Below are 57,671 nucleotides of genomic sequence, written 5' to 3' on the forward strand. Positions count from 1 at the left end.
CGGTAGTCGCAACGCGGTGGCCAGCGACTCCAGCACGGCGTGCGAAGCGGTGGTGTGTTTGCCCTGCTCGAGACGGGTGTAGTAGGGGACGCTGATCTTCGCGAGCCGGGCCAGTTCCTCACGCCGGAGGCCGGCAACCCGGCGGCGCCGGGTACTGGTGATGCCCACTTCCTGCGGGTCGACCATGGCCCGGCGGGAACGCAAGAAGTCCCCGAGAGCACTGTTTTTTCTGTTCAGGGCCCCGCGCCCTTCGAATTGGCTGAGCTGACCGCCGAAGTATTGCCGCGGAATGAAGCAGTGGAAATACCCGCGACTCCTGATGAATCGTCAAATCGTCCAAACTGAGGGCAGGGTGAGAATGGATCCGCTGACGGACATGCTGCGGCTCCTCGACATACAGGTCGCACCGCCGTGCCGGCTGGAGGCGGCCGGTGAGTGGGCGCTGCGGTTCGCCGAGACCCGGCTGATCCGGGTCGGCGCGGTCCTGCGCGGAAGCCTGTGGCTGACCCCGGGCACCGCCGATCCGGTGCTGCTGCGGGCCGGCGACTGCTATCTGCTGGCCGGCGGCGAGTCGTACGCGGTGGGCTCCGGCCCGGATGTGCCGGCCGAGGAGGGCACGGAAGTGCCCCACCAGCCGGTGTATCGCCACGTCCGGCCCGGCGCGCCCGGGCCTTCCTCGACGATCAGCGGCAGCCTGCAGCTCGACGAGACGGCGGCCACGCTGCTCCTGGAGAACCTGCCGCAATTGTCGGTGATCCGGGGACTTTCGGCCGAGGCGGCGGCCCTGCATCCGGTGATGACGTTGCTCGCCCGCGAGACGTCGTTCGACGCGCCCGGTACCGGCGCGATGCGCGACCATCTCACGCACGTCTTGTTCGTGCAGACGCTGCGGGTGGTGCTGTCGCGCCCGGACGTCTCGATCGGGTGGTTGCGCGCGCTCGGCGACGAGCGGCTGCGCCCCGCCCTGGCCCTCATCCACGGCCGGCCGGGCGAGCCATGGACGGTGGCCAAGCTCGCGGCGGCGGCCGGGATGTCGCGCAGCGCGTTCGCACAGCGCTTCAAGAACACGGTCGGGCTGGCCCCGCTGGACTATCTGTCCCGCTGGCGGGTGCAGTCGGCGGCCCGGCTGCTGCGCGTGACCGACCGCACGGTCAGCTCGCTGGCCACCGAGTTCGGCTTCAGCACCCCGAGCTCGTTCATCCGCACGTTCAAGCGGGTGACCGGCCGGTCGCCCGCGCGGTACCGGGGTGACCGCAGCGGCGACCGCCCGAGGATCCCGTCCGGATGACCCTAGTCGGTGCTCGGGAACGCGTGCCTGCGGCCGCCCGCCACCAGGACCGCGGCGAACACCAGCAGGATCAGGGCCGCCCAGGTCATCGACGCCGTGCCCAGACCCGCGATCAGCAGGCCGCCGACCAGGCCGCCGGCGGCGATGGACCCGGAGAAGACCGTGACGGTGATCGACTGGGCGACGTCCGGGGCCTCCTTCGCGGCGTCGATCGAGGCCGCGAAGAACAGGCTCGGCGAGCTGCCGAAGGCCAGGCCCCACGCCGCCGCGGCGACATAGATCAGCGCCGGTACGCCGGTGAACACCGCCATCACCAGCACGCAGACCGCGAACAGCACCGTGCTCGCCAGGACGAGCTTCCGCAGGTGGTGGTCGATGTGCTGACCGACCACGAGGACGCTCAGCACGGACGTGACCCCGAACGCGAGCAGCACCCACCCGGCGTTGCCCCCCATGCCGGCGAACGCGAGGAAGTCCGTGATGTAGGTGTAGAGGATGTTGTGCGCGACCACGTACGCGGCCACCACCACCATGATCGTGCGAACCCCGGGAAAGACCAGCACATCTCGAATCCGGTGCCGCTGGTCCTGCGGCAGCCCGGACAGGTTCGGCAGCGTCGCCAGCACCCACAGCATGACCAGGCCGGTCAGCGCGGCCGATCCCCAGAAGGCGGTCTGCCAGCCGCCGAACTTCGCCATGTACGTGCCGAGCGGGATGCCCAGCGCCAGCGACACCGGCGTCCCGGCCAGCGCGATGGCGATGGCCCTGTTCTGCCGGCCGGCCGGGGCGAGCCGGGCCGCGTAACCGGCCAGCAACGGCCAGACCAGAGCGGTGCCCAGACCGGCTGTGAACCGGATCACGAGGGTCAGCGCGTAGCTGCCGGACACCGCGGTGAGCGCGTTGGTGACCAGGACGATACCCAGTGCGAGCTGCAGCACATTCTTGCGCGGCCAGTTCGTGGTGAGCCGGGTGAGCGGGATCGCGCCGAGCGCCGTCGCGGCGGCGTACAGGGTGACGAGCTGCCCGGTGGCGGCGACGCTGGTGTGCAGGGTGCGGGCCATGTCCGGGAGCAGGCCGGCCGGCAGGCACTCGGTGAGAATGCCGACGAACCCGGCGAAGAACAGGCCCAGCAAAGCCTTGCCGGGCAGGCGTTCCGGCGTGGACGTCGCCGCACGCGAACCTGCGGAGGTGGTGATTGCGGAGGTAGTCATCAACCGTTCCATGAGCTAGTCGTGGCCGGGCGCGGGGCGCCGGGCATGGCGGAGGGAGGGGCTCTTGGGACGGGCCGCGTGCCGCCTCCCGGGATGCTCGGGGGACGCCCCGGGAGGCGGGCACGCCGACCAGGTTGCGTCGGTGCCGCCGCGTTACCCAGGCCTCCGGTTTTCGTACGCCCGCGGTGACTACCACCGACAGGGACAGGCTCGGGGGTTCTACCAGGGAAAACGGGTAATACTCGGGGCATGGCAACGCACACCGAGCCGGGACAGCTCGACCCGCGCGTCGAGCTGAGCGAGTTTCTCCGCTCCCGGCGGGCCCGCTTGCAACCCGGCGATCTGGGGCTGGTGCAGTACGGCCGGCGCCGCCGGGTACCCGGGTTGCGGCGCGAGGAACTGGCCCAGCTCGCCGGGGTCTCGCCCGCCTACTACACGCGCCTCGAGCAGGGCAACGGCCGCAACGTCTCGATCGAGGTGCTGGACGCGATCTCGGCCGCGCTCAAGCTGTCCGACGCCGAGCACGCCTACCTGCTCAGCCTGGCCAAGCCGAACCCGAAGCGGCGGCGCCCGATGCCGCGGCGCCAGGAGGTGCGACCCGCGCTGCTGGAGATGCTCGCGGCGATCGACTGCTGCCCCGCGTACGTCTGGGGTCGCCGCAGCGACGTGCTGGCCTGGAACCGCACCGCCTCGGCCTTGTTCGGCGACTGGGCCGCGCGCGCCCCGGAGGACCGGAACTGGGCCCGGATCGCCTTCCTGGACCCGGCGGCCCGGGAGCTCTTCATCGACTGGGAGGACAAGGCCGCCGACGTGGTCGGACATTTGCGGTGGTATGTCGGGCAGCGCGCCGAGGACCCGCAGGCCGCCGAGCTGATCAGCGAGCTGCTGGTGGAGAGCGACGACTTCCGGCGGCTGTGGGCCACCCACAACGTCAAACGCAAGACACACGGTCGCATGCGGATCAACAACCCGATCGCCGGTGAGCTGACCGTCCGGTACGAGACCTTCACGCTGCCCGGCGACGAGGAACAATCGATGGCCATCTACCACGCCGATCCCGGTTCGCCGTCGGAGAAGGCGTTGCGGCTGCTCGCGGAATGGGGCGCGAAAACCTTTTAGCGCGGACACCCGACACTAGCGGCCTGCCGACACCTCCCTTGACCAGTGGTTTCGCGCCTGCTGAAGCTGGTTCATGGCCCTCCGGATCCAAGTGACCGGCACGTCTCTCGACGACGCCGAGGTCGCCGTTGCCAGCCGCCGTCTGCGCTCCGAACTGCTCGACGTCGCGGACGTCTCGACGCCGCCCGGGGCCCGGCCCGAACCCGGCGCCAAGTCGGGGGCGGTGGCCACCATCGGCCTGTTGCTGGTGTCGGTCGCGCCGGCCACGATCGCGTCGGTCGTGGACGCCGCCCTCGGCTGGCTGCGCCGGCAACCGCTCGACGTCGAGCTGGACATCGACGGCCAGAAGTTCTCCGGCAACGTCACCCGGGCCCAGCGCGACCAGCTCGTCGCGACCTATCTGGAACGGGTCGCCCGCGAGGATCCACCGTGACCGCCGCCGGCCACGAGAGGGGTCGACGAGCCGGACCGGACGGCAAACGGCTGACCGCGGGTCAAGGTGGGCTCGACCCCGTTGCCGTGTCGACGCGGGCGATCGGGGTGCCCTGCGGAACCTCCGCCTCCTCCCGCACCAGCAGCCGGACCACGCCCGCGGCCGGGGCCGGAACCTCCACCGAGACCTTGTCGACCTGGACCTCGGCCAGCAGCTGGCCGGCCGTCACGCGCTCGCCGTCGTGGACGAACCAGGTGGCGAGGACGCCCAGCGCTGCCGGGTTCTCCTTCGACAGCGCCGGGAACATCACCTCGGTCATGCCGCGGCCACCGCGCGGATGGCCGCCTCGATGCGGTCGTGCCTCGGCAGGACCGCGTACTCCAGGGCGTGCGCGTACGGGATCGGCACATCCGGCACCGCGACCCGGGCCACCGGGGCGCGCAGCAGCGACGGGTCGACGTCGGTCACCGACGCCACCACCTCGCCGGACAGCCCGTACGAGAGATAGTCCTCGTCCACCACGACCAGCCGGCCGGTCTTGCGGACCGAGGCCACGATCGCGGCGCGGTCCAGTGGCACCAGGCTGCGCAGGTCGAGCACCTCGACATCGATGCCGTCGCCGGCCAGTTTCTCGGCGACGTCGAGCGCGTGATGCACCGACAACGACACTGTCACCACGGTCACCGAGGAACCCGTCCGCGCCACCCGCGCCTGTCCGATGGGGACGGTGTACGGCTCGTCCGGCACCTCGTCGATCGCCCGCTGGTTCTTGGCCATCCAGACCAGGCCCATGACTCCTTTGTGGAACATGTACACGACCGGCCCGTCGTCGCGGATCGCCGACGCCATCAACCCCTTGGCGTCGTATGGATTGCTCGGCGCGACCACCTTCATGCCGGGCAGGTGCGCAAACGTCCCCCACAGGCACTGGCTGTGCTGAGCCCCGTCGCTGTACCCGCCGCCGACGGCCGTCGTCAGCACCATCGGCACCTTCACGTTCCCGCCGGACTCGTACGAGATCTTCGCCATGTGGTTGTAGATCTGGTCCATGCACACGCCGAAGAAATCCACGAACATGAGCTCGACGATCGGCCGCATGCCCTCCACGGCCGCCCCGATGCCCAGCCCGATGAACGCGGTCTCGGAGATCGGCGTGTCGATGACCCGGGTGGCGCCGAATCGGTCCAGCAAGCCCGTCGACGAGCCGAAGATTCCCCCGTACGCCCCGACGTCCTCGCCGAGGTAGATGACCGACTCGTCGCGGTCCATCTCGGCGGTTATTCCGTCGACCATCGCTTTCGCCGTGGTGAGCCGGTGGGTGTCCGCGGTCGCGGTCATGCCGCACCTCCGTCGGGCTCGGCGAACGCGTAACGCAGCGCCTGCGCGGGATCCGGTTCCGGGCTCTCCTTCGCGAACGTCACCGCGTCCTCCACCTTCTCGGCGGCCGACGCCCGGATCTGCTGCACCGCCGCGTCGTCCAGCAGCCCCGCCTCGCGCAGCGTGTACTCGTACGTGGGAATCGGATCCCGCCCCGGCACATCCTCCAAATCCTTGCGGTACGCCTGTGCGTCGCCCTCGAAATGCCCCCAGAGCCGCAGCGTGTGCACCTCGATGAGGCTCGGCCCGTCACCGGCTCGCGCCCGCGCGACCGCACGCCCCGCCGCCGCGTACACGGCTTCGACCGCGTTGTCCTCGATCCGTTCCCCCGGCATGTCGTACGCCGCCGCGCGCGCCGCGTTCGACGGCACGCTCGTGGACTCGGCCCGCGGCACCGAGATACCCCAGTCGTTGTCCTCGACGATGAACACGACCGGCAGCTTCCACAGCGCGGCCAGGTTCAGCGACTCGTGGAACGCGCCCTGATTGGCCGCGCCCTCGCCGGTGACCGCGACCGCGATCCGGTCGGTGCCCTTGCGCTGGAACGCGAACGCCTGCCCGAGCGCCGGCGGGTAGCCCTCCGCGATGATGCCGGAGCAGGAGAAGTGGGTCGCCGGGTCGAACAGGTGCATGTGCCCGCCGCGGCCCCGGCCCAGCCCGGTCTCGCGGCCGAAGATCTCCGCAGCCATCTTGCGCAGGTCGACGCCGTGCGCGATCGCGAAGTGGTGCGGCCGGTGCGTCGCGGTGACGGCGTCGCCGGTGCTGAGGTGGGCGCAGACCCCGGCGGCGACCGGTTCCTGCCCGGCGGCCAGGTGCATCTCGCCCGGCACCAGCCCCTTGCCGATGTCGAAGCCCGGTCGCTTGTCGGAGTGGTACTCGCGCAGCATCGCTTCCTCGAACGTGCGAGCGAGCACCATCGTGCGGTAGAGGTCGATACGCGTCTCGCCCTCGATCTTCTCTGGGCCACCGTCCGGTGCTTCGGCCGGCGGCGGCGCCGTGGGTACGGTCATGCGATCCTCCTTCCGTCTCCCCGCAGCCTCGATCACCGCCCCGGCCTGCGGCAACAGCCGTTTCAGATGACGCCACTCGCGCCACCGGTGACCGCTGGTACCGCCCCGCCCCGGGCATCGGGAACGCCGGAACCGGCGCTACCGCTCCCGGCGGGCCAGGGTGAGCGCCGGGAGCAGCACGGCCGCGGTCAGCAGGAAGGCCAGCGGATAACCGATCGCGCCGACGACCAACCCCGCGCCCAGTGCGCCGGCCGCCATGCCGAGGTCGTAGGCGGCGTTCCAGATCGCGCTCACCGCGCCCTCGCCGCCGCGCGGGGCACGGGCGTACATCAGAGCAAGCGTGGCGTTCTGCAGAATGCCGAACCCCATGCCGAACAGCAGCGCGCCGCCGAGCACCGCGGCCGGAATGCCGGTGAGGGCCAGGGCGGCCATGCCCGCGCCGGACAGGATCAGGCCCGGCGTGAGCAGGCGGACGGATCCGTACCGGTCGCCGAGGCGGCCGGCGATCCACCGCGTCGCCGTGGCTGCGGCGGGCTGGACGAGCAGCGCGGCGGCCACCACCCAGGTCCGCGAACCGGTCACCGCGAGCGGCAGGAAGGTGACCAGGACGCCCACCGCCGCGGTCGACGCCGCGAAAATGAGCGCGGGCCGGACCAGTCCGGGGTTGGTGAGAGCGGCCGCGACGCCTTCCTCCCTCGCCGCCGCGGCATGCCGCCGGGGCGGTCCGGGGATCGCGAGCAAGGCGAGCAGCGGGGCGATCGTGGCCGCGACGAAGACCGGCGTGAATCCCGAGTGCGTCGCCACCCACACGCCGGCCGGCAACGCGATCAGGCCGGGCAGCCCGCTCATGACGCCGGCCAGCGCGAGGCCCTCGGCCCGACGCTCGGCCGGGATGAGCATGGCCCCGATGGCGTTGGTGGCCACCGCGCTGATCGCGAAGCCGGCGCCGCGCAGCACGCTGACCGCGAGGATCGCCGTGGTGCTGTGGCCGGCCGTCAGAACGAGCGTCGGCAGGCCGAGCAGCGTCAGCCCGATCGCGAGTGCCCACCGGTAGCCGAGCCGCGCCATCAGCCGCGGGGTGACCATCTCGCACGCCACGCACGCCAGCAGCAGCGCCACGGTGGCGAGGCCGGCGTCGCCGTGCGAACCGGACTGCTCGGCGAACAGCGGCACCACCGACAGCGGCAGGTAGAAGGCGACCGACGAACCGATGACGGCGATGAAGCACCGGATCAGGGCGCCGGAGAGGAGGGCGGGGCGGCGGGTGAGCGCTGCGGTGGTGGTCATGAATTCGACGCTAGGATCCGACCGGGTCACTGGTAAGGTCCGGTTTCATGCCGGTGGAGTGGGCCGGTTCGGGGCCGGAGCTGCTCGTCGTGATCGACCGGGACGGCGGTGGCGGGCTTCGTTCGCAGCTCGAGGACCAGTTACGTGACGCGATCCGGTCGGGCCGGCTGGCGGTCGGTGAGCGGCTTCCGTCGTCGCGGGAGCTCGCTCGTGCGTTGACTTTGTCGCGTGGCCTGGTCCAGGACGCGTACGCGCAGCTGCAGGCCGAGGGTTACCTGAGCAGCCGGCCCGGTTCGGCGACACGGGTGGCCGCGGTGGCACGCTCAGCCATGCCGACGCCCCCGGCCGCCGGCGGGGAAAAATCCGGACAAATCCAATTTATCGCTGATTTTCGGCACGGGGTGCCGGACCTGCGGCTCGCCCCTCGCGAAGACTGGGCATGGGCGGTCCGCGAGGTCTGCCGAACCGCCCCGAACAGCGCCTTCGACTACGGCGACCCGATCGGCTGGCCGTCGGCACGCGAGGTGATCGCCGCGTACCTGCGACGCGTCCGCGCGATCGACGCCACCGCCGACCAGGTGGTCATCTGCGCCGGCATGGCCCAGGCGCTCGGGCTCGTACTGCGGGTGCTGGCGGCTTCCGGTGCCGGCACCCTCGCCTTCGAGGATCCGGGCGCCGGCGTCTCGATGACCGAGCAGGCCACCGCCGCCGGCATGACCGCGATCCCGATTCCGGTCGACGCGGACGGGCTCGACGTCCCCGCGCTCGACCGCACCCCGGCCCGGGTCGTCATCGTGACCCCGGCTCACCAATGGCCGACCGGCGTCGTGCTCACCGGACCGCGACGCCAGGAGCTGATCGCCTGGGCCCGGCGCCGCGGCGGCGTGATCCTCGAGGACGACTACGACGCCGAGTTCCGCTACGACCGCGACCCGGTCGGCTCGCTGCAGGGCCTCGCGCCCGACTGTGTCGTGTCGATGGGCACGGTCAGCAAGTCGCTCTCCCCCGCGCTGCGCCTCGGCTGGCTGGTCGCCCCGCGACGGCTGGCCGGCGCCCTGGCCGAGAGCAAGCGCATCGCCGACCGGGGCAGCCCCGCGATCGACCAGCTGGCGCTCGCCACCCTCATCGAATCCGGCCGCTACGACCGGCATCTGCGGCGCGCCCGCACCGAATACGCCGCCCGCCGCGAAACGCTGCTCGCCGCCCTAGGCCCCGGCCTCCGCGTCACCGGCCTGGCCGCCGGCTTCCACGCCGTACTGCACCTGAGCGCCGGCACCGACGAGGCCGACCTGATCGCCGCGGCCCGGCAGCGCGGCGTCGGCCTCTACGGCATGGCCGGGATGCACCACGCCGTACGCCCGTCCGGACCGCAGCTCGTACTCGGCTTCGGCGACACTCCCCGGCACGCCATCGAAACCGGCATCGCCGCCATCGCCGACCTGTTAGGCATCTCGGCCGTTGGATCGCGCCCAAGTTAATTTTCGAAGACGACTTCGACGTTCTTCAGGGCGAGGATCTCGAGGAGCAGGCCCGGCGGGAGGATCGGGCCAACATACACCCGGCGGCCGGGCATATCGACGCACGGCTATTGACATCGCTCTCCCCTGGGCAAAAGCTGAACGCGCGTGTGCCGCGATCGAGGGAGCGTCATGTCGAGAAGATTCCTTTCGTTCCTTGCGCTCCTGCTGGTGCTGGTCGCCACGCCGAGCGCCGCGCTGGCCGGCCCGCCACGGCCGGACGTCAAAGGACAGACCGTCCGCGCCGGCCATCTGCGCGTCCAGGTGCTCAGCCCGACCCTGCTGCGCCTGGAGTACGCCGCGGACGACCGTTTCGAGGACCGGCAGACCTTCAACGCCGTCGACCGTTCACCCGGCAAGACCTGGTTCCAGGCCACCACCAGCGGCGGCGGGCTGCAGGTGCGCACCAGCGCGGTCACGCTGCGATACCAAGGCACCGGACCCGTCACCGCGGCGAACACCACCCTGGAGATGACCATCGCCGGGCGCCGCACCACCGTGCATCCCGCCTTCGGGGCGCAGCCCGCGAACGTGCTCGGCGGCTGGTACCGCGGCCTCGACTACTACGCCGGCCAGGCCGGGCCGGTCGACCAGCTCACGCTGCACCCGGGCATGCTGTCCAAGGACGGCTGGTACCTGCTCGACGACACCGCCACCGCGGTCCGCACCGGTGACCAACTCGCCGCCCGGCCCGCGCGCACCGGCGCCTATCAGGACGGATACCTGTTCGGCTACGGGCACGACTACCCGCGCGGCCTGGCCGACCTGCGGACGCTGACCGGGCCGTCGGTGCTGCCGCCGGCGTGGGCGTTCGGCACCTGGTTCTCGAAGTATCAGGCGTACTCCACGAGCGACTACGAGACGCAGCTGCTGCCCGCCTTCAAGGAGCACGGGGTGCCGCTCGACTCGCTGGTCGTCGACACCGACTGGAAGGCGCCGAACCAGTGGGCCGGCTGGAACTGGAACACCGCCCTGTTCCCCGATCCGGCCGCGTTCCTGGCCGATCTCAAGTCGAAGGGCATCAACGCCACCCTCAACGTGCACGCGGCGATCAGCGGCGACGACCCGCGTTTCGCGCAGGCCCAGGCCACCGCCAAGGGCAAGCTCACACCGGCCGCCAGCAGCTTCGCGCCGAACCCGTACCGCTTCGACTGGGGTGACCCGGACCAGGCCGCGGCCTTCACCCAACTGCACAAACCCTTTGAAGACCAGGGTGTACGCCAGTGGTGGCTGGACTACTGCTGCGACGACAGCACGGTGAGCACCCCGGGCGTCACCCCGGACAGCTGGGTCAACGAGCTGTACCGCCGCGACGGGGAGGCGCGCGGGCTGCGCGGCTTCTCGCTGTCGCGCATCGGGGCCTCGTTCCCGGCGTACACGACGGTCGGGGCTTCCGGCCCGTGGGCCGAGCACCGCAGCACCGTGCACTTCACCGGGGACACCGAGGCGAACTTCGCGACGCTCGCGTTCGCCGCGAAGATGACGCCGGCCGAGGCGAGCATCGGGCAGTCCTATGTCAGCCACGACATCGGCAGCTTCGCCGGCAAGCACCTCAGCGACGACCTGTACCTGCGCTGGGTTCAGCTCGGCGCGTTCCAGCCGATCCTGCGGCTGCACTCCGACCACGGCGACCGGCTGCCCTGGGAGTACTCGGACGCGGTGAGCGGGCCGGCCGCGGACTTCCTGCGGTTGCGCGAGTCGCTGGTCCCGTACCTCTACAGCGCCGCCCGCGAGAACTACGACACCGGCATGCCGATGTCCCGGGCGCTCTACCTCACCTGGCCCGAGGTGGCCGAGGCGTACCAGCACGACACCGAGTACATGCTGGGCGACTCGCTGCTGATCGCGCCGGTCACCACGCCGGGGCTCAGCACCACCAGCCAGGTCTGGTTCCCGCCGGGCACCTGGACCGACTTCTTCACCGGCGAGACCTTCCGCGGACCGGTCACGCGCACCGTCGGCGCCACCCCCGATCACATGCCCGTGTACGTGCGAGCGGGCGGCATCGTGGCGCAGAGCCAGGGCGACGTGAACGTGGCCAATCAGGACCCGGCCCGGCTGCGGCTCACCGCGTACCCGCACGCTTCCGGCAGCACCTCCGTGTACGAGGACGCGGGCGACGGTCTCGGCTACCGGAAGGGCCAGTTCGCCCGCATCCCGGTGCGCTACGACGAGAGCCGGAAGCTGACCGTCGGCCCGGTCCAGGGCGGTTATCCGGGCGCGCCCAAGACCCGGCACTACACCGTCGCGTTCGCGAGCGTCGGAAAGCCGCACACGGTCACCGCCGGCGGCAAGAAGGCACAGTGGACATACGACGCCGCCAAGCACGTGCTGACCGTGGCCGTCCCGGCCACCGCGTCCGACCGGGCTGTCACCGTGCAGCACGACGGCGCGATCCTGACCGTGGCACAGAAGCCGGCGGTGGACGTCAGCTTCACCGCGCCGGATGGCCTGCAGTCCGGCGCCAGCAGCACGCTGGTCACCACGGCGCACAACGGCGGCCCGGGCACCATCACCGGCGTGGCGGCCTCCGTCACCGCGCCGGACGGATGGGCCATCACCCCGCGCGGGGCCACCACGGCGGCGTCGCTCGGGCCGGGCGCCACCTTCACCGCGACGTACGACGTGACGCCCACCGGCACGTCACCGCGGACCGCCAACGTGACGGCGCACGTCGCGTACCGGAACCCGGACGGCACCGCGGCGAGCTTGCCCGCCTCGCTCAGCGTGCCCCTCCGGCAGGTCGCGGTGACCTTCCGGGTGATCGCCCCGCCGGGCACGCCGCCGGACGCGACCCTCTACGTGCCGGGCAGCATCGCCCAGCTCGGGCCCTGGGATCCGGCGAAGCAGCCGATGTCCTATCAGGGCGACGGCCGCTGGGAGGCCACGGTCTCCATCCTCGACGGCACCGACCTGCAGTACAAATACACCCGTGGCACATGGGAGACGGTCGAGGAATGGGGCTCGATCACCGGGACGAACAACCGCAGCGTGACGGTCGACGGCGGCATCACGCAGACAATGGTGGTCGACGACACCGATACCAACTGGGGTCAGGGCTCGGATCTGCACAAGGCGATCCAGTTCTGGCGTGACCCGCTGGTCGTCAGCACCGAGACGTCGGCCGCCGCGGTCACCGTGCGGTTCCAGCGTGACGTGCAGCCGTCCGGCGCCGACTATTCCGGCTCGGTCACCGTGACCGGCCCGTCCGGCGCGGTTGCCGGCACGGTCGCCGAAACCACCCCGGGCACGTTGGTGTGGACGCCGTCCGCGGCGCTGCCGGCCGGGTCCTACTCCGGGACGGTGACGCAGGTGAACAGCACGGGCGACGCCGGTGTCCCGATGGCGAAGCCGTACACGTTCACGTTCACCGTGTCGTAACCGTGACGTGGGCACGGCCCGGACGGCCGTGCCCACGATGGGTGTCAGCGCACGGCGCGGTGACGGGGGATGCCGCCGTCCGGGTTGTCGCGCAGCAGCCAGACCGGGTTGGACAGCGCGATCGGCGTGCCGTCGGCCGCGCGGACCTCGACGCGCACGAACCGCGGCGCGCTGGTGTCCACCTTCAGGTCCAGGTATCCCCGCCGGAACTCGCCGGCGGCCTTGGTCTGGAAGGTGGTTCCGGGCTCGGGCACGGTCGGTCCGGCCAGGTCGACGGTGCCTTGCACGACGCGTACGGTGCTGCCGGCCGGCAACCGGTCGGCCAGGATGCGCACGTTGCGCGACCGGGCGTGCGACACGGTGACCGACCCCATCGGCGCTTTGCCGTCGACGAGCAGGCCAAGCGTTCCGGTGAACACGGCCGGGTTACCGAAGAACACGTTGCCCGACGACAGCGACGGCAGCAGGTGGTCCAGTTCCCGGCTCTTCGAGTAGGACCACGTGACGAAGTTGGCCTGCTGACCGAACCAGTCCTGGCCGGAGTGGTCGTCGCTGACCCCGGTCCCGGTGAGGAAGAGCCCGTTGCGCGAGGCCACGTCCCAGGCCTGCGCGTGGTGGTCGAGGTCCATGCCGCCGCGGCTGGGGTAGCCGACCTCGAGGATGTCGGAGCCCATCGCCCGGTCGGTGACGATCGACGCGGCGACCGAGGCCCGGTTCGCGTCCTGCACGTCGGGCGGCAGCAGCGCCGGGTTCGAGGTGCCGTACATATGGTTGTACGACACCAGGCCACCGGCCGCGTGAATCATGTCGACGACAGCGATGGCGGCGTTCGGGTCCGAGTCGGCGGTCGGCGTCGCGTTGGCGAACTCGGGCATCGACAGGTGCGGCCCGAACCAGTTGTAGTGGGTCGGCTTGAGCAGCGACACCTCCATGCCCTGGTACTGGCGTACGGCCGGGAACCGGTGGGCGTAGCCGCGCATTAACTCGGCCTGCTTCTGCAGCGGGGCGTTTGCGGACCGCGGCGGCCGGGTGATGCGCAGCAGGTCGAACCAGCCCTCGGCGGGGCGCTCCTGCTGGCTCACCGCGCCGAGCGTCAGGCCGAACATGGCGGCGTCGGCGGCCACGATGTCCGGCCAGAGCCGCTCCATGTCCTCCTCGGGCCGGATCGCGACGGTGTTCCACCGGCCCGCGTCGGCGGGGACGTGCACGGTGCCGGCGATGCCGTCCCGCGTACGGGATCGGTTCTGTGTTCCGTCGATGATGTAGGTGAGCGTGTACTGCCCGGCGGGACGGCCGTGGGTGGCGGGGCGGAAGCTCGTCGTCACCTTGAGCGTCAGGTAGTTCTGCGGGGAGACCACCGCGGGGAACACGTCGACGGTGATGGTCTGGTCGTAGACGGACCGCTGGTCCACGGTGTTCGCCGCGGAGCCCTTGACCGCCACCGACGCGGCCGCGGCGCCTGCGGACTTGGCCATCAGGTGCAGCGATCCCGGCACCGCGGTGTCCGCCGGGGAGGCCTTGGTGGCGTCCCAGGCCACCTGGGACGCGGCCAGCGTGCCGGTGGACTGCTGCGCCCAGGTCCAGACCACCTTGTTGACGGTCTCGGTGGGCCCGCTCATGTGGATGACGTCGGGGTAGCCGTGCTCGGCCAGGCGGAAGTCGTGGTCGGTCCAGAAGAGAACGTCGATGCCGGTCTTCGTGGCCTGGTCCAGATGCGTCTGCATGCTGGCCGTGCCCTCGCTCCAGGACGCGTGGATGTGCATGGCCATCGACACGGTTCCCGGCCGGTCGTCCGAATGCCCGTGCTCGTGCCCGTGCTCCGAGGAGGCCTCGGCGGGCTGCGGGCCGAGGGCCAGCCGCCCGGCACTGAGCGCGGTGATGGCCGCGGCGGACTTCAACACGCGGCGCCTTGACTGGGTCACTTTCTGCTCCAATTATCGCGGATCAAGCATGTGACCCCATGGCTAGACCCGAAATGCGAATGGGAGACATCCGGCAAAGGGCGGGTGCGCGAAATCGGCTCAGTCGTAGGGGGCGGCGGTGCGCACGAAGGCGAGAAGTCGCTCGGCGGCCGGCGCCAGGCTCCGATCGGTACGCCACGTGAGGCCGACGACCCGTTCCGCCCCGGCGGCGGCCAGCGGGATGCCCACCGTGTTGGACACCCCGGCCACCCGCGAGGGCACCAGCGCCACACCGAGCCCCGCACCCACCAGGCCCTCGACGGTGGCGAGGTCCTCACTCTCGAAGGCGATCCGCAGCCCCGCCCCGGCGAACAGCTCGTCGACCAGCGTGCGGAAGCCGAACCCGGCCGGCACGGTCACGAAATCCTCGCCGGCGACGTCGGCGGGCTTGATCCGGCGGCGGGACGCGAGGCGGTGACCGGCCGGGACCGCGAGCACGAGCCGTTGCCGTTGCAGTGCCAGCCACCCGTGCGGCCCGTCCGGCCGCGGTGAGATGAGCGCCAGCTCGGCGGCGCCCAGGGCCAGGTCGCGAAGGATCTCGTGGCCCGGCTCCTGGCGCAGCTCGACGCGGATGTGCGGCGCGGCACCGCGGAAGTCGCGCAGCAGCCGGGGCACCAGCGAGGTGGCCATCGAGTCGAGGAAGGCCAGCCGCACGGTGCCCGAGTCCGGGTCCAGCAGGGTGGCCAGGTCGCGGCGCAGCCGGTCGTAGCGCGCCACGATGTCGCCGGCGGCGGCCAGGGCGAGCTCGCCGAGCGGGTTGGGGTGTGCGCCCCGCGCGTCCCGTTCGAAGAGCCGGGCGCCGAGTTCGGCCTCCAGCCGCGACAGGGTCCGGGACAGCGTGGGCTGGCTGGTGCCGAGGCTAGCGGCGGCCTCGGTGACGTGTTCATGCTCACCCAGGGCCAGCAGGCTGCGGAGATCCTCGATCTGCACAGCGGCCATCATACGCCAGACGCATGGCTTCCAGGCATTTCATGCATTGGACGCATCGCTTCGGCCCGACGCAGAGTGGCCACCGTGAGTGAGGGTTACAGCATCGGATCGGCCGGTTACCGTCGGGTGAGTCTCGCCCTGTTCGCGGCGGGGGTGTCGACGTTCGCGCTGCTCTACAGCACGCAGGCGCTGCTGCCCGACCTCGCGGCACACTTCCGGGTCACGCCGGCCGAGAGCTCGTGGTCGTTGTCGCTGGCCACGGCCGGGCTCGGGGTGGCGCTGCTGATCACCGGGCCGTTATCCGAGCGGATCGGGCGGACCCGGCTCATCCACTGGTCGCTGGCGTTGTCGGCGGTGGTCGGCTTCGCGGTCGCGGCGGCGCCCGGCTGGCACCTGCTGCTCGCGCTGCGGTTGCTGCAGGGGATCGCGCTCGCCGGGCTGCCCGCGGTGGCCACCGCCTATCTGCGCGAGGAACTGCACGCGTCCACGCACGCACGGGCGGCCGGGTTGTACGTCGGCGGGAACGCGCTGGGCGGCATGGCGGGGCGGTTGCTGTCCGGTGGGGTCGGGGAGGCGTACGGCTGGCGCTGGGGTCTGGCGTCGGTGGCCGCGCTGGGTTTGGCCTGCGCCGTGTTCGCGATCGCGCTGCTGCCGGCCTCGCGCAATTTCGTGCCCCGGACCACCGCCCTGTTCCGCCGCGGAGCCTTCACCGATCCGGCACTGCTCGGCCTGTACGTGGTCGGGGCGTGCATCATGGGCGCGTTCGTCGCGGTCTACAACGCGATGGGTTTCCGGCTCACCGCGGCGCCGTTCTCACTGGGCGCGGGCGCGGCCGGAGCAGTGTTCCTCGTCTACCCGATCGGCACCATCAGCTCGGCCTTGTCGGGCCGGCTCGCCGACCGGTTCGGCCGCCGCGCGGTGATGCCGTTCGGCTGCGTGCTGACCGCGGCCGGACTGCTGCTGACATTGCCGGGCGTGCTGTGGGTGGCGGTGCTGGGACTGGCGGTGATGACGGCCGGCTTCTTCTGCGTGCACGGAATCGCCAGCGGCTGGGTCCCGGTCCGCGCTTTCGCGGCCGGCGTCGGCCCGGGCCAGGCGGCGTCGCTGTATTTGTTCGCGTATTACGCCGGCTCGTCAATTTTCGGCAGCCTTTCCGGCGTCGCCTGGTCGATGGCGGGGCGGTTGCTGTCCGGTGGGGTCGGGGAGGCGTACGGCTGGCGCTGGGGTCTGGCGTCGGTGGCCGCGCTGGGTTTGGCCTGCGCCGTGTTCGCGATCGCGCTGCTGCCGGCCTCGCGCAATTTCGTGCCCCGGACCACCGCCCTGTTCCGCCGCGGAGCCTTCACCGATCCGGCACTGCTCGGCCTGTACGTGGTCGGGGCGTGCATCATGGGCGCGTTCGTCGCGGTCTACAACGCGATGGGTTTCCGGCTCACCGCGGCGCCGTTCTCACTGGGCGCGGGCGCGGCCGGAGCAGTGTTCCTCGTCTACCCGATCGGCACCATCAGCTCGGCCTTGTCGGGCCGGCTCGCCGACCGGTTCGGCCGCCGCGCGGTGATGCCGTTCGGCTGCGTGCTGACCGCGGCCGGACTGCTGCTGACATTGCCGGGCGTGCTGTGGGTGGCGGTGCTGGGACTGGCGGTGATGACGGCCGGCTTCTTCTGCGTGCACGGAATCGCCAGCGGCTGGGTCCCGGTCCGCGCTTTCGCGGCCGGCGTCGGCCCGGGCCAGGCGGCGTCGCTGTATTTGTTCGCGTATTACGCCGGCTCGTCAATTTTCGGCAGCCTTTCCGGCGTCGCCTGGTCGGCAGACGGCTGGCCCTTGGTCATCGCCTTGGCGATGGCGGTCGTCGCGGTCAGCGGCATCGTTTCCGTGCGGTTGCGGCACGTGCCCGCGCTGGCCTGAACCCGAGAATTCCTCTTGGCGGTAAAGGGCGGAGGGTGGCGGAGGCTACAGATGTATCCCATCACGTACTCCGTTGGGGTGGAAAGGACCAGCCGGCAGCGCCCGACCGATGAGGACGGTCACCATCGGCGGGCCAGCTCGAGACCCCTGCATGACACGCGAAGGCCCTGCTCGGCAGCAACTAACTATCGGCGTTCACCACAATTACCCCGGATTCGCGACATCCCTCGGCACGTGGACGAGTTATGCGATCCTGCTACGTTCGTGCCGCGAGCAGCACGCGCCGTACACATGCGACCCCAAACCGAGGTGACGTCAATGTCTTCACGATCTGCGCTTATCGACCATTGTGTTCATGGTCATTGCATCGTAGTCTGTTGATTTCGGCCGCCACCGAATTGCGCTCGCCTCACGATGAAGTCATCCAGTCCACAGCGGGGAGAACAAGTGTCGGATCCGACTATGCGGGATCCGGTTGGCAGCCTTCGAGCTGCCCTTATCGCCGCTTTGATGGATCTTCCCTTTATCAACGCGCTCTCCGACCGGCGGATGTTGCTGAATCTCGTGCGCCAGGGCGTCGTTCGCTTCCCGGACGTCGAGGAGAAACCCGAAGCCCGGTTGCATGTCGTATCCATCGTGATGACCTGCATGTCCCACCCGGGCGGTCTACGCGCCTTACGGTCCGCGCTGGACACGATGGCGCCGGACTCGGACGGGACTCGGCAGGCGCATCGGCTCATCCAATCGGCGACGTTGGCGGCATTGATCCCGGACGGCGAGCGGGATCGCGTGAAACCCCTGCTACAGCGTCACTGGACGACGTTCGTCGCGGCCGCCGGCGGGATGCAGGCGCCCACGAACGGCGACCTTGTCGGACGCTTCGAAGCTCTGACTCAAGAGCCACTGCCTGAGTTCGGCCTGCCGGCCGCCCTGGCGTTCGTCGAAGAGATCGCCGCACTGGCACCGTCAGCACGCTCCACGCCGCTGTCCGATTGGGTTGACCAGCAAGCCGAGCGTCTCGAGCTGACCCTTGAGCTGCAGAAGCACCGCAGTCACGAGTCGCCTGGCGGCCTCCGACCACCCGGTTCGGACACTCCCGAAACAGAACAAATAACGAAAAATAAGGACATCGTATCCGAGAACGGGCTAGGGTGGGGCCGGGAAATTTCCGCCACCTGGGTGGATGCCGAAGTCATTGATGATCATGATAATCTGCCGCCCGGTCCGGAACATCAGCGAGAGCAGGACGAGGAAGAGCGCGGCCACCAAGGAGACGAGATGCCATCCCTGACCTCGGCAGCGCCCCGTGAAGTCGAAAGCTTGCCGCAGGTCTGGGGAAATGTACCGCCGCGAAATCCTAACTTCACGGGGCGAGTCGATTTACTTGAGGCGCTCCACGAGCAATTCAGCACGGAACGGGAAACTGCGGTACTGCCCGAATCATTGCATGGTATGGGCGGTGTCGGCAAGTCGCAGGTCGCCATTGAGTATATTCATAAGCATCGCAGCGAATATGATCTGATATGGTGGATTCCCGCGGAGCACAAGAGTCAGATCCTCAGCGCTTTGACCGAATTGGCGCAGCGTTTGGGGCTCGATCTCAGCCGGGAGGCGATCAGCGCCGTGCCCGCGGTTCGCGAGGCGCTGAGCACTGCCGAGACGCCCTACGCGAACTGGTTTCTCGTCTTCGACAACGCTGAGTCGCTTTCGGACGTCCGGCCATTCTTTCCCACCGGTGGGCACGGCAAAATTCTGGTCACCTCTCGCAACGCCGAGTGGGCGGCGGTCACCCGCACGCTGGAGGTCGACGTTTTCAGCCGGCCGGAGAGCACCGCCTTCTTGCGCAAGCGCACGCCGGAACTCGCCTTGGCGGATGCCGACCGCCTGGCCGAGGCCCTGGGCGACCTGCCGCTGGCGGTGGAGCAGGCCGCCGCCTGGCGAGTGGCGACCGGCATGCCCGTCGACCAGTACCTGGAACTACTCAACGAGAAACGTATCGAGCTGCTGGAATTGGGAACGTCCCCGGACTACGAGGTCTCCGTCGCGGCGGCGTGGAACGTCTCACTCGACAAACTCGAGGAGGTCAACGGCGCGGCGCTCCAGCTTCTGCAGGTTTGTTCGTTCTTCGCGCCCGAGCCGATCTCTCGTGACCTCTTCGCCGGGTCGCCGAGCGCCCAGATCACCGAGACTCTGGACGAGACGCTGCGCGACCCGATCAAACTCGCCCGGGCGATCCGCGACATTCAGCGCTACGCGCTGGCGAAGTTCGATCACCGAGCCGGCACTCTTCAGATGCATCGCCTCGTGCAGGCCGTTCTGGTCAGCCGGATGACGTCCGACCATGAGCAGATCATGCGCCACGGTTCGCACGCGTTGCTGGCTAACGGCGACGTCAACAAGCCGAGCGTGCCCGATTCGTGGCCTCGCTACCAAGCGCTGCTGCCGCATCTGACGGTCTCCGGTGCGGTCGGGTCGGCCGACCCCAGAGTCCAGCAGTTCGTCTTCAACATGGTGAAGTTTCTCTATTACTGGGGTGACCACGACGGCTGCCTGTCCTTGGCGACCAAGGTTCACGAGGAACGCAAGAAAGATCGTGGCGAGGACAACGAGCACACCCTGAGCGTGGCCAAATGGCGCGCGTGGATCCTGTGGGTTCTAGGACACTTCCGGGAGGCTGCCGACATCAACCGACGCTGCCTGGAACTCTCCGAGTCCACGGTCGGCGCGGCTGACGAGGGAACACTGGACTCGATGACCCGGGTAGCGCTCGACCTCCGCACCGCCGGAGACGCCACGGCCGCCCTCGAACTCGACCGCCGCGCCTTCGAGAGGTGCGCCCGGGAATTCGGCGAGGACGACCCGGCGACGTTGAACGCCGCCATGCACCTGGGTATGTGCCTCAAATTCAACGGTGCCTTCAACGAGGCACTCAGACTGGACAGCGACACGTATCGACGGAGCGTCGCCGTTCTCGGCGAGAACACCGACGACACCCTGCGGGTGCTCAACTATCTGACGATCGGCCAACGCGAGGCCGGCGACTACCTCGGCGCGCACAAACGCCAGGAAGCGGTTTACCAGACGTTTATCAACGTCTACGGGATGGAGAATCCCGCCGTCACACGCGCGGCACGCAACCTCGCTGTCGCCCGGCGCCGGGCCGGGGATCATGACGGCGCGCTGGCTCTCTCCTCGGACACGCTGCGGAGGTTCAGCAACCGCTACGGCGACAACTATCCGGAGACCATGGCGGCCGCGCTGGATCTGGCCATCGACCTGCGCCATTCCGCGGACCTCCCGGGGGCGCTCAAACTGGGCGCGGAAACCCTTGACCGCTATGTCAAGGTGTTCGGCGAACGCCACCCGCATACGTTGGCGGCACGGGCGAACCTGGCCATCGTCATGCGGCTGATGGGCGAGCCGGACGCGGCGCACGCGTCGAACGCCGGGACCCTGAAGGTGCTGGATGAGACGCTCGGCCTGGAACACCCCATCGCCATCGTCTGTGCCATCAACCTGGGAAGTGATCTAGCCGCTCAGGGCAAAGCCCGGGAAGCGTACGAGCGTGACATCGACTCACTGGATCGATGCCGCCGGGTCTTCGCCGAGAACCATCCATCGACACTGGCGTGCAGTCTGAACCTGGCCATCGATCTGGGCCGACTCGACCGGATCGCCGAAGCCGACAAGATCCACGCAGACACCCTGGATCGTTACCGCCGGGTGCTCGGGGGTAAGCACCCGGCCACGTTGAACGCGCTGCAGAGTGTCCGAGCGGATTGCGACATCGACCCGTCACCTCTGTAGGCACCGGTGCGATCACCCGGCTAACCATCGCGCGGCGGTCAACGGCGACGGCCGCGCGGCGAAGTCCTTGACGGCGTCGTGCACCGCCTTGACCAGCTCGGACCTACCGAGCAAGGCTCGCCATTCGCGCCGGCCGGGTTGTGCCGCGACCGCCAGTCCTAGGCCCGACCACGCGTCGAAGTCCGCAGAAGATCGCGCAATGGCGCGCACGTACTCCACTTCGGCTCGGTCACTGTCACCCTGCAGCAGAAGAACGTCGCCGCGAGGAGCCGGGGGCCCATCTGGAACCGGCATGCCCCGGTAGAGTTGCAGGCGTCGATGCGACCACACCGAGTCACCGGCGCGGACCCGAACTCGCGCCGCGGCAGCCGGTGGCGCATCGAGTCCGCCGGTCCACGCGACGACCGCGTCTCGGACCCAGCCGGGATCAACCTCGAGGTTGCGCAGCCGCCACCCGGCCCGGTGATCCAGGAAGAGCGCCCGCGCCGCTCGATCGGCATGGGCCGGCACGCTCTCGCGCAGCCAAGAGCGCAGTGGCGTGCCCATGCCTTCGACGAAACGGCGCCCCCATTCGGTCAGTTCGCTGCAGCGGTGCAGCGCCTGCCATCCGGCCCACGCTTGCCGTCGCGCAAGGGCGAACTCGAAATCGGCCGTCTCGACATCTGTCGCTCGCCGTGAGCTCCGCTGCTCGCACCAGAAACCCGTTATACCGAGAAACGCGTATACACCTTGTAGCAGCCCGGCTGCGGGGCGTGGATCGGGACGCCAGGGTGCGTACAAGTCTGATTCCTGATCCATTCCCGTCGTCAAATCGACAAGGTGGAGGATCGCACCCAGTTTATTATGTTGAAATTCGTGCACCATCGTCACGGCCGCCGCTTGAGGATCGGCCGGTAAAGACATCAGGGCCGCCCCGAAAGCGTCACCGGTAGAAGCGCTACGGATCTCCCAGCCAGGGTTCTCCGACAACGGCGTGATGGACCATAATCCGGTTCGGATTGGATCAGCGCGACCCGGATGGAAACGGTCGATAATGTGCCATGCTTCGCCGAGACGATCGCGCCACGATGCCACGGAAGGCTCGTCGAGCCGGCCCGGATCGATCGGATCGGCGAGGTCACGATACGGGTCTACGTCGTCGAGAAATACGTCCAGCGCGCCCTTCTCCGACAATAAATTGAGTCGCCGCAGGTTCCACCAGCGCACAGCCGGCTCACCAACCCGCTCAATCACGAGCGAATCCCCATCCAGGCGCAGGACCACGCTGCCGTCGCGTGACTCGGCATCAGCGATTCGATACTCGTCAGCAGGTCCGATGTGGGCTATGCCCAGCGTCGGGAGCACGATAACACCCCGGCGCACCGGGACCCGGAGCTTGGTGGCGACACTGCCCCGCACGGCGGCGGCAAGGATGACGGAGTACAGGTGACCCACCGCGACCCATATGGGAGCGTCGCCGGTCGCGTCGTACCTGATCCGCCGGAGCGTGTGCGCGAACCAGACACCGACCTGGGGATGCATCAGAACAGCTTCCAGATCGGATGGTGACCGATCCTCGATCTGCCGCAACAATCGCCACGCCTCACTCGCGGGCGGCAACGGGCCGAGCAGCTCGACGTCGTCCTTTATGAGACCGTAGAGCTCGTACAGAAGAAGGAGGCGCCGACTGTACTCGGATGCGATCAGCCGGCGAATTACAGCGCTATCTCCGCCGCCAGTAGCAATAGAATCGAAGTCGGCGATCGGAAGGTTATGCGTAACCTCTCTGCGGAACATGTCGGAGCCAGACTCGGACACATCACTCCTCCGCGCCTGTCAGTCTGCCCTGGTCGGTGGGCCGGATTCACTCATGTTTGTTCGTAGCCGCTGGAGTTGACCACGCACTCGCTCCAGCGATAAGGTCAGCAGCTGGTTGTCCAATGACTCTAGCTGCCGCAAGGAGACTCCGGTCAGATTGACCAAGTCCGTGGGAATCGCTTCGACCGGTTGATCCACAGTGTGAGTCCCCTTTTACCCCGTGCCGGCGGCGGGACCAGCAAGCAACCGCGTCCGTCGTCGCGAGCCGAGCGGTGCGGCCATCAGCATTTGGCCGTCAGTCTTGCAGAATACGTGCCGCATAGCCAACATCCCAAATATTTGATCTCCGACGCATGGGCGTTGACGAATTCCCTCTCATCCCGGCGGAGCATGTTCAATGCGAGTACCAGGTCGAACAGCGACGGTTCGCGTCTAGGACGCACTCCGGTGCAATGGCGGCGCGGGGAGAATCGCCGTGCCAAGGAGCACAAATCGCCGTGTCGCACGGCACCGCACCACCGTACGGTTTGGACCCGGAGAGTGGCGGCGGCGCGACGGTGCTCCAACCCGGCCCGCCGCCACTCTCCCCTTCCCGCTCCTCGACGACGGCTCCTTGACGACGGCTCCTTGACGCCCGGGCGACGCCCCGGTTAACGTGCGGCAGTCATGCCGATGCATGAATGAATATCTATTCGTTCCGTCCCGTTCCCCCGGTATGGAAGGAAGTGCGATGCACCGTCGCTCCATTGTTCGTGGGTTTGTCGCCGCCGCTCTGGCCCTCGTTCTCCCGGTCGGGCTGGCCGCACCCGCGCAAGCGTCCGGACACCACCCGGCCAAGCCCCGCATCATCGTTTCGCAGGACGGCGAGGTGGACGACATGGACTCGTTCATCCGCTTCCTCTACTACGCCAACGAGTTCGACATCGAGGGCATCGTCTACTCGAGCTCGCAGTTCCACTACGCCGGCGACGGCGCGAGTGTGCCGCCGTTCCGCTGGACCGGCACCGAGTGGCTCAACCACTACATCGACCTGTACGCGAAGGTCTACCCGAACCTGCGCAAGCACGCCGACGGCTACCCGTCCCCCGCCAAGCTGCGCGCGCTCTACAAAATCGGGAACATCGACAACGTCGGCGAGATGGACAAGGACACCCAGGGCTCCGCGTGGATCGAGAAGACGATCCTGGAGGACAAGCCGGGCCCGCTCTACATCCAGTCGTGGGGCGGCTTGAACACCACCGCCCGGGCACTCAAGTCCATTCAGGAGCGTTACCAGGGCAGCCGGAAATGGCCGCGGATCCAGCGCGAGATCAGCCAGAAGGTCGTCATCTACAACATCCTCAACCAGGACGACACGCTGAACGGCTATATCAAGCCGAACTGGCCGGACCTCAAGATCGTCGACAACCAGAGCCAGTTCTGGAGCTTCGCCTACCTGTGGAACCGGACCGTGCCCACCGACTACCAGTACGCCTTGAAAGCCCCGTACATGGAACAGAATTTCCTGACCGGCCGCGGTGCGCTGCTCGAGCAGTACCGCACCTACCGCGACGGCAAGCCGACGCCCGGCGACGACCAGAACAACCGCTGGCGCCCGGAGCAGAACCTCTCGTACAACGTGCACGACTTCATCTCGGAGGGCGACTCCCCTTCGTTCCTGTACCTGCTCGACTTCAACGGCCTCCGTTCGTCGGAGGATCCCACGTACGGCGGCTGGGGCGGCCGTTTCGCCCCCAACGCGTCCGGCTGGATCGACACCAGTGACGTCAACACCTTCACCGGCGCGGCCGACCGCAACTTCCCGCAGACCCGCTGGGTGCCCGACCTGCAGAACGACTTCGCCGCCCGGGCGGCCTGGGGCGTGACGCCGCACTATCGCGACGCCAACCACAACCCCATCGCCTCCGTACGCGAAGGAGTGAACCGAACAGCACGGGCGGGCCAGAAAGTCACCCTGCACGGGCGCGGCTCCGACCCCGACGGCGACCGCCTGTCCTACCGGTGGTGGGAGTACACGGACGCGGACACCTACGGCGGCACGGTCACGCTTTCCGCAACCGCCGCGGCGACCACCTCGTTCACCGTCCCGGCCGACGCCCAACCCGGTGACACCATCCACCTCATCTTCGAGGTCACCGACGACGGCACGCCCGCCCTCAAGCACTACCAGCGGGTGATCGTCACGGTGAAGTAGGCGCGGATTGATTGATTCGCTGGTCAGGACGTCGAGATCAATCAATCCGCCCGGTACGAAGAATCTCGATCGAGCGTCGCAGCACGCGGCGCCACGACGAGAGGACACAGCTTGAAGACCATCATCGGACGGGTGGCGGCCGCGGGGGCGGCCCTCGTCGCCGCGGCCACCGCGCTCACCGCCGGGCCGGGTGCCGCCTACGCCAGTGACGTCAACCCGTACTCGGCGTCGGCGCTCTGCGGTTCCGGTTACAAGGTCGTCGCCTCGCACGGCATCGAGGGGGCGCTCTACACCTACCTGCTCTACAACAGCAGCAACGGCAACAACTGCGCGGTGACGCTCAAGCAGAAGAACTTCACCACGAAGGACACCACCGACGTGTACATCCTCTCGCAGGACACACACCAGTCGAAGGAGGACTTCAAGCCGTACACGTCCTACGCCGGTCCGATCTACATGCACGCGCCGGGCGAGTGCGTCAAGTTCGGCGGGCAGGTCATGTACGGCAACCTGATCTACAAGTGGGACAGCGACTGGGTCGCCTGCGACTGACTCGTCAACTGACCGGATAGAGGCATGCGACCCGGCCGGCGGCCGTCCGCTGGTTCACGGCCAGGCGACTCGTGTCGCCGGCCAGGTCCAGCACCCCGGTCGGGGCCTCACCGCCCAGGCAGGCCGCGGCGGCCAGCACCGGCGTCACCCCGGCGGGCCGGTCCCACCGCACGGCGAGACCGGTGCGGGTGAGCGCGATCTGGTGCCACGACGCCGCCTCGCCGTCGTCGGCGTAGTAGGCCGCGTAGCCGACCACCTGCACGCCCCGGCCGGTCGCGGTCAGCGTCACCGCGTCCGTCCCGGCGGCGGCCGCGGTCCGCAGCGTGATGGCGGCCGGGCCGGGGCGATCGCCCGGACAGCGGCTCACCGCCGTCCCGTCCGGCGGGTTGCCGTGCACGATCGCCGAGGCCACGACGCCGCCCCCGTCGACCCGGAACCACCGTACGTCCGGGGTGCCCGCCGTGTCGTCGGTGATCATCTCGCCGATACAGAACCCGACGAGCCCGATCGTGCACCCGGCCGGGACACGGTCCCGCGCGTGGTAGACCCGGCCCGCCCCGTCCCGGATCGTCGCGCCGCTGCCGTAGGTGCGCGCGGTGAACAGCGCGTGCTTGCTGACGGCCGGGCAGCCCGACGGGACGGCGGCCGCCGACGGCGCCGGTCCGGGGCGCCAGTTCAGCGTCAGCGCACCGGCCGCCACCACGGCGACGGCCAGCCCGGCGCGGAACGCGACGCGAGGTGAGCGCCAGGACCGCTCGGCCCGCGCCGGTGGGTCCACGGTGGCCGGAGCGGGTGGGCCGTCCAAGGCCGTCCATCGCTCACGCCACGCTTCCTGGTCACCGTTCAGGGCGCCCACGTACGCCAGCAGCACGTCGAGCGTCGGTCTCCGGTTGCCGCCGGCCGCCTCGGACAGCGTGGAAGCGCTGTACCCGGTCTTGCGCGCCAGCGCCCGATAGGTGGGGCTGCCGGCCTCGACCCGCAGCTTGCGAAGGTCGTACGCCAGCGCCTGCAACGGACCAGCGGTCGGATCGACCGGACGCTCCTGCCGAGCCACAACCTTCCCCCTTCGTGCACCGCGCCACAAATCGTACGATCGACCGGGAGAGGCGCAAAACGCACGTGCACTCAAGTCGTCCGCGCGGCGACCGATCTGACGGTGGTGATTCGTCAGCAGCGGCAGGTGATCCTGCTGGTCGCGGTGTGCCTAGCGCCCGGTGTGCCGATCGTCGTGCTCTCCGGCGGCCCGGCCGCCCCGTACACCCAGCTGGTCAGCAGCACGCTCGCCTGCGTGGCGGCGCTGTTCTGCGGCACCGCGGCCCGGCGAGCCGGCGGCGCGGTCCGGGCCGGCTGGGCGCTGCTGGCGCTCGGCTGCCTGGGCTGGGGGCTGGGGAACTACTACTGGTCGTGGAACGAGCTGGTCCTGCACGAACACGTGCTGTTCCCGTCGTTCGCCGACGCCGGCTACCTGATGTTCCCGGTGCTCGGCGCGGCCGGCCTGTGGCTGATCTCCGGCTGGACGTCGGCCGGCTCGCGTCTCACCGTGCTGCTCGACGGCGTGATCGCCGGTGGTGCGCTGTTCGTGGTCGGCTGGGTGGTCACCATCCGCTCGGTCTGGGAGGCGGGCGCCGACACCGCGTTCGCGTTCGTCGTGTCGATGGCCTACCCGGTCGGCGACATCGTGCTGGCCACCATGGCGGTGCTGCTGGCCGCCCGGACCCGGCGTGGCGGCCGCGACATCGGTGTCCTGCTGATCCTGGGCCTGACCGCGATGACCACCTCCGACACGCTGTTCGCGGTGGCCACCTCGGACGGCACGTACACGTCCGGCCAGGCCTCCGACGCCGGCTGGTTCATCGCGTTCGCGGCCTGCGCCGCGGCGGGCTGGCTGGCGTCCCGGCGGCGGATGGTGCGGCACGGCAGCGCGGTGATGACACGCCTGCAGATCATGCTGCCGTACGTGCCGTTCGGGCTGGCGGCCTTCGTCGCGGCCGGGCAGACCGTGGCCGGTGGGCGGGTGGACGGTCCGGAGGCGGTGCCGCTGCTGCTCGGGGTGCTGCTGATCATGCTGCGGCAGCTGTCCACGTTGCTGCACAACGCCACGCTCACCCGGCGTCTCGAGCATCAGGCGTACCACGATCCGCTCACCGGGCTGGGCAACCGCGCGCTGTTCACCGAGCGGCTGGACGCCGCGCTGGCCGCCGCGATGCCGACCGCGATCGTGTATCTCGACCTCGACGACTTCAAGGTGATCAACGACTCGCTCGGGCACGACGCCGGCGACATCGTGCTGTGCACCGTCGCGGACCGGCTGCGGGAGTGCTTCCGGGAGCGGGCCACCATCGCCCGGCTGGGCGGCGACGAGTTCGCGGTGCTCACCGGCCGGGTCACCGGGCTGCCGGCGCAGGCCGAGCGGCTGCTGGCGTCGCTGCACGAGCCGATCCCGGTGGGCCCGCGCACGGTCCGGGTCGGCGGCAGCCTGGGCATCGCGGTCTCGGACGACGGCCCATTGACCGCCGAGGATCTGCACAAGAACGTCGATCTCGCCATGTACGCCGCGAAAGCCAAGGGCAAGAACACGTACGCCATGTTCGAGCCGTGCATGCGGCACGACTTCGACAACATCGTCCTCGATGATTTCGACGTCGAGCACCGGAGTCGGGCGGGACGTTGATGCAAAGCAAGGCGTTGCCGGCGGGCACTACGCTGTGCTCGCTTACCTCACGGGGATGGAGTTCGATGCGAACCAAGACGTTGCTGGCAGGTGCCCTGGCCGGCGCCACCGCCCTGACTCTGGTCGGCGGTTGCGCCGCCAAGGAGATCAAGGCCCTGGAACCGAAGCTCGAGCTGCGCAACGCCGCTCAGCAGCTGTCCGGCTCCCAGCAGGCCGGCTTCACCATCAAGCTCAGCGGCAAGCCCGAGGATCTGATCGCCGCCATCAAGCAGCAGGAGAAGACCGACGGCACCGCCGCGGCCGACAAGTTCGGCACGGATGACGAGACCATCGTCAAGCAGGTGTTCAACTCGTCGTTCACGGTGGCGTACGACAAGGGTGGCGCGGGCGCCACGGACGACAAGTCGATGCTCGCCGCCACCATCGACGGCGTGACCGGCACCGAGCTGCGGGCCGTCGACGGCACGCTGTACGTGAAGGCCCCGGTCACCGACCTGGCCGCCAAGTTCGGCGCCAAAGCCGCCGACGTCGCGGCGATCCGCGAGCAGGCCGCCGGCACGGTGCCCGGCCTGAGCGCGCTGTTCGACGGCAAGTGGGTGTCGGTGGACAGCAAGGAGCTGACCGGCCTGGCCGGCGCCGAGGCCGGCGTGCCGACTCCGAGCGCTCAGCAGGAGCAGGTGGTCAAGGAGCTGACGACCAGCGCCAACAACCTGCTCGACGGCGCCACCGTGGTCCGCGACAGCGCCGACGACAACCACATCGTCGTCACGTCGTCGACCGTCAAGGCGTACACGGAGGGCCAGCGCCTGGCCGACACCCTGCTCGGGAAGCTCGGCAACGAGCTGCCCAAGACGGCGCCCAAGGACCGGCCGATCGTCATGGACCTGTGGGTCGACAACGGCAAGTTCACCGCCGCCGAGATCAACCTGCTGCAGTTCGTGGACGGTGCCACCGGCCGCGTCGCGGTCCGGATCGACGTGGCGTCCGGCCAGCCGATCGCGGCGCCCACCGGGGCGACCAAAATCGACACCAAGAGCCTGGCCGGGGCGATGGCGGGCCTGCCCACCCCTAAGTAGTGAGAGAAAGGGATCCGGCCACCGCCGGATCCCTTTCCTTCGTCAGCAGGATGCTTTGTAGACCGCGTCCTTCTGGTCGCCGTCGACGTTCTGCTGCGTGATGATCGAGAAGCCGGTCTGCACCGTCTTGGTGACCTGACCGCCGTCCAGCGCCGCGACCGCCTGGCCGAGACCAACGGTGCCGATGTAACCCGGCTGCTGCGCGATCAGCGCCTGCACGGTGCCGTCGCGAAGCGCCTTCACCTGCTCCGGGCCGGCGTCGAAGCCGATCACGTTGACCTTGCCCTTCTTACCGGCCTGCTGGATGCCGGTCGCCGAACCCTGCGCCGCGAACAGGTTCGCCGCGAACACACCGACGATCTCCGGGTCCTTCTGCAGGGCCGCGGTGACCAGTTGAGCCGCCGTGGCCGGGTCGTTGTGCGAGTACTGCACGCCGACGTAGGGGTACTTGCCGTCCGCCGTGGCCGCGTCCGAGAAACCCTTCACCCGCGCGTCCGTGGTGGAGATACCGGGGTCGACCGAGATCGCCAGGACCTTGCCGCCCTGCGGCGCCAGCTGCTTGATCGCGTCGAACGCCGCCTTGCCGCCGCCCTCGTTGTCCGAGGCGATCGCGGAGACCGCGTACGACGGGTCCTCGGTGGTGGTGTCCACCAGCACGATCTTCGTGCCGGCCTGGGCGGCCGCGGCGAGCGGGGCCTGCATGGCCTTCACGTCGGTCGGCGCGATCAGGATCGCGTCCGGCTTCGCGTTCACCGCCGAGTCGAAGATCGGCTTCTGCAGGGTCGGGTCGAACTTCTGCGGGCCCTGCGTGTTCACGGTGACGCCGAGTTTCTGCGCCTCCGCCTGGATGCCGCACTGCATGGTGATGTAGAACGGGTCGCCCTGAACGCCCTGAATGAAGGTGATCTTGTAGTTCTTGGTCGCCTTGTCCGGCAACGGGATCTGCGGGCCGGCCGATGCCGAGGGCGTCGCGGCGACGACACCGCCGGTCCCGGAGTCCGAATCGGTGGGCTTGGTCGAGGAGCATCCGGCCGCGGTGATCGCGGCCGCTGCGACAATGCCGATAACTATGCGCCGGTTCATACGTTATGCCTCCCCTTGCGTGTGCTTTTCGCGCCGCGTTGGGCCGCCGCGCGGCGAGACTGGTCGACGTAGACCGCGGCGATCAGCACGGCGCCGACGGCCACGCCCTGCCAGAACGGGTCCACCCCGATGATCACGAAGCCGGACTGCAGGACTGCGGGGATGAAGAGGCCGACGACGGTGCCGAACATCGAGCCGTAGCCGCCGAAGATCGAGGTGCCGCCGATCACGACGGCGGCGATGACGTTGAGGTTGGTCAGCGATTGGCCGCCGATCGTCGTGGTGCCGAACTGGGCCAGATACATGACCGCGCCGACGCCGGCGAGCAGGCCGGTCAGCAGGTAGACCCACATCAGGTGGCGGTTGACGCGGATGCCCACGCGTCGTGCCGCTTCCTGGTTCGATCCGATGGCGTACGTGTGCCGCCCGAACCTGGTGCGGTGCAGCGCGATGCCGCCGATCACCACGATCACCAGCGCCAGCAGCGGCAGGGCGGGCACTCCCGCGATACGCGTATAAATCCCGAAATCCGTCAGCGAAGTGGCGTCGACCGCGATATTGACACCCTTGCTGAGCACGTACGCCAGTCCGAGCGCGGCGGACAGGGTGCCGAGCGTGACGATGAGGGCCGGGATCTTCGCCATCGCGATCAGGAACCCGTTGAGCCACCCCCACGCGGCGCCGGCCACGATCGCGGCGAGAATGCCGACCACCACCACGCCGGCGCCGTCACCACCCATCGCGGACATCAGCTTGGCCGAGATGACCGAGGCGAAGACGAGGACCGACCCGATCGACAGGTCGATGCCCGAGGTGATGATCACGAAGGTCATCCCCACCCCGAGCACCGCCAGCACGGCCAGGTTCTGGCTGATCAGCGAAAAGTTGTTGGCGGACAGGAAGCGCCGGCCACCCACGATCGAGAAGAACGCGACGATCAGCACCAGAACACCGAGAATCCAGACCGCTTGCGTACGCGCGAGCCGCTGCCACACCGTGCCCGAGTCATCATCGAGCTCGGTGCGGACATCCGCCGTCGTCGTGGCCGTGGTCATGCCGCGTTCTCCGTGTGCTGGAAGTCGAGGGCGCCGGTCATGGCGCCGACAAGCTGCTCGACGTTGGTGTCCTTGCCCGCGTAGGTGGCGACGCGCCGGCCGAGCCGGAGCACCTGGACGCGGTCGGCGATCTCCAGCACCTCGGGCATCGAGTGCGAGATCAGCACCACCGCGACGCCCCGGTCGCGGATCCGTTTGATGGAGTCGAGGACGTTGCGGGTCTGCACCACGCCCAGCGCGGCGGTCGGCTCGTCCAGGAAGATGACCTTGCTGGCCCACTGCATGGCGCGGGCGATGGCGATCTGCTGCCGCTGGCCGCCGGACATCTCGCCGACCGGGGCGTTCAGCGCGCGCACGGTGCCGCCGAGATCGGCCAGACCCGTGCGGGTCCGGTCCCGCATCTCCTTGTTGTCCATGAAGCCGAACCAGCCGAGCACGCCCTTCGCCGGGATCTCGCGGCCCAGGAACATGTTCTGCGCCGGGTTGAGATGCGGCGCGAGCGCCAGGTCCTGGTGCACCACCTCGATGCCGAACCGGCTGGCCTCGGCCGGCGAGTCCAGCACGATCGCCCGGCCCTCGAACTGGACGACACCGGCGTCCAGCGCCAGGTTGCCGGTGAGCGCCTTGACCAAGGTGGATTTCCCGGCGCCGTTGTCCCCGATCAGGGCGACCACCTCGCCCGCCTCGACGTCGAAGTCGGCGCCGTTGAGAGCCATCACATGACCGAACGACCGGGACAGGCCCTCGGCTGTGAGGACTGCTGCCACGCTGCACCTCCGTCTGTTCGCGCCGCTGTCGCTTTCGTAACCATCCGGAAATATTTGGCCTGGGCGCCAGCGTGCGCTGTCGCTGACAGCGCTGTCAATGGATCAGCCCGGGGAGAGATCGAACCGAGTCCGTGGGAGCGTTCTATCTGCTGATCTAGCACGCCCGGCCGGTCGGCGAGGCCCGCTGACATCGCTGTCTGCACCGGCACCAGGTATTTACCTTGATCACTTCCGGTTGCTAATGTCCTCGGCCCCGCGTGATCGAATTCGGGGTCCAGCGGTTTTGGCATTCGACGGCGCTTGTGGCGCGAATCGCGATCCGCGATAATCCCGCATTCCGGCTATTCTTTTGATGCGGCCGCGACTGCCGGGAAAGCGACCGGGACGTCACTGTACGTTTTCCTCCCGATCCGAGACAATGATGTCTCGTCAGGTCACGGAGGGCTGCTTTATGGCGACGCAACCTCTCCCGCCTCCACCGGACAGTGCGGCCGGTGAGGTTCGTAACGGGGTCACCATCGGCATTCTGGCCGCGTTACCCGTCGAGGGCGCCGCGATGGCCAGCCTCATCGACGACGAGCGCCCGCTCATGCATGCCGAGGACCCGAACCACTACGTCGTCGGCACCCTGCCGAGCAACGACGCGGGCCGCCCGCACGGCGTGGCGATGGCGGTGCTCTCGCAGGACGGCACCCGGCACGCGGCGGCGCGCTGCGCCAACCTCTTGCGCACGTTCCCTAACGTCCATTGTGTGGTCATGGTCGGCATCGCGGGCGGCATTCCCAACGTGGCCGCGCCGGAAAAGCACGTCCGCCTCGGCGACGTCGTGGTGGCCACCCAGATCGTCGACTACGGCGCCTACCAGCAGGAGCGCGGGCAACGCCGATCCCGCCGCCCCCCGGAGGGGCTGATCTCCCGCCGCCTGCTGCGGGCCGCCACGGATCTGCAGATGGCCGCGGCGCGCGAACGCCGCCCGTGGGAGAAATGGCTCGATCCCGATCAGACACCGGCGGCGGCCCAGTTCCCGCGGCCGTCCGGCGACACCGACGTCATCACGGTCCACGGGATCCGGGTCGACCATCCGGACCGGGCCGAATCCGGCCACCCCGCGGCGAATCCGAAGATTCATCACGGCGCCGTCGGATCCGCCGACGTGCTGATGCGCGACGAAACGGTGCGCGACGACTTGAGCGCCGAACACCACGGCCTGGTGGCGGTCGAGATGGAGGGCTCGGGAATCGCGGCCGGCACGGCGGAACACGAAATCAGCTGGTTCATGGTGCGTGGTATAGCCGACTATTCCGCGAGCGGCAAGAACGACAAATGGCACAAGTACGCGTCCTATGCGGCGGCCGCCTATTTGCGCACGCTGCTCGAACAGGCCCAGCCCGTCCGCGTGCTCCCGCAGGTGCCGGTCGAACGGCAGGACGAGATCCACGCGCTGATGAGTCGCGTCCCGCCGGAGACGGATCTGCGCGCGGCCTGGGAGCACGCGGCGGCCGACCTGCCCGGGCCGACGTCCGACCACCTGCGCAACCCGTCCGCGGCCTTCCACTACCTCGCCGACCACAACACCGGCCCGAACGGCCTGGCCCGCCCGCTCGTGTTCGTCGACAGCCTCGCCGACCAGCTCACCGACGAGGATCTGGCGGGCGAGCTGCACCGCTGGGTGGAGCGGCAGGCCACCGCGATGCGCTCCGAGGAGGCGCTGACCCGCTGGCGGTCACGCGCACCCGCGTCGGCGCGGCGGCCGGAGGCCAATCCGTGCCTGCTGATCGAGATCGAGGCGGTCGGCATCGATCGGAGCCGCTGCCGGATCGTCTCCTACATCCAGGACCGCAGCGGGCCGTGGCACCCGCGGCGGTGGCCCGACGAGCCCATCACGGTCGCCATCGACAAGGCGGACCGCGTGGTCGGACGGCTGGTCGACCGCGCCGAACGCGAGGAGTGGAGCACCAGCGAGACCGCCCCCACCATCGAGTTCCTGCTCCCGCGAGGGCTGGTGAACCTGCCCGTCGAGTGGTGGACGTCGCGGATGAGCATGGGCCCCGCCTTCCCGCTCTGTGTCGCGTACACGGTCGCCGTGCGCAGCCTGGAACGGATGCGGCACGTGGATCGCCCTCGGCTGTGGAGCATCCGGTGGCGGGCGCTGACGAGCGACCCGTTCGCCGGACGCGTGTTCTGGGGCCGGAACCCCGACGACGGCGAGCAGCTCGCCGAATGGGAGATCGAGCTCGGCAACGACGACAGCATCGCCGCCGTCGTGCTCAGCAGCCCGCCCGACGAGTGGCCCGGCTCGGCCGAGATGATCAGTGCCGTGGTGCTCGGGGTGCCGGTCATCCTCTGGGACCGCCGCGCGCCCCGGTCGCGCGACGCCGACGCGCAGTTGCACGGGCTGATCGACGACGGCCCGTCCGACCTGCGCTCGCGCACCAAGGCGTTGCGGTCGCAGGCCGCCGCGGGCGTTACGCATCCCGGCCGCTACGTCGCGCTGATGTGGGACAACCCGAAGCGGCTGATCGCGGTGGAAGAGGGTGCGGCATGACGACGCCCAGCCCGTTCGGGGTGCCCCCGCTGGCCGAACCGGATCTGCTGGCCGGCGCGCTGCGCGGGCTCGGGCCGCAGCCGATGAGCCTGGCCTTCGTGGTCGACGAGGGCCCGACCATGCCGGTGTGGGAACCGACCGTGACGGCCTTCCGCGAGGTGCTCGAGTCGGTGTTCGCCGAGGTCCGCGCGTACTCGTTGCAGTCGTTCCAGGACGCCTCGCCGTCGCGGGCGGCCCTGACCGGACGCCTCGTGCTGGTGCTGACCGACGGGCTCGACAACTTCTGGGGCGGCCAGGCCGCGGCGTCGTTGCTGCAGACCTGGGGCCGGACGGCTCCGGTCGCCATCGTCAACCCCTACCCCGAGGACCGGTGGTACCGCTCGCATCTGGGTCCGCGGCTGCTGCAGGTGGCCGGCACCCGTCCGCTGGCGCCGAACGCCGCGCTGCGCGTGCAGGAACCGGATCGGTGGCGCGACCCCTTCGAGCCGGCGTACGAGGACCCCGCGGTCGTGGTGCCGCTGCTCGAGCTCAGCCCGCGCTGGCTGCGCTGGTGGACGGGCCTGGTGGCCGAGCCGACCGGCGACTGGCTCGACGCCGTCGTCTACGTCGCGGACCCGTCCCGCGCGACCGGCACCGGCGGGACGGACACCGCCGAGGTGGCCGGCGACCAGCTCGTGCGCCGCTTCCGGGAGGAGGCGCCGCCGAAGGCGTTCCAGCTCGCCACCTACCTCGCCGCGGCGCCGCTCGAGATGCCGGTGCTGCGCGCCATCCAGAGCCTGCTGCTGCCCGATTCGAAGCCGTTCCACCTGGCCGAGGTGGTCACCAGCCCATTGCTCGACCACGCCGGCGCCGCGCTGTCGTTCCGGGCCGGGGCGCGGGAGGCGCTGCTGGCGTGCGCCCGGCGCGACGAGACCGTCCGCGTCATCGAGGTGCTCAGCGGCTACTACGGCGGCCGGGTGCCCGCCGTGCAGACGCTGTACCGCGCGCTGGAGGCGCCGGACGAGGTCCCGGACAACCCGGTGACCGCCGAGACCCTCCCGTTCGTGGCGGTCGAGCTGGCCGTGCTGCGCGCCCTGGCGGGCGATTATGCCCTTCGAGCCGTACGCCTCGACGCCGCGATGGCCGAGTTCCGGCAGCGCCAGGACGAGCCCCGCCCGGTGGTACCGCTGACCGAGTTGCCGCTCACGAGTCCGCCGGTGCCCGCCGAGGAGCCGCCGCTGGGCCCGGGCGGCGACACCTTCTCGATCAGCCGCCTGCTCGGTGGCGCCGAACGGTCGGTGTCCCAGGAAACGGTCTGGGGCAACGTTCCGCCGCGCAACGCCGACTTCACCGGACGCGACGACCTGCTGGTCGCGCTGGAGGAACGGCTGCGCACCCAACGCGTGACAGCGGTCCTGCCGCAGGCGCTGCACGGCGCGGGCGGCGTCGGCAAATCCCAGATCGCCACCGAGTACGCGTACCGGCACCGCGCCGACTACGAGGTGGTGTGGTGGATCCCGTCCGAGCAGCCGGCGCAGATCCTGCGCGCCCTGATCGAGCTGGGCGAGACGCTGGGGCTCAACGTCGGCCCCGAGGCGAACACCGCCGTCCCCGCGGTGCAGGAGGCGCTTCGGGCCGGACGGCCGTACCCCAATTGGCTGTTGATCTTCGACAACGCGGAGACCCTGGAGTCGGTCCGGCCCTATCTGCCGCAGGGCGGCACCGGCCGGGTGCTCGTCACCTCACGCAACGAGCAGTGGAGCGACATCGCCGACGCGTTGCAGATCGACGTCTTCAACCGTGCGGAAAGCATCGAACTGCTGCGCAAGCACAACCCGGACATCTCCATCGAGGACGCCGATCGGCTGGCGGCGCTGCTGGACGACCTGCCGCTGGCGATCGGGCAGGCGACGGCCTGGCGGGCCACCACGCACATGCCGATCGAGGAGTATCTGCGGCTGCTCGCCGAGAAGCGCGAGGCACTGCGCGGACAGGCCGCGGCGCCCGGCTACGAGCTCGCCGTGGCCGCCGCCTGGACGGTGGCGCTGGACCGTCTCGGACAGGAGAATCCGGCCGCGTTGCAGATGCTGCAGGCCTGTTCGTTCCTCGCCCCGGAGCCGATCTCCCGCGAGCTGTTCCTCGGCCCGCGAACGCCGCCGATCTCGCCGGAACTGGACGCCACGCTGCAGAACCCGAGCCGGCTCAACCAGGCGCTCCGCGACATCCAGCGGTACGGGCTGGCCCGCATCGACTACCGCGACAATTCGATCCAGCTGCACCGGCTGGTGAAGACGGTGCTGGTCAGCCAGCTCACCGAGCAGCAGCGGATGGACATGCAACACGCGGCCCACATGCTGCTCGCCGGCGGCAACCCCGGAAACCCGGATCTCGAGAACTATTGGCCGCGATACCACGCCCTGCTCCCCCATGTCGTCGCCTCCGACGCGGTGGGATGCGAGGACGACTGGGCGCGCCAGCTGGTCCTGCACATCATCGAGTTCTACTACTACTGGGGTGACCACAACGGCTGCCGCGACTTCGCCGAGAAGGTGGTCGCGCAATGGCGCAAGAGCCTCGGCCGCGACGACCCGCAGACCCTCAAGGCCGCGCGGTGGCTCGGCTTCGTGCAACGCACGCTGGGCAACTTCCAGGAGGCCGCGAGGATCAACGCGGATTCGCTGGACCGGCTGCGACTCCTTCTGGGGCCGGACGACGAGGAGACCCTCGACGCGATGGCGCTGGTCGCCGCGGATCTCCGCGCGGCCGGCGCGTTCACGGCGGCCCGCGATCTGGACCAGGAGGTGCTCACCTCCTGCCTGGCCGCGTTCGGGCCGGATTACCCCAGCACCCTGACCGCGGCACACAGCCTGGGAGTCAGCTTGCGGCTGACCGGCGAGTTCCGGGCCGCGTTGGTGCGCGACGCGGAGACCTCCCGCCGCCGCTCCGACGTGCTCGGCACCAACCACCTGCTGACGCTGTTCACCTTGAACGGGCTGACCCTCGACCTGCGCGAGTGCGGGCGCTACCTGCAGGCGCACGCGGAACAGGAGAAGCTGTACGAGCGCATGGAGAACGTGCTGGGCCAGGACCACCCGCAGACGCTGATGGCCGCGCGGAACCTGGCGGTGGCGCGCCGCCGGGCGGGCGAGCACGACAAGGCCCGCAAGCTCGCGCACGACACCCTGACACGGTTCCGCCTGCGCTTCGGCGAGGCGCATCCGGAAACCCTCGCGTCGGCCCTCAACTACGCGGTGGATCAGCGCGAGGACGACCAGCTGCAGAGCTCCCGGGAGCTGGCCACGAAGACCTACGCCCAGTACGAGAGCACGCTCGGCCCGGATCATCCGTACACCCTGTACGCGCGCACCAATCTGGGCATCGTGCTGCGACTTCTCGGCCGTTTCGGCGAGGCCTACCGGCATGACGCGGCGGCCTACACCGGGTTGCGCGAGCGGCTCGGTCCGGATCACGGACTCACCCTGACCTGTGCCACGAACCTGGCCAGCGACCTTGCCGCCCGCGGTGACCACGCCGAGGCGTACGAGCTCGACAAGGACACTCTGGAACGCTCGCGAGCGCGGCTCGGCGCGGAGCACCCGTCCACCCTCGCGTGTGCGCTCAACCTCTCGTTCGACGCGATCGCGCTGGGGCGTGACACCGAGGGCGCGTCGTTGCGCCAGGAAGCTCTGGACGGCTATCGCCGGGTGCTGGGCGAGAAACACCCGGCGATCGTGGCCGCGTTGGCCGGGGTGCGCGCTAACTGCGACGTCGACCCGATGCCGTTGTAGCGCCGACCCAGTCCGCGAGGTCACGCGCGGCCGGATACTCCAGCAGCCGGCGATGGACGGCGAGGACGACCTCGGGACGTTCGAGCAGTACGCGGGAGGCGGCGCCGGGCGCGGCGAGGCTCAGGGCCAGCCCCATGCCGGTCCAGGCGTCGGCGGAGTCCGGATCGGCGATCAGCTGCTCGGCGAAGCCCTTGACCGCCAGCTCGGCGTCCCCCGCGAAGAGGGCGAGGTCGGCGTCGGTGAGGCCGGCGGCCCAGTCCTCGGTGAGTGTGTCATGGAAGCGGTCCGGCGCGCTGAGCCGCCGCCGGGCGAGACCGAGACGACCCCATGACCAGTGCCGCATGGCCGGGTCCGGGAGGACGTCCGACTCTCCGATGTGGAACGCGATGTCCTTGTCCCACAGTCCGGCGAGGACGGCGATGTCGGCCGGCGACGGACGGCAGTTGCGGATGCGCCAGCCGGCTCGATGGCCGTCCGCGACCAGGGCGGCAAGCGCGGCGGCCTCCTCGTCGATGTCGTCGGACCGCCAGGACGCGATCTCCTCCGACAGGCCGTCGGTGAAGGCCATGCCGTGCGCCGTCAGCCCCCCGGCGTCACGGATGATGCCGAGAGCCTCCGTGGTCTGGGCGCGGGCGTAGGCGTACTCGAAGTCGTGAAGCTTGTTGCCGTGCCGCTGCCGGCGCCAGAAGGCCGCGATACCGAAGAAGGCGTAGACCCCTTGGAGAAGGCCGCCCGCGGGCCGGGGGTCGTCACGCCACGGCGCGTACAGCGACGGGACGCCGGCGGTCTCGGTCAACGGCAGGAGATGCATGAGGCCGCCGAGCAGGATATGCATCTGCTCGTGAGCCAGCGAGACGGCCAGCGTCTCGGCGTCCGGCGGCGGCGAGCACAGGATCGCCCCGAACGCCTCACCCGTCGAAGCACTACGCGTCTCCCAGCCGTCCCCGGACGGGAGCGGGACGAGCGAGGTCACCCCGGCGGCGAGAGCCGCGGCCACATCCGCGTGGTCGCGGGTGAGAATACGCCAGGCGCCGGCCAGCAACTCCGTCCAGCGCGCGAGCTCCGGCTCGCTCAGCCGGGCAGGTGCGACCGGATCGGCCAGGTCCCGCATCGGGTCGATGTCGTCGAGCCATACGGTGAGAGCGGGACTCTCGCCGACGGACACCTCGCGCAGGCCCCACCAGCCGGCACCATCCGCGCCGTCGGCCGGCACGTCGATCTGCCGCCCGTCGTGCCGGAGCCAGATCCGGCCGTCCTCGGTGCCGGCCTCGGCGACGTCCCACACGGGCGCGCCCGGGAAACGGGCCATGCCCAGCCGGGGTATCAACACCCGGCCCTCGCGCATCGGAACCTTGGTGGTGAACGGCTGCCCAGCGCGCGCCGCAGCGGCGAGCGCCAACGTATTGAATTGACCAAAATCAATGTATGCGGGCGCCGTGCTGTCCACTCCCTTGCGATCGCGACGCAGGGCGTAGGCGAGCCAGCTGCCGACCTGAGGATGCAGGATCAGCGCTCGGATCTCGGCGGGGGCCGCCGCTTGCGCGTTCTCCAATGCCTGCCATGCCGCCCCGGCGGCGGGAAGAGGCCCGAGCAGGTCCGGCGCCGCCGACGTTACGGTGTCGAACGCTCGGAGCATGACGAGGCGTCTGCTCCATTCGCCGTCCCACAGGGCGGAAACGACCGCCGGTGACGCTTTGCCGTGTGCCAGCTCCAGAAAGGCCCAGCCCGGTAGCTCGAGCGGGGCCGGTGCGGTTGCTTTCGTCGTCACGAGCGTCTAAAACTCCTCGATATGCCGCGTCGGCGACAGCGAATATACAAAGGGGTAGCCGATTAGTCGGCGCGCCCGGGAGGGCCGGAGCCGCCGATATTGGCACGCGGCCGCTCAACCTGACGGAGAACCCGAGCAACAGCATCGGATACATCCATTCCGAGCCGGAGCTCACGCAACGAGCAGCCCGTTAAATCCGGCAATTCAGTTGTCAGGTCACCCGGTGGGCGGGTCATTCAGTGCTCCCTAGTAAGTCCATTGCGGCGGGCGCCGCGGGTGGCTCAACCCCGCGCTCGGGAGTGGCCGATAGGCTTCCGCGCTCGCGATGCTCGCGCACATCCAACCACACAGCACAAGCGCTGAGTTGTGGAAATGTGCCATGCCACCCGTTAGGCAGCGTGTCGTGTCGAAAACGATCTTGGTGAGCGAAGGCTATCGTCACTAACGGTAATCGCACGATGTTCTCCCTGATACCGGCCGCCGAGGCGTGAAGTCGCCTCATGGTTCGCGCTTCGCGCAAAGCGCCCACTCGGCGCAACGGGCACTTTTCGGCGTGACTCGGTTCGCGCCGGGAACAAGTTTCCGGTAAATGCGCACGGGTAGTTCGTCGTCATCCCGGTGCCATAGCGAAAGGAACGAGTCCGATGACCGAAGAATCCCGCCCACCGTTACCGCCCTACGATCTGACGACCGCTCTGCAGAAGGTGCAAGCCGCCGAGGACGCGTGGAACACCCGCGACCCGGAAAAGGTCGCGATGGCCTACACGCCCGACTCGGATTGGCGTAACCGGGGCCTGCACTTCGTCGGCCGCCCGGCGATCATCGAATTCCTCACCGCCAAGTGGAAGCGCGAGCAGGATTACGCCCTCCGTAAGGGCCTGTGGTCATTCGAGGGGAACCGCATCGCGGTCCGCTTCCAGTACGAAAGCCACGACGAGGAGGGGCGGTGGTGGCGCAGCTACGGCAACGAGCTGTGGGAGTTCGCCCCGAACGGGCTCATGCGGCGCCGCGAGGCATCCATCAACGACCGCGCGATCGACGAGTCCGAGCGCCGCATCTTCGGGCCGCGGACCGAGGCCGACCGCGGCGTCGACTTCCCGCTCTGGTAAACGGGCCGACTCAGCCCGCGCGAACGGCGGTCTTCCCGGTGAGTCGCTGCAGTGCGGCGTCGATCACCGGGCTCAGCCGCAGTGGATCCCGGTCGGCCTTGACCACCACCTGCAAGCCCTGCAGCAGGGTCATCAGCATCATCGCCTCGGTGGCCACGTCGGTGTCGCCGGGGATCTCGCCGCGTCGCGCCGCGGCCTGCAGACCCTGCCGGAAACCGTCCTCGACCAGCGACAGGATCTCCCGGATGATCCGGGCGGCCGCCTCGTCGTGGGGCAACCGCTCGCCGACCGTGTTGACGGCGATGCAGCCGCGCGGCACGTCCTCGTCCGCGGCGGCCTGAAGATAGTCGATGAGGACCTCGCGGATGCGGGGCACGATCGGGCCGCCGCTCAGCAGTGTCGGCGCCAGCCGGCGGGTGTGCGTGTCGCGGTAGTGCTCCAGCGCCCGCAGGAAGAGCGTGTGCTTGTCGGCGAAGGTGCGGTAGAGGCTGCCGGGATGCACGCCCAGGTGGGCGGTGAGCACGCTCATCGAGGTCGCCTCGTAGCCGTTGGTCCAGAAGAACTGCATCGCGCGCTCCAGGACGTCGGCCTCACTGAATCCCCGGGGTCTGGCCACGGAGACGATGCTAACACCATTGCGAACGCGCGTTCACATACCTGCTAGCGTTGCGCCCGCCATTGAGAACGCACATTCACAAACGGGGGTTCGATGCTCACCGGGTTCGAGGACGGCTACGCCGAGGTCAACGGCACGGTCCTGCACTACGTCAGCGGCGGTCACGGAAAACCGCTGGTACTGCTGCCGGGCTGGCCGATGACGTGGTGGGAGTACCACAAGGTGATGCCCGCGCTCGCCCGGCGGCATCGCGTGATCGCCGTCGACCTGCGCGGCATGGGTGACTCCGGCAAACCCGCGACCGGGTACGACAAGAAGACGATGGCCGCCGACATCGCGGGACTGGTCCGCGCGCTGGGCTACGACCGGGTCGACATCGCCGGCAACGACATCGGCGCGATGGTGGCGTTCAGCTTCGCGGTCAACCACCCCGAGCTGACCCGCAGGCTGGCGATGATCGAGGTGCCCCACCCGGACACCTTCTTCTACCAGTTCACCGTGCTCCCCCAGCCCGGCCAGCCGCACCTGTGGTGGTTCGCCTTCAACCAGGTGGAGCACCTGCCCGAGGCCTTGCTGCAAGGCCGGGCCCGGCTGCTCATCGACTGGTGCGCCGACCAGATGAGCCGGGATCCGGCGGCGGTCGACGAGAACAGCCGCGCGATCTATGCCGCCGCGTACGACCAGCCCGGCGCGATCCGCGCCGCGAACGGCTGGTATCAGGCGTTCCCGCAGGACATCGAAGACATGCAGACCTACGGCGAACTCACCATGCCGGTCCTGGCGCTGGGTGGTCTCTATTACCCCGCGATGCCGGCCGCCCTGAAGGGCAAGGCGAGCCGCCTCCAGTTGCTGGAGATCCCGGACGCCGGCCACTACCTGGCCCAGGAACGGCCCCACGAGGTGGCCGAAGCACTCACCAATTTCTTCGAATAATCGCGTGACCGGCCGAAGACTCCTGGTCGACATTGATCGTGCACAATGGTTTGATCTCCGTTGCCAACCTTTCGTCGGGACGGGGTGACACCGTGAGCCAGGCCCTTCAGGAGATCAGCAGCGACCCGAGCTATCGGCTGGTGCTGGAGCTTCTCGCGGAAGGGCCCCGGTCGTACACCGGCATCAGATCGACGCTCCTGGCGCACGACCCGGCACCGAGCGAAGGCGAGATCGACGCCGTCCTGCGCAAGCTCGCCAGCCTCGGCCTCGTCCGCAAGGGTCCGCAGTGGACACTTGCCGACGCCGGCACGACGGCGCTGCGCGAGCTCGACTATCTCGACCGGCTGCCGGCCGCCGCCGGCGCCGGGCTGGCGGCCCGGGTCGCGCAGCTCAATCCCGGCGTCGCGCACCCGGCCCGCCGCTACGACTACTGGCTCGGCGGCAAGGACAACTTCGCCGCCGACCGATTATCCGCCGAGGAGTTCGAGCGCCTCGTCCCCGGTTTACGGGCCGGCGTGCGATCCAACCGCGACGTGCTGCGCCGCATCGTCCGGCACCTGGCCGCCGAGGAGGGGATCCGGCAGTTCCTCGACATCGGGACCGGCCTGCCGACGGCGGACAACACGCACGAGGTCGCCCAGGCGGTCGCGCCCGCCAGCCGGGTCGTCTACGTCGATAACGATCCGCTGGTGCTGGCCCACGCCCGCGCCCTGCTCACCAGCTCGCCCCAGGGCCGGACCGCCTACATCGACGCCGACCTGCGGGAACCGGGCACCATTCTGGGCAGCCCGGAACTTCGTGACACCCTCGACCTCGCCCAGCCGATCGCCTTGCTGCTGATCGCGGTGCTGCACTTCATCCCCGGCGACGGCGTCGTCCAGCCGCTCGTGGCGGAACTGGTGGACGTGCTGCCGGCCGGCAGCTTCGTGGCGATCACCCACCTCACCGGCGACTTCCTGCCGCCGCCGGTCGTGCAGCGGCACGAGGAGATGCAGCGGTCCGGCCGCTCGGACTTCTGGATGCGCGGCAAGGCCGAGGTGACCGGCCTGTTCGACGGCCTCGACCTGCTCGAGCCGGGCGTCGTCCCGCCGACGAAGTGGCGCCCCGACGCGGACACCCCGGACTACGACCTCGACGTGGTCAACGGCTGGGTGGGCGTCGCCCGCAAGGACGCCTAGACCGGGAACTCGAAGTGCTGGTAGTCGTGCGGTGAGGTCCAGTCGCCGCCCCACGTGAAGCCGTGCGCCGTGAACGCCTTCCAGACCAGGTCGCCGTGCACGATCATGCCGGGGCGGACGTCGCCGCGATCCAGGTACGCCGAGCCGGCCGGCGGCAGCACCGTACCGCCCTTGACGTACGGGTTCTCGACGGTGTTGATGTCGATAGCCTTGCCGTACGAATGCACCGAGAAGCCGGCGGTCGACCCGGTAATGGGCCGGCAGTTGAACGCCGAGGTGTTGTCGTCGGCCATCGACGCGTCGTCGCTGCCGCCGTAGAAGTCGACGCGGCGCATCTTGTTGATCGGGAAACGCGCCTGGTACATGGTGTGGAACACGTCCACCACGCTGCGCGCGACATCCTTGTGGACGACGATCTCGCCCTGATGCCGGCGCTTGTCGAAGCCCCAGTAGGTCAGCTCGACCCGGCGCAGGTCGGCGATCGCCACCGGGCAGCCCTCCTTCCAGGAGACCCCGGTCATGTCGGCGGCCGTTCGCGCGTCGACGGTCCGGACCGAAGCCCGGTAGCCGTCGGTGCGGCAGGCGGCCGAGGCGGCCGTGGCGGATCCGGCAAGGAGCGCACCGACCAGAGCCGGTACGGCCCACCACATACGGGCAATACTCATAGATCGTCATCTTGCCACATTTGGTGGATCTTTTCGGTGGGTCGGACAATTTCGGTTCCGTTGACAACGCGAAGCGGCAATGTCGACAGTGGATCGATGAAACGAGCACTCCTTCTCGTATTGATACTGGCCGTCTCCGCGTGCGGCGCCTCCGAAGAACCGGCCACCCCGGCGGCGTCGCAGACCCCGGCGGCGTCGCCCACCCCGCAGGTGCGGCCGGCACCCGGCACGCACCAGCTTTCGGTGAACTCCGGTGGGCAGCGCCGGACGTTCCTGCTGCACGCCCCGCCCGGCTATCAGCCCGGCCAGCGGCTGCCGCTCGTAGTCGCGCTGCACTTCTTCCCCGGCGACGGGACGGGCATGCAACAACTGACCGGCCTGGACGCGCTGGCCGACAAGGAGAACTTCCTGGTGGCGTACCCGGACGGTCTGAATGCGGGTTTCAACGCGCTGATCTGCTGCGGCACCGAGGACGACGTCGCATTCGTCACCGCCGTGGTCGAGCACGCGCGCACGACCTGGAACGCCGACCCCGAGCGCGTGTACGCCACCGGCATCTCCAACGGCGCGGACATGAGCTTCAAGCTGGCGGTCGAGGCGTCCGAGACGTTCGCGGCGGTCGGGGTGATCAGCGGCGGCTTCGCCGGTCCGAACGCGGCCAAGCCCGACTACCGGCCCACCACCCCGGTCTCGGTTCTCACCATCGTCGGGCGCAACGACATGTATTTCGACGCCTTCCAGGAGGGCCTCGCCACCTGGCGCGAGAAGCTCAAGTGCACCGAGGGCGCCAAGCAGGCCAAGCCTCTCTATACCCACACGGTCGCCCGGTGCGGCGACGGGAGCGTCCTGGAGGCGTACCTGATGTCGGACATGGGGCACAGCTGGCCGGGAGCGCCGAAAGGGCAGCTGGCCGACCCGGACGCCGGCCTGACCGCCACCGAGGTGATCTGGAGGTTCTTCGAGGCCCATCACCGGTGAGGCGACTCACCGTCGCCGGACTGAACATCTGACGCGCTGAGGCGTTCAGGAGTGTGTCAGAAAGGCAACGCGAGTGAGTCAGACTTCCTTGCTGTCGGAATTCGTGCGCCACCCGCGGGAAGTCGGGGCGGTCGCTCCCAGCGGCACCACGCTGACCGCGCAGGCGGTCGCCCCGATCCCTCGGACCGGCGACCCGGTCGTGGTCGAGCTCGGCCCGGGAACCGGCTCGTTCACCGCCGCCATCCAGCGCCGCCTGGCCGGCCGCGGCCGGCATATCGCCGTCGAGATCAACCCCCGGATGGCCGATCTGCTGGCCCGGCGTTTTCCGGGCGTCGAGGTGATCACTGCCGACGCCGTACGCCTCGACGAGCTCCTCGCCGAACACGGCGCGCAGCACGCGGACGTCATCGTCAGCGGCCTGCCGTGGTCGGTCTTCCCGCAGGCCCGCCAGCGCGACGTGCTGGACGCCGCGGTCCGGTCGCTGGCCGTGGACGGCGCCTTCACCACGTTCGCGTACGTCCATATGTTGTGGTCCGCCCCGGCCCGCCGGTTGCGCAGGTCACTCGAGGAGCGGTTCGACGAGGTTCTCGTTGGCCGCACGGTCTGGGCGAACGTGCCGCCGGCGCTGGTGTATTACTGCCGGCGTCCGTCCGCCTGACCGGTCCGCCCCGGACCAGAAGGCGCCGACGTTGTGCGGCTCTCTTGTGCCGCGCGGCTGCGGCTTTCTTGTGCTTTGTGGGTTGGGCTTTCGCACGCTGTGACGGTGGGGGGCCGAGGGTGCCCCATCACGGCTTGGTGGACCGCTTTTATGCCGTGATGGGGCACCCTCGGCCCCCCACCTCGCGTGGTGTCCCGCGCCAGCCGAGCGTTGGCTTACTCGCTTCTGGTTGCACGGTCGGGCTGGCCGGGTCCCCTTGCGCTGAATGATCCGGCTGCCGCGCTGTGGTCGCCGTTTTGCCTTTCGCTTTCAGCGGGCGGATCTGGGTGCCGGTCAAGCGAGCGAACCGTGCCGCCTTGCGCTCAGCACCTCACGCCTGGGCGTTGGGTCACCCACCGGTAGCTGCATGTCCGGCCCTGGCCTCCACCACCAGCTCGGCAGCTCCCCACCCGGGCCTCTCGCCTTCGGCCTCTCGCCTTCGGCCAGCCGCAAGCCGGCCCAGCGGCTCGCCGCGGATCAGCCAGGGTGCGGGCGGGCGCGGGACGGGCATGGCGCATCCTCTCGTGGTTCGCACTGAAGGATGCATATCAATGGATGTCAGTATCGCGCATCCGCGAGCGATGGCGGCGCGGCTGATTTCAGATTTGTCGGCATAAATGCCCACTAACGGCACTGACCGTCACCCATGGCCGTCTGCGCTAAACCGTTGGCTGAGTCACTCTAATAGATGCCTGCAATGACTGGACACCGCTCTTCCCGCGATGCAGTGTGAAAAATAAGCTACTACCAGGTAGGTGTACGGTGTCGACTTTTGCAGCTTCATCGTTCGTTCCGGTGGTTCTTGGCTTTTTCGGACTCGGGGTCGGATATCTGATCTACGGTCCGCAAGAACTGTTCGGCTATCCCAAGCGCGACGTACGCGTGGACCGCGCTAATGGTGTCTGGGGAATCTGGATGCCCGGGTTCTGCCAGTTCCTGGTCGGTGTCTACTTATTCGTAGGACTGACCTGGTTCCAGGTGTTCAGCGACAAGGCGCTCTACATGGCCGCGCTGGCGTTCAGTGCGTACGGCATCCACTGGTTCGCGCTGGGCTGGAACCGTTTCCAGCAGGCCGACGCGCGGCCCAACGGATTCATGTCCATCCCGTTCGTCATCGTCTCGGTGCTCGGCCTCACGGTGTTCTTCATGGCCGGGGCATGGCCGGTCGGTGTGCTGTTCAGCGGCCTGGCCGTGGTGTACGTCGCCGAGTTCTTCGCCAGCTTCAAGCTCGGCGTGCGGGTGGGCCCGGACGGGGAGGAATCCGTCAATCTCGGCGAGAAGGCTCTGGGCCTGGCGCACACGCTCGTCGGCCTGTGGCTGATGTACCTCACCTTCTCCACCACGCTGAACATTGCCTCGGGCTATCACCTGCCGGGCGGCTGAGCGCGGCCGGGAGAATGCGTCACGGCCGGGCCGGCAGGCCCGGCCATCCGGCTTTTCCGACGGCCTGAAGTGCCCGGTTCATCGCGGCACAGGTGGCGTTTTTCACCGCGGACAACGGCCGGCCGTTCAGTAGTCTCGCGCGGGTGAATGGCTCGAATCTCGTCGACCGCGTCTGCGCGGAGCTGCTGTTCGACGTCGACGATCTGGCGGCGGACGCGGTCGCTCGCATTCGGCGCGAGTTCCCGGAATATGCCGTCCTCGACAATGCGGAACACACCGTGACCGCGGCGTACGAGATGCGAAAAATCATCGGCGCGTTTCGCGAGCATCGACGGCCCGCACCGATCGACGTCCGGCCGGTGACCGCACGCGGGCTGGAGCGCGCCGCCGAGGGCATCCCGATCGAGACGATGATCGGCGGGTACGACACCGGGTTCGACGTCCTGTGGAGCAGCCTGCGGGACCGGGTCGTCGCCCGCGAGCCGGCCGGGGAGGCCGATCTCGTACCGGTCGTCACCATCATGCTGGCCTGGTCGCGCCGCATCACGGCGGCGATCGGCGAAGGGTACGCGTCGGCGACGGCGCGCACCGACCGGGAGGAGAACGCCCGCGCCTTCGTGCATGGCCTCGCCCACGGCGGCGCTGGTTCCGAGGCGGTCGAGTCGGCCGCGCGGACGCTCGGTTTCGCCCCGGCCGGCACGTTCCAGGTCATCTGCGCGTCGGCCGACGGCTGGACGTCGCAGGCGCTGCGGGACCTGCGCCGGGCGCTGCCGAAGCCGGCCGCGGTGGTCGTCCTCGCGGGTGTGCTGACGGTGACCGTGCAGGGCATCTCGGTCGCCACGGCTCTGGCGTTGCTCGGCGAGCACACGGTCGCCGGGGTGGGCCTGCCGCGGGCCGGGCTGGCCGGGGCCGCGGACAGCCTCACCGACGCGGAACGGGCCCTCACGCTGGCCCACCGGCGGGGCACCGCCGTCCATTTCGAGAAGGACTGGTTGCTCGCGACCCTGCTACCGCATGCCCAGCGGCTGGCACCCCTGACGCACACCGACGCGGGCGAGGACTTTCCGCACCTCGCCGACGCCGTACGGGCGTACGCGGGCAATAATTTCTCGATCGCGGCGAGTGCCGAGAGCCTCGACCTTGCCGCGAACACCGTCAAATATCGGCTGGCGCGCTGGCAGGAGATCACCGGCTGGGATCCGCGCACGCTGGACGGCCTGATGCGGTCGCTGATCAGCTTGGCCGAACGCGACTGCTAGCCGCGGGCGGTAGCGTGCGGGTCGGACGTGCATTCGCCGCAGTGGATGATCCCCTCAGGTCGTATCCCCCTTTCCCCGACCGTGCGAGCCGGAATTCGAATACGACAGACAATGCGTCGCGCGACACGTATCAAGCGGCGGCGCCGCCCTGGATGGGCGACGCCGCCGGCGAGGGAGAAAGGCTTTTACTTCTTGACGGCGCCGGTCGTCTCGTTGAGCAGCAGCGGCTTGGTGTTCGGCTTGCCCTTGAAGTTGAGCATGCCGTCCAGCGAGCCGGCGCGGCTGTCGAACGAGTAGTCGCCGATGCGGCCCAGGCCCCAGTTGTCCTCGACGAACTTCAGGATCGAGGTCTGGTCGGTCAGGGTGTGGTCGACGTGGTTGGTCTTCGCCCACGGGCTGACGACCAGAAGCGGGGTGCGCGGACCGTAGCCGCACCGGTCGGCGTATCCGCCGTCGGACGACTTGGTCTGGCACTGGGCCTGGTCGGTGGCCGCGTCGTGCGAGCCGTTGACCACCTTCGGGCCGACGTGGTCATACCAGCCGTCCGAGTCGTCGTACGCGATGACGACGGCGGTGGACTGCCAGTCCTTGGACTTCTGCAGTTCGTTGATCGTGTGCACGATGAACGCCTGCTCGTCCAGCGGGTCGGAGTAGCCCGCGTGACCGTCCTGGTACTCGCCGGCCTTGAGGTAGCTCACGGCCGGCAGGTTGTTGGCCTTGACCGCGGCGTCGAAATCGGTCAGGTCGTAGTTGTGGTTCGCCTGGTCGGTGTGCCCGATGTTCTTCACCGACGACGGCGGCAGGTGCTTCGGGTTGCTGGTCGACTCGTAGTACGAGAACGGGTTGTGGTGCGGGCTGTAGTCCACCACCGAGTTGCCGCCCACGTTCTGGTGCGTCGCCCCGCAGACCTCGTAGCCGTTGGCCTTACCGGTCGGCTTGAAGCCGCCCTGGAACCAGCCCCAGGTCAGACCGGCGTCGTTGAGCTTGTCGCCGATGTTCTTCCCGGTCATCACGGCCAGCGCGTTGGTACTGGTGTGGTTGGTGTCCGAGCAGTCGTCGAAGGCCGGGTCCGGATCGTTGATGACGGTGCCGACACCCTTGGCGTTGGGCGACGCGACGGTGTACGCGTCGGTCACCTTCTTACCGGTCTTCGAGTCGACGGCGTACACACCGTGGGTCTGACCCGAGACCAGGTTCAGCGCACCCGGCGTCGACGGCCCGTAGTTCGTGTCGTACGAGTTGTCGTTCAGCGAGTAGTGCTGGGCGTAGTTCCAGAGCCCGGTGACCGTGTTGCCGTCGTAGTAGTCCATCACCAGACCAGGCTCACCGAAGATGACCGGGGCGCCGGTGCAGGTGTCGTGCCCGGTGAACTCGACGAACTTGTCCGCCTTGCCGCCGTCGTACGCCTTCTGCTCGTTGGCATACCCGTGGTCCTGGTCGCAGGTCAGCGCCTGCTCGTGGGTGAGCCGGCTCGGGTCGTACGCGTTCGGGTTCTTGGTCAGCAGCGACTTCGAGAGCCCGTTGACCGACGGCGTGCCCTTGGCCGCCTTGAACGTGGTGCCGTCCGTGTTCGCGGCCTTCGGGTACGTGCCGAAGTAGTGGTCGAACGAGATGTTCTCGTCGAAGATGACCACCATGTGCTGAATCGGCGTGCGTGCCTGCGGGACCTTCGGGGCCTTGTGGTGGGCATCCTGCCCGGCGAAGGCCGGTGTCGCGGCCGCCGCTCCGGCCGCGAGGACCAGGGCGGCCGCGACCGCCCCGATCTTCGTCGTGCGATTCCAGGAGATGGGTGGTAAACCCATGCTCGCCTCCCTGTCAGTGAAACTGTGCGGCAGGGACTCTCGTCGCCGGCCATCGCAGTTCACCACCGTCGAGGCGGCACCGAGCAAAAACCTGAATGAATCGATTGTGACGTGAAGTAAGGCAGATCCTAAGTATTCGATTGCTAGTTAAATAGATATGACCCTAAATAATCGTTCGCGTCGCGCACGCCGGGCAGCGCCAGGAAGTAGCCGCCGCCGACCGGCTGGATGTAGTCGACCAGCGGCTCCCCTGCCAGCCGGCGCTGGATCTCGGCGAATTGCTTGTCCGGGTCCCGCTGGAAACAGACGAATACCAATCCCTGGTCCAGGTCGCCGACCGGGTCCACGCCTTTGTCGTAGTTGTACGGACGGCGCAGGATGCGACTCGGCTCCGATTGCGGCGTCCGGGGATTGGCCCGCCGGATGTGCGCGGTCAGCGGGATCGCCTCACCGACCGGGTCGGCCGCGAAGTCCGGGGTGTCCTTCTCGTGGTTGCCGTCCAGCGGCGCCCCGGTGTCGCGGCGGCGGCCGAACATCCGCTCCTGCTCCACCATGCTGACCCGGTCCCAGAACTCGACAAGCATCCGGATGATGCGGATGACCTGGTACGAGCTCCCGTCCGGCAACCACACGAACCGGTCCATCTGCGCGGCATCGGTGATGTCCAGATTGGACGTGCCGTCCCGGAAGCCCATCAGGTTGCGCGGCGTGCCCTCCGGCCGCGGCGGCGAGACGAAACCGTCGGCCCGCCACCGGATCTGCATGCCGCCGCGGGTGTGCCGGGCGATGTCGCGCAGCGCGTGCACCACCGTGTCTCGATTGTCGGCGCACAGCTGAAGCGAGATGTCGCCGTGCGTGCGGGCCGGGTCGAGGTGGTCGTCCGGGAAGGCCGGCATCGCGGTCAGCGCCGCGGGCTTGCGCGCGGCCAGGCCGTACCGGTCGTCGAACAGGGACGCGCCGACGCCGAGCGTGACGGTCAGGTTGTCGCCCGGCACGGACGGGCCGACCACGCCGGAGTCGCTGGGCGGCCCGGCGATGCCGATCTCGGGCGGGGTGCCGCCGGTGGTCAGGAAACGGGCCCGGTCGGTGATCGTGCGCAGCAGCTCGCCCAGGTCCTGGCGGTTGTCCGCGAGCACGTCGAACGCGACGTGGGTGGCCTGCGCCTGCGGCGGCGTGACGATCCCGGCCTGGTGGATCCCGTGGAACGCCGGCGTCTGCTTCAGCAGACCACCGCCGATGGCCACGCTGGCCGCGCCGGCTCCTAGACCGCGCAGGAAATCGCGGCGGTTGCTGCTCACTGTGTCCTCCGTACCTCGCCGATCGCGGCGATCGGGGCGAGATCTTCCAGCAACTGGCCGAGCGTGCCGTCCAGCTTCTCGCGGTCGTACACCGAAAGGCTCTGCACCGGCTTCCACGTGCCGGCTTTGTGCTGGGCGTCGACCAGCTTCTGCAGTGTGGACAGTTCGTCGAGGACCGCCGGCCAGGCCGGGAACCGCGGCTGGATCTCGGGCTGGATCGCGTCCAGCACCATCCGGGTGCCGTCCAGATTGGCCGACATGACCGCGAGCTCCGCGTGCGCGCCCTCGTCCTCGGCGCCGCTCAGCTCGAACTGCAGCGTGTTCTCGAGGATCTCGTGCGAGCGCAGCGGCAGGTCGTTGGGGTCGGTGCGCTCGGTGCCGAAGTCGTGCCGCAAGCCGGCCACGTCACCGGACAGCTTCGCCGCGAGCGATCCGAGCGCGGGCAGCGACTCGCCGTGCCACAGCCCAAACTCGATCCGGCGCAGACCAGCCCAATCCTTGTCCCGTACGCCTGCGGGCAGTCCGTCCGGGGTGCCGTCGATCGCGTCCGCCGCATCACCGAACGTGTCGTACGCCGCCCCAAGCCGGTTGTAGTCCATCTGTGCGACCAGCCAGGCCTGCTCGGATCGGTGCCGGTCTCCCGAGGCCAGCGCCGTACGCAAGGTCGTGACGTCCGCGGCGAGGGTGGTGATGCCGCCGCTCACGTGCGCACGGTAGGTCTTCACCGCCGGGGCCAGGTCGGTCTCCGAGACCGGGGCGATCGCTTTCGCGCCGGTGGCCGGTCCGTTCTTGATGGTCACGCTTGGTCCGGTCTCCACGTCGGCGCCGTCCGGCAGGCACGTGAACGCGTACGTGCCGTTGCCGAGCACCAGATGGAACGGCCGGATGGTGCCGGGCGCCAGCGACTCGATCTCGGCGTAGATCCCGTGCGAGGCCGGGTCGACCAGCTGGACCTCCATCGTCACAGAATCGGTGTTGTGCACCTGGATGGTCTGGTCACCGCCGGTCGGCTTGGCCCAGCCCACGCCGCAATGGCCTCGCGCGACTTCGACCCCGGGCGGTTGGGGGGCCGATGTACACGCGGCTGCGGCGGCGAGCGTGAGGGCCGCCGCCACGGCTAATCGTCCGGCTCGTGGCATTTCCTTGGCTCCTCATGGCGCAAACGCAGTGAGACAGCCGGAAGGATAGAACGGCGCCGGACACCGTCCGGGGCTCAGCGGGAAGGGTTCATTTTCCGGTCACCACGCGTTCGGCTACCCGCTGCTGGCGCAGGAAGACGGCTTCCTGGCAGTACCGGGCGACGACCGAGCGGTACGGACGGAAACGGTCGCCCAGCGGCTCGAGCTCCCTGGCCGTCGGGCGCGGGGCGATCTGCCAGGTCAGCGCGTAGCCGGCGCGCACGTCCAGGTCGCCGACCGGCCAGACGTCGAGGCGGCGCAGGCAGTGCATGAGGTACATCTCGGCACTCCACCGCCCGATGCCCCGGACGGTGATCAGCCGGTCGATGATCTCCTCGTCGCTCAGGTGGGACGCCGGGTTGACGTCGACCGTACCGTCGAGCACCTTGGCGGACAGATCCCGTACCGAAGCGATTTTGTTGCGGGAGAAGCCGGCCGTGCGCAACACCTCGTCGGACGTCGCGACGAAGCCCTCCGGCGTGAACGAACCGCCGAGGGCGGCCGCCGCGCGGGCCATGATGGCTCGGGCGGCGGCGGCCGAGATCTGCTGCGAGATGATCGAGCGGACGAGCATGCCGAACGGCCCATCCGGGAAAAGCGGGAGATATCGGATGGGCCCGACTTGGGCGATGAGCCCGGCCAGCACCGGGTCGCGGGCGGCGACCTCCCGGATCGCGCTGCTCAGCGACGTCCTCGGCACCGCTCCACCATAACTACCAGCGTTCGCGGTGCACGACCTGCTCAAACGGGCGGCGGCTGGGGTGCACGACGGGGCGCAGCGGCCGATCGGCGGGATAACCGATGCCGATCATGTACGCCACGTCGTGCGTGTCCGGGATGCCGAGGATCTCGCGGGCCTTGACCTGGTCGCCGACCGACGAGTGCCCGGTGCCGATGCCCAGATCCGCGGCGGCGAGCATCATGGCGTACGTCGCCTGGCCCAGGTCGTACGCGTCGGTCGCCCGGGTGCGCTGGTCGTCGGTCGCGGGCAGGACCAGCGCGATCGCGGCCGCCGCACCGGCGATGTGGCCCGCGTGGTTCCAGACCGTCGCCAGCTCCCCGAGACTGTCACGGTCGGTGACGACGACGAAATCCCAGTGCTGGCGGTTCGAGGACGACGGCGCGCGCCAGCCTGCCTCGGCGATCCGGGTCAGCTGTTCCTCGGACAGGGCCTGCCGGGTGTAATCACGTACGTTGCGCCGGGCCCTGATCGCGTCCCAAGTCTCCATCGGCTTCTCCGTCTTCGTCTGCTCCCGGCATCACACACAGCCCCGTCTGCGGGTCGCAGTAGCCGGCCGGTTCGGCCACGACCAATTGCAAGAGTGTCACCGGTTCGCGGGTTTCATCGTGTGGCATTCGTCTGCTCCCATGCCTGGTCGATGGCGGCGGCGTACTGGACCGTGCTGACGGCACCCGGAATGCCCAGCCGGTTGCCCAAAACGGTGAACGGGACGCCGCGCGCGCCGAGGCGGATGGCGGCATTATGGTCGGCGCGCACCTCGTCGGCGTAACGGTCGGTGGCGAGGACGTCGCGGATCTCGGCGCCGGGCAGGCCGAGCTCTTCGCCGAGGCGTACGAGCGTGGGGTGTTGGTAAATTCCGGCGTTGCCGCCGAACATCTCGGCCTGCATGGCACGCAGATAATCCCAGCCGAGCCCGTACGCGTTGCCGAGTTGCACGAGACGCAGCATGTCGAAGGTGTTCGCGAACAGGCGATCCATCTCGTACGGGAGGCCCTCGGCGGTGGCCAGACGCACCATGCCCTCCTCGATCTCGCGGGCCTTGGCGGTGGGGACGCCGAGCTTCTTCGCGAGCATCTCGAGCAGCGGGGTGCCGGTGGTGGGAGCGGTGGGGTCCAGCTCGAAAGTGTGAATTCGCAGGTCGATGTCGGCGGCGTGCGGGGACTTCCCGATCGCCACGCCTAAGCGCTGTTCGCCGAGGTAGCACCAGGGGCAGAGGACGTCCGCCCAGACGTCGATCGTCAGACGCGATCCCAATTCGGGGCCACCTTCCGGTAAGTTGAGTACCGCTCAGGAACGAAGCTAGCACTAAGTTGAGGGGGCCCTCAAGTTCTTCGGGACAGATCCGGCGGGAGCATGTTTGGGGGACGGGAGCATGACGGGGGCGGGAGCATGACGGGGACGCGGGCACCCAGGCGTGACGCGCGCGACAACGCGGCAAAATTGCGTTCGGCGGCGATGGAGCTGTTTCTGGCGAAGGGGCTGGACGCGTCGTTGTACGAGATCGCCAAGGGCGCGGGCGTCAGCATCGGCACCCTGTACAACCACTTCGGGTCGCGCGAGGGACTGATCGACGCGGTCATCCCCGGGGTCGTCGGAACGCGTCTGCAGGAGCTGGCCGCCTCGGCGACTTCACAGCCGACGCCGCGGGCACGGCTGGAAAGCTTCGTGCACGGCATGTTCAGCCTGCTGCGCGACGACCCGGCCCTGAACGACTCCGTGCTGCGGCGCTACCCGGAGGCTTCGGCACTCCTGGACATTTGCGCCACGTCGACCGATCTCGGGCGCACGTTGGTCCGGGAGGCGCATGCGGACGGGTCGCTGTCGCCGAACTTCACCGAGGACGACCTGGTCAGCCTGCTTTGGCTGGCCGGCACGGGCGGCCGCGAGCAGTCCGCCCCGCCCGGGTGGCGACGGATTTTGGAGCGCGCCCTGAGCTCGGCGTGGACGGCGCCGTAGTTCCAGCGGTCTCACGCGCGCGGGTCCAGCGGTCTCCCGCGCGCAGGTCCAGCGGTCCCCCGCGCACAGGTCCAGCGGTCCCCCGCGCGCAGGTCCAGCGGTCCCCCGCCCGTAGGTCCAGCGGTCTCGCGCCCGAGCCGGTCGCCTCACCGCATGGTCAAGCGGGCGCTCAGCCGCGTGCCAAGCTCGCCGCGGTACGGCGGTCATGCAGGAGCGCGAGCCCGGTGGCGGCGGCGCCCACCCCCTCCCACAGCGCCACCCCGAAGAATCGCGCCGGCGCGTCGCCCAGCAACACCAGCGTCGTGAACACGGTGAAGGTCAACAGCCGGAACCCCACCGTGAACCGGAAGAACGGCCGCCATTCGGTAGCAGCCGCGACGAGGTAGTAGACGCCCATGTTGAGCGACGCCATCGAGGACGCGGTCAGGAAGACGCGGGTGTAGTCGCCCGAAGCACGCGCGTGCGCCGGAACCACCTCAAAGCCGAGCAGGGCCAGCAGCGCCTCCGGCCGCACGACCCCGACGACGCCGAGCACGACGGCAATCACGCCGAAGACCACCATGCTCCATCCCACTGTGGTGCGCGGCAGCCCTTTCATCCGGCGGCATCCCATCGCACCACACCGGCTCCGACCAGCCCGACCCCAACCAGGCCAACCCCGACCAGACCAACCCCGACCAGACCAACCCCGACCAGCCCGACTCCAATCAGGCCAGCTCCAACCAGGCCAACCCCGACCAGCCCAACCCCGACCAGACCAACCCCGACCACGCCAACTCCGACGGCGCCGGCCCACCGAATGACACCGCCCCACCCTTGCCGCCCGCTCCTGGCTCGCCGCCAGCTCCGCCGTCCCACCCACTCCCCCTTCACCCAGGAAGAGATGATCATAGATGGGGACGGGAGGCGGTAAAGGCACCGAGATCTGTCAGCGCCGACATTGAAACCCGACCATGGCGAAGGCGGGCTCACACCACGGACCAGCGACAGTCGTGCAAACCACAATGGGGATCGGAAACCGCCACGGGCACCCTCTGCCCCGGCCACCGGCCACCGGCCACCGGCCACCGGCCACCGGCCACCGGCCACCGGCGAGCGTCAAGCGGCGACCAACGCGGCCGCCGAGATGACCAACGAGCCGTTGCACGATTGCCAGGTCGACGCGCGCCTCGTCCATCAATCCCACTATGCGGCGGGCCCAACCACATTCTGGACTTTCTTGAGACCTTGGAGAGTTACGCCCACATGCCGACCATAAGTCTCCAAGGTCTACAAATCGTCAGGGAAAGCGCCTGAACAAAAGGCGCAGAGCTGGAGAAAATTTCCCTCTACTGTGGACTCTGGTCCCACACTGCGGACCGGGTGGCCACGATGTGGCT

The 57,671-nt window shown here is 69.2% G+C and carries 44 protein-coding genes (1 of these 44 only partly in view); 21 read left to right on the top strand and 23 right to left on the bottom strand.

The window, feature by feature from the left end:
- Positions 1–204, bottom strand: partial view of a helix-turn-helix transcriptional regulator gene (locus HH310_RS01005; protein WP_396027484.1) — the start only. It extends 561 nt beyond the left edge of the window; only the first 204 of its 765 coding nucleotides appear in the window; it begins with the start codon at positions 202–204; the stop codon falls past the left edge of the window.
- Between the two features lie 154 nt (positions 205–358).
- Here HH310_RS01005 and HH310_RS01010 point away from each other — a divergent pair, with 154 nt between their 5' ends.
- Entirely contained in the window at positions 359–1,288 is a 930-nt protein-coding gene (locus HH310_RS01010) for an AraC family transcriptional regulator (RefSeq protein WP_169173441.1), read from the top strand.
- A 2-nt stretch (positions 1,289–1,290) separates the two neighbouring features.
- Here HH310_RS01010 and HH310_RS01015 read toward each other — a convergent pair whose 3' ends face one another.
- Entirely contained in the window at positions 1,291–2,499 is a 1,209-nt protein-coding gene (locus tag HH310_RS01015; RefSeq protein ID WP_169173442.1) for an MFS transporter, read from the bottom strand.
- A gap of 249 nt (positions 2,500–2,748) precedes the next feature.
- Here HH310_RS01015 and HH310_RS01020 point away from each other — a divergent pair, with 249 nt between their 5' ends.
- Both HH310_RS01020 and HH310_RS01025 read left to right on the top strand, forming a co-directional pair.
- Positions 2,749–3,618, top strand: a complete 870-nt coding sequence (locus HH310_RS01020) for a helix-turn-helix domain-containing protein (protein WP_169173443.1) — start codon at positions 2,749–2,751, stop codon at positions 3,616–3,618.
- A 73-nt stretch (positions 3,619–3,691) separates the two neighbouring features.
- The gene (locus tag HH310_RS01025; RefSeq protein WP_169173444.1) at positions 3,692–4,051 is read left to right on the top strand and encodes a hypothetical protein; all 360 of its coding nucleotides are present in this window, start codon (positions 3,692–3,694) and stop codon (positions 4,049–4,051) included.
- A gap of 61 nt (positions 4,052–4,112) precedes the next feature.
- On the opposite strand, the gene HH310_RS01030 is transcribed toward HH310_RS01025, so the two are convergent.
- The 4 genes from HH310_RS01030 to HH310_RS01045 all read right to left on the bottom strand — a co-directional run bounded on the left by HH310_RS01030 (position 4,113) and on the right by HH310_RS01045 (position 7,725).
- On the bottom strand, positions 4,113–4,370 hold the full coding sequence (locus tag HH310_RS01030) for a biotin/lipoyl-containing protein (RefSeq protein ID WP_169173445.1): 258 nt from the start codon (positions 4,368–4,370) through the stop codon (positions 4,113–4,115).
- A complete protein-coding gene (locus tag HH310_RS01035; RefSeq protein WP_169173446.1) occupies positions 4,367–5,389 on the bottom strand; it encodes an alpha-ketoacid dehydrogenase subunit beta in 1,023 nt (340 codons plus the stop codon). Before HH310_RS01035 ends, HH310_RS01030 begins: the two co-directional genes overlap by 4 nt.
- Entirely contained in the window at positions 5,386–6,438 is a 1,053-nt protein-coding gene (locus HH310_RS01040) for a thiamine pyrophosphate-dependent dehydrogenase E1 component subunit alpha (RefSeq protein WP_211191599.1), read from the bottom strand. Before HH310_RS01040 ends, HH310_RS01035 begins: the two co-directional genes overlap by 4 nt.
- A gap of 138 nt (positions 6,439–6,576) precedes the next feature.
- On the bottom strand, positions 6,577–7,725 hold the full coding sequence (locus tag HH310_RS01045) for an MFS transporter (protein WP_169173447.1): 1,149 nt from the start codon (positions 7,723–7,725) through the stop codon (positions 6,577–6,579).
- A gap of 47 nt (positions 7,726–7,772) precedes the next feature.
- Here HH310_RS01045 and HH310_RS01050 point away from each other — a divergent pair, with 47 nt between their 5' ends.
- Together HH310_RS01050 and HH310_RS01055 are read left to right on the top strand one after the other, a co-directional pair.
- Positions 7,773–9,203, top strand: a complete 1,431-nt coding sequence (locus HH310_RS01050; RefSeq protein ID WP_169173448.1) for a PLP-dependent aminotransferase family protein — start codon at positions 7,773–7,775, stop codon at positions 9,201–9,203.
- 171 nt (positions 9,204–9,374) lie between these two features.
- A complete protein-coding gene (locus HH310_RS01055; protein WP_169173449.1) occupies positions 9,375–12,623 on the top strand; it encodes a TIM-barrel domain-containing protein in 3,249 nt (1,082 codons plus the stop codon).
- Between the two features lie 44 nt (positions 12,624–12,667).
- On the opposite strand, the gene HH310_RS01060 is transcribed toward HH310_RS01055, so the two are convergent.
- On the bottom strand, positions 12,668–14,545 hold the full coding sequence (locus HH310_RS01060) for a hypothetical protein (protein ID WP_169173450.1): 1,878 nt from the start codon (positions 14,543–14,545) through the stop codon (positions 12,668–12,670).
- A gap of 99 nt (positions 14,546–14,644) precedes the next feature.
- Entirely contained in the window at positions 14,645–15,514 is an 870-nt protein-coding gene (locus tag HH310_RS01065) for a LysR family transcriptional regulator (protein WP_169173451.1), read from the bottom strand.
- A gap of 84 nt (positions 15,515–15,598) precedes the next feature.
- Between HH310_RS01065 and HH310_RS01070 the strand changes: the two genes are divergently transcribed.
- A complete protein-coding gene (locus tag HH310_RS01070) occupies positions 15,599–17,416 on the top strand; it encodes an MFS transporter (RefSeq protein WP_312033737.1) in 1,818 nt (605 codons plus the stop codon).
- Positions 17,417–17,926: 510 nt separating this feature from the next.
- Positions 17,927–21,223, top strand: coding sequence for an FxSxx-COOH system tetratricopeptide repeat protein (gene fxsT, locus HH310_RS01075; RefSeq protein ID WP_169173452.1), 3,297 nt, complete (start codon positions 17,927–17,929; stop codon positions 21,221–21,223).
- 12 nt (positions 21,224–21,235) lie between these two features.
- Here fxsT (HH310_RS01075) and HH310_RS01080 read toward each other — a convergent pair whose 3' ends face one another.
- Positions 21,236–23,020 carry an HEXXH motif domain-containing protein gene (locus tag HH310_RS01080; protein ID WP_169173453.1) on the bottom strand — a complete coding sequence of 595 codons (1,785 nt, stop codon included), beginning with the start codon at positions 23,018–23,020 and terminating at the stop codon, positions 21,236–21,238.
- A 730-nt stretch (positions 23,021–23,750) separates the two neighbouring features.
- Between HH310_RS01080 and HH310_RS01085 the strand changes: the two genes are divergently transcribed.
- Complete coding sequence (locus tag HH310_RS01085) at positions 23,751–25,214, top strand: DUF1593 domain-containing protein (RefSeq protein WP_169173454.1); 1,464 nt, start codon at positions 23,751–23,753, stop codon at positions 25,212–25,214.
- A gap of 111 nt (positions 25,215–25,325) precedes the next feature.
- Complete coding sequence (locus HH310_RS01090; RefSeq protein ID WP_169173455.1) at positions 25,326–25,766, top strand: spore-associated protein; 441 nt, start codon at positions 25,326–25,328, stop codon at positions 25,764–25,766.
- 4 nt (positions 25,767–25,770) lie between these two features.
- Here the strand turns inward: HH310_RS01090 and HH310_RS01095 are convergent, their stop codons facing one another.
- Positions 25,771–26,820, bottom strand: a complete 1,050-nt coding sequence (locus HH310_RS01095; RefSeq protein ID WP_169173456.1) for a helix-turn-helix transcriptional regulator — start codon at positions 26,818–26,820, stop codon at positions 25,771–25,773.
- Between the two features lie 102 nt (positions 26,821–26,922).
- Between HH310_RS01095 and HH310_RS45175 the strand changes: the two genes are divergently transcribed.
- Positions 26,923–28,437: a GGDEF domain-containing protein gene (locus HH310_RS45175; protein ID WP_169173457.1), complete on the top strand. Its 1,515-nt coding sequence runs from the start codon at positions 26,923–26,925 to the stop codon at positions 28,435–28,437.
- A gap of 65 nt (positions 28,438–28,502) precedes the next feature.
- The gene (locus HH310_RS01105; RefSeq protein ID WP_169173458.1) at positions 28,503–29,513 is read left to right on the top strand and encodes a hypothetical protein; all 1,011 of its coding nucleotides are present in this window, start codon (positions 28,503–28,505) and stop codon (positions 29,511–29,513) included.
- A gap of 42 nt (positions 29,514–29,555) precedes the next feature.
- Here HH310_RS01105 and HH310_RS01110 read toward each other — a convergent pair whose 3' ends face one another.
- The 3 genes from HH310_RS01110 to HH310_RS01120 are packed head-to-tail and all read right to left on the bottom strand — an operon-like array spanning position 29,556 to position 32,418.
- On the bottom strand, positions 29,556–30,596 hold the full coding sequence (locus HH310_RS01110) for an ABC transporter substrate-binding protein (RefSeq protein ID WP_169173459.1): 1,041 nt from the start codon (positions 30,594–30,596) through the stop codon (positions 29,556–29,558).
- Positions 30,593–31,651 carry an ABC transporter permease gene (locus tag HH310_RS01115; RefSeq protein WP_169173460.1) on the bottom strand — a complete coding sequence of 353 codons (1,059 nt, stop codon included), beginning with the start codon at positions 31,649–31,651 and terminating at the stop codon, positions 30,593–30,595. Before HH310_RS01115 ends, HH310_RS01110 begins: the two co-directional genes overlap by 4 nt.
- Entirely contained in the window at positions 31,648–32,418 is a 771-nt protein-coding gene (locus HH310_RS01120; protein WP_169173461.1) for an ATP-binding cassette domain-containing protein, read from the bottom strand. Before HH310_RS01120 ends, HH310_RS01115 begins: the two co-directional genes overlap by 4 nt.
- A 451-nt stretch (positions 32,419–32,869) precedes the next feature.
- On the opposite strand from HH310_RS01120, the gene HH310_RS01125 reads away from it, so the two are divergent.
- Both HH310_RS01125 and fxsT (HH310_RS01130) read left to right on the top strand, forming a co-directional pair.
- Positions 32,870–34,963, top strand: coding sequence for a hypothetical protein (locus tag HH310_RS01125; protein ID WP_169173462.1), 2,094 nt, complete (start codon positions 32,870–32,872; stop codon positions 34,961–34,963).
- The gene (gene fxsT, locus HH310_RS01130; protein WP_169173463.1) at positions 34,960–38,730 is read left to right on the top strand and encodes an FxSxx-COOH system tetratricopeptide repeat protein; all 3,771 of its coding nucleotides are present in this window, start codon (positions 34,960–34,962) and stop codon (positions 38,728–38,730) included. The genes HH310_RS01125 and fxsT (HH310_RS01130) overlap by 4 nt, the downstream gene beginning before the upstream one ends.
- Here fxsT (HH310_RS01130) and HH310_RS45180 read toward each other — a convergent pair.
- Positions 38,699–40,498, bottom strand: coding sequence for an HEXXH motif domain-containing protein (locus HH310_RS45180; protein ID WP_169173464.1), 1,800 nt, complete (start codon positions 40,496–40,498; stop codon positions 38,699–38,701). The genes fxsT (HH310_RS01130) and HH310_RS45180 overlap by 32 nt on opposite strands.
- Positions 40,499–41,142: 644 nt before the next feature.
- Here HH310_RS45180 and HH310_RS01140 point away from each other — a divergent pair.
- Complete coding sequence (locus tag HH310_RS01140; protein WP_169173465.1) at positions 41,143–41,607, top strand: nuclear transport factor 2 family protein; 465 nt, start codon at positions 41,143–41,145, stop codon at positions 41,605–41,607.
- Between the two features lie 10 nt (positions 41,608–41,617).
- On the opposite strand, the gene HH310_RS01145 is transcribed toward HH310_RS01140, so the two are convergent.
- Entirely contained in the window at positions 41,618–42,223 is a 606-nt protein-coding gene (locus HH310_RS01145; protein ID WP_169173466.1) for a TetR/AcrR family transcriptional regulator, read from the bottom strand.
- A 93-nt stretch (positions 42,224–42,316) separates the two neighbouring features.
- Here HH310_RS01145 and HH310_RS01150 point away from each other — a divergent pair, with 93 nt between their 5' ends.
- Together HH310_RS01150 and HH310_RS01155 are read left to right on the top strand one after the other, a co-directional pair.
- On the top strand, positions 42,317–43,156 hold the full coding sequence (locus HH310_RS01150) for an alpha/beta fold hydrolase (RefSeq protein ID WP_169173467.1): 840 nt from the start codon (positions 42,317–42,319) through the stop codon (positions 43,154–43,156).
- Positions 43,157–43,248: 92 nt separating this feature from the next.
- On the top strand, positions 43,249–44,334 hold the full coding sequence (locus HH310_RS01155; RefSeq protein WP_312033738.1) for an SAM-dependent methyltransferase: 1,086 nt from the start codon (positions 43,249–43,251) through the stop codon (positions 44,332–44,334).
- Here HH310_RS01155 and HH310_RS01160 read toward each other — a convergent pair.
- Positions 44,331–44,999, bottom strand: coding sequence for a M15 family metallopeptidase (locus HH310_RS01160; RefSeq protein WP_169173468.1), 669 nt, complete (start codon positions 44,997–44,999; stop codon positions 44,331–44,333). The two genes, HH310_RS01155 and HH310_RS01160, sit on opposite strands and share 4 nt — an antisense overlap.
- Positions 45,000–45,095: 96 nt before the next feature.
- Between HH310_RS01160 and HH310_RS01165 the strand changes: the two genes are divergently transcribed.
- From HH310_RS01165 to HH310_RS01180, 4 genes are all read left to right on the top strand, one after another.
- Positions 45,096–45,977, top strand: a complete 882-nt coding sequence (locus HH310_RS01165) for a PHB depolymerase family esterase (protein ID WP_211191601.1) — start codon at positions 45,096–45,098, stop codon at positions 45,975–45,977.
- A gap of 73 nt (positions 45,978–46,050) precedes the next feature.
- A complete protein-coding gene (locus HH310_RS01170; RefSeq protein WP_169173469.1) occupies positions 46,051–46,635 on the top strand; it encodes a methyltransferase domain-containing protein in 585 nt (194 codons plus the stop codon).
- Between the two features lie 834 nt (positions 46,636–47,469).
- Positions 47,470–48,057: a hypothetical protein gene (locus HH310_RS01175; RefSeq protein ID WP_211191602.1), complete on the top strand. Its 588-nt coding sequence runs from the start codon at positions 47,470–47,472 to the stop codon at positions 48,055–48,057.
- 143 nt (positions 48,058–48,200) lie between these two features.
- Positions 48,201–49,316: a helix-turn-helix domain-containing protein gene (locus HH310_RS01180; protein WP_169173471.1), complete on the top strand. Its 1,116-nt coding sequence runs from the start codon at positions 48,201–48,203 to the stop codon at positions 49,314–49,316.
- A 185-nt stretch (positions 49,317–49,501) separates the two neighbouring features.
- On the opposite strand, the gene HH310_RS01185 is transcribed toward HH310_RS01180, so the two are convergent.
- The 6 genes from HH310_RS01185 to HH310_RS01210 form a co-directional block, all read right to left on the bottom strand.
- Positions 49,502–51,118 (bottom strand): phospholipase C, encoded by a 1,617-nt coding sequence (locus tag HH310_RS01185; protein WP_169173472.1) that lies wholly within the window; start codon positions 51,116–51,118, stop codon positions 49,502–49,504.
- A 143-nt stretch (positions 51,119–51,261) separates the two neighbouring features.
- Positions 51,262–52,416 (bottom strand): iron uptake transporter deferrochelatase/peroxidase subunit, encoded by a 1,155-nt coding sequence (efeB, locus tag HH310_RS01190; RefSeq protein WP_169173473.1) that lies wholly within the window; start codon positions 52,414–52,416, stop codon positions 51,262–51,264.
- Positions 52,413–53,441 carry an EfeM/EfeO family lipoprotein gene (locus HH310_RS45185; RefSeq protein ID WP_169173474.1) on the bottom strand — a complete coding sequence of 343 codons (1,029 nt, stop codon included), beginning with the start codon at positions 53,439–53,441 and terminating at the stop codon, positions 52,413–52,415. The genes efeB and HH310_RS45185 overlap by 4 nt, the downstream gene beginning before the upstream one ends.
- A gap of 202 nt (positions 53,442–53,643) precedes the next feature.
- The gene (locus tag HH310_RS01200; RefSeq protein ID WP_169173475.1) at positions 53,644–54,294 is read right to left on the bottom strand and encodes a DNA-3-methyladenine glycosylase; all 651 of its coding nucleotides are present in this window, start codon (positions 54,292–54,294) and stop codon (positions 53,644–53,646) included.
- A 13-nt stretch (positions 54,295–54,307) separates the two neighbouring features.
- Positions 54,308–54,823 (bottom strand): nitroreductase family protein, encoded by a 516-nt coding sequence (locus HH310_RS01205; RefSeq protein ID WP_169173476.1) that lies wholly within the window; start codon positions 54,821–54,823, stop codon positions 54,308–54,310.
- A gap of 113 nt (positions 54,824–54,936) precedes the next feature.
- Positions 54,937–55,590 carry a DsbA family protein gene (locus HH310_RS01210; RefSeq protein WP_169173477.1) on the bottom strand — a complete coding sequence of 218 codons (654 nt, stop codon included), beginning with the start codon at positions 55,588–55,590 and terminating at the stop codon, positions 54,937–54,939.
- A gap of 201 nt (positions 55,591–55,791) precedes the next feature.
- Here HH310_RS01210 and HH310_RS01215 point away from each other — a divergent pair, with 201 nt between their 5' ends.
- Positions 55,792–56,292, top strand: coding sequence for a TetR/AcrR family transcriptional regulator (locus HH310_RS01215; protein ID WP_211191603.1), 501 nt, complete (start codon positions 55,792–55,794; stop codon positions 56,290–56,292).
- A 169-nt stretch (positions 56,293–56,461) separates the two neighbouring features.
- On the opposite strand, the gene HH310_RS01220 is transcribed toward HH310_RS01215, so the two are convergent.
- Positions 56,462–56,890, bottom strand: a complete 429-nt coding sequence (locus tag HH310_RS01220; RefSeq protein WP_169173479.1) for a hypothetical protein — start codon at positions 56,888–56,890, stop codon at positions 56,462–56,464.
- Positions 56,891–57,671: the final 781 nt, after the last annotated feature.

The organism is Actinoplanes sp. TBRC 11911 (assembly GCF_012933445.1).
Taxonomy (GTDB): Bacteria; Actinomycetota; Actinomycetes; order Mycobacteriales; family Micromonosporaceae; genus Actinoplanes.

Bases quoted from the DNA above. Each gene is read 5' to 3' on its own strand.
- HH310_RS01140 (WP_169173465.1), top strand. From the start codon at position 41,143: ATGACCGAAGAATCCCGCCCACCGTTACCGCCCTACGATCTGACGACC.
- HH310_RS01165 (WP_211191601.1), top strand. From the start codon at position 45,096: ATGAAACGAGCACTCCTTCTCGTATTGATACTGGCCGTCTCCGCGTGC.
- HH310_RS01160 (WP_169173468.1), bottom strand. From the start codon at position 44,999: ATGAGTATTGCCCGTATGTGGTGGGCCGTACCGGCTCTGGTCGGTGCG.
- HH310_RS01115 (WP_169173460.1), bottom strand. From the start codon at position 31,651: ATGACCACGGCCACGACGACGGCGGATGTCCGCACCGAGCTCGATGAT.
- HH310_RS01205 (WP_169173476.1), bottom strand. From the start codon at position 54,823: ATGGAGACTTGGGACGCGATCAGGGCCCGGCGCAACGTACGTGATTAC.
- HH310_RS01220 (WP_169173479.1), bottom strand. From the start codon at position 56,890: ATGAAAGGGCTGCCGCGCACCACAGTGGGATGGAGCATGGTGGTCTTC.
- HH310_RS01035 (WP_169173446.1), bottom strand. From the start codon at position 5,389: ATGACCGCGACCGCGGACACCCACCGGCTCACCACGGCGAAAGCGATG.
- HH310_RS01025 (WP_169173444.1), top strand. From the start codon at position 3,692: ATGGCCCTCCGGATCCAAGTGACCGGCACGTCTCTCGACGACGCCGAG.
- fxsT (WP_169173452.1), top strand. From the start codon at position 17,927: ATGGATCTTCCCTTTATCAACGCGCTCTCCGACCGGCGGATGTTGCTG.
- fxsT (WP_169173463.1), top strand. From the start codon at position 34,960: ATGACGACGCCCAGCCCGTTCGGGGTGCCCCCGCTGGCCGAACCGGAT.
- HH310_RS01150 (WP_169173467.1), top strand. From the start codon at position 42,317: ATGCTCACCGGGTTCGAGGACGGCTACGCCGAGGTCAACGGCACGGTC.
- HH310_RS01215 (WP_211191603.1), top strand. From the start codon at position 55,792: ATGGAGCTGTTTCTGGCGAAGGGGCTGGACGCGTCGTTGTACGAGATC.
- HH310_RS01030 (WP_169173445.1), bottom strand. From the start codon at position 4,370: ATGACCGAGGTGATGTTCCCGGCGCTGTCGAAGGAGAACCCGGCAGCG.
- HH310_RS01125 (WP_169173462.1), top strand. From the start codon at position 32,870: ATGGCGACGCAACCTCTCCCGCCTCCACCGGACAGTGCGGCCGGTGAG.
- HH310_RS01010 (WP_169173441.1), top strand. From the start codon at position 359: ATGGATCCGCTGACGGACATGCTGCGGCTCCTCGACATACAGGTCGCA.
- HH310_RS01015 (WP_169173442.1), bottom strand. From the start codon at position 2,499: ATGACTACCTCCGCAATCACCACCTCCGCAGGTTCGCGTGCGGCGACG.
- HH310_RS01045 (WP_169173447.1), bottom strand. From the start codon at position 7,725: ATGACCACCACCGCAGCGCTCACCCGCCGCCCCGCCCTCCTCTCCGGC.
- HH310_RS01085 (WP_169173454.1), top strand. From the start codon at position 23,751: ATGCACCGTCGCTCCATTGTTCGTGGGTTTGTCGCCGCCGCTCTGGCC.
- HH310_RS01050 (WP_169173448.1), top strand. From the start codon at position 7,773: ATGCCGGTGGAGTGGGCCGGTTCGGGGCCGGAGCTGCTCGTCGTGATC.
- HH310_RS01110 (WP_169173459.1), bottom strand. From the start codon at position 30,596: ATGAACCGGCGCATAGTTATCGGCATTGTCGCAGCGGCCGCGATCACC.
- HH310_RS01105 (WP_169173458.1), top strand. From the start codon at position 28,503: ATGCGAACCAAGACGTTGCTGGCAGGTGCCCTGGCCGGCGCCACCGCC.
- HH310_RS01185 (WP_169173472.1), bottom strand. From the start codon at position 51,118: ATGGGTTTACCACCCATCTCCTGGAATCGCACGACGAAGATCGGGGCG.
- HH310_RS01040 (WP_211191599.1), bottom strand. From the start codon at position 6,438: ATGACCGTACCCACGGCGCCGCCGCCGGCCGAAGCACCGGACGGTGGC.
- HH310_RS01020 (WP_169173443.1), top strand. From the start codon at position 2,749: ATGGCAACGCACACCGAGCCGGGACAGCTCGACCCGCGCGTCGAGCTG.
- HH310_RS01055 (WP_169173449.1), top strand. From the start codon at position 9,375: ATGTCGAGAAGATTCCTTTCGTTCCTTGCGCTCCTGCTGGTGCTGGTC.